Genomic DNA, 57,239 nt, shown 5'->3' on the forward strand with positions numbered 1-57,239 from the left:
GGTCATCAGATCCATATGGTGCTGGCTTATGCTGATGCACTCTCTAGTCAATCCCCAGTTGAATTGAAGTGGGTAGCCCAAGATAGAAGCGTGATTGTCACTGAAGGTGGATTAATCACAAAGACGTTGGCCATGCCCATTGCTAACCTAGCGGAGTTGACTACTGAACAATACCCTTTCGGGTCAGAGACCCCTGTATCATGGCAAGCTACATATGATTGGCAACCCGGCTATCGCTATGGCTATCAAGCAACGATCAGTCGGAGTTTAGTAGGGCGTGAAACGGTTGATACCCCCCTGCAACAATTTGAAACCAGTCATTACATCGAGACAGTGTATTTCAACGTTCTTGATACAGGTTTTGAAAATCATTTCTGGGTAGATAGTGATGGGAGGGTGATTAAAACCATTCAACATATAGGCCCAGACATGAGCACTATCGAGCTCTTGTTAATCCGCGACTTTGGTTAATGGGCTGAAAGTGATCAATGATTAGCCCTCGTTTGATAGCGCCCATTTATGTTGCCTTCTTATCGATGCTCTGTATAGGGAAGGCCTTGGCTGCGCCGATAACCGTAGAGTTGCCCAATCAAGAGACAGCCCTTTATTACTCGAGGGCTGTGCGACTAAGCCAAGTACTGATAGATGCGCAAAGGATTGAGCCTAACAGGTTTGCGCTCGCGAATCACTTAGCTTTGTTAGATAAAAAATCGGAGATGACAACTGAGAAAAAGGAAGTTTTCAATCAGCTTGAACAGCGAGCCAGTAAGCCCAACAACGAGAGTTTAAATCAATCATCCCAAGCGATTTTAGAACAGCTTAAGACGTTTACTTATCTTAGAAGGCTACCGTACAGACTTGATGCTGACTGGGCTCGAAGCCAAATATCAACGGACCCTGTTTTAGCCTTTCAAAATGAAAACACCGAGCTTCGTTTTCGCCTATTACAATCAACCAGACCCACACAAATTCGATTGATGGGAGCGATAGATAAACCCAGCCTAGTGCCATTTGAGGCTCATTGGCAGCTTTCTGACTATCTAGATAATCATCATATAAACCTGCTATCTGGAGCTCAGAAAAGCCTCGCTTTTGTCATACAGCCAGATGGCGAGATGATACAACTACCTTATGGCTGGTGGAACGGGAAAGAGGTCTACTTTGCCCCAGGTGCGACTATTTTTATTGGTCTAAGGAGCCTTGCTTGGGAAAACGAGGAACTCAACCTGCAGATAGTCGAATTGCTCACTCATAAGGTGGGGCTATGAGGTTGCGATATGGTGTCGTTATTGGACTGACATTGTTGGGTTCTATAAGCCGTGAAAGCTTGGCCGATGATCTCTTTTATAGCGCGCAAGCAACCCCTTCTCAGTCTGATTTTGGTGGTGTTGGCCTAATGCAAATGCCCACAGGCAGAGTGGCCAGAGAGGGAGAGTTTAGCCTGAATGGCACTTGGAACAACGAATACCATTTTTACAGCATTAGCTTACAGGTGCTTCCGTGGCTTGAGACGACAGTGCGTTACACGTTAGTACAAGATTTGCTTTACAGCAGTGACCCTGAGTTTAGTGGCGATAACGAATTGGCGGACAAGGCGATTGATTTTAAGATTCGTTTACTGCAAGAGAGTCGTTATATTCCCGAATTCTCCATTGGCTTTAGAGATTTTGGTGGTACTGGTTTATTCGATGGGGAGTTTATCGCCGCCAGCAAGCGTTTTGGTCCTTTTGATGCAACGGTTGGAATGGCTTGGGGATATTTAGGGCAGAGTGGCAATATCTCTAATCCTATGTGCTCCGTGGCGGAACGATTTTGTGAAAGGCCGAATGACTATAGTGGCAATGGTGGCCAGTTTGATGTGGATCGTTGGTTTTCTGGGCCTGCTTCAATCTATGCAGGGTTAGAGTATCAGACCCCGTTTGAACCGCTCTCGTTTAAGGTTGAATACGATACCAATGATTACTCACAAGATGCGCCAGTAGTCAGAGGCACAGCCGATATGACTCAGCATATTCCTGTGAACTTTGGAATGGTTTATCGCGTAGATGATTGGGCTCAAATTCGAGTCAGTTATGAGCGGGGCGATACGCTGGCGTTAGGTGTAACCTTATCTACTAATTTTAATGATCTATACGCTACCTGGGTTGATAAGCGTCCGCCGCAACTAGCTCAACAAAGAGGCTCCTCTTCTGCTACCGATTATGAAAAGCTGTCCCAAGAGCTCTATGACGTAGCGGGTTATAAGGTGCACAGCATCAGGCAAGGCGAGCAACGAATACTCATTTCTGCAGAGCAAGAAAAATACCGAGATAGAGACATTGCTCGAAATAGGGCAGCGGTCATTACGCTCAACCATACGCCCTCTTCTGTAAATACGATCTCTATTGTTGAAACTAATAAAGCTCTGTCACTGACCGAGACGGACATTGATAGTCAGACTTTTGTGGCGGCACATAAACAACAGTATCTTGATGTTAACTATGATGATGCAGTCTCAGTTAGCAATATCGATGACGTTAATTCTAGCCCGCAGTATGAAGATTTCGATCGCTTCGACTACTCCTTCTCACCACAGCTGATTCAGTCATTTGGGTCTGCTGAGAGCTTCTATTTGTACAGTATTGGTGTTAATGCGGATGCCGGATATTGGCTTACCTCTAATCTGCAGATGAGTGGCTCGCTGTATCTCAACCTATTCGACAACTACGACAAGTTTAATTACATAGCCCCACCGGATGGCACGGATGTGCCTAGGGTGCGAACCCTATTTAGAGCATACGTGGATGAGAATCGTCTACGCATGAAAAACTTGCAGCTCACTTGGTTTGAAGATTTTGGGTCTAACTGGTACACGCAATTGTATGGCGGGTATTTGGAAATGATGTTTGCAGGAGTCGGCGGAGAGGTCTTATACCGCCCCTTGAACAGCAGTTGGGCGTTTGGTGTTGATGTTAATCTCATTTCCCAACGCGACCCTGAATCATGGTTCGGGGTCTTTGATAGTTCCACTCAATATAGTGAGGTAGATCAGCGCTACTACAACGTTATCGACCAAGGTACTACAGGGTTTGTGACTGCTTACTATGCCCCTAAGTGGTCTTTACTAGACGATACCTTGTTTAAGGTCGGCGTTGGTGAGTTTCTAGCCGGTGACTACGGTGCGCGCTTTGATTTCTCCAAGCAATTTGACTCAGGTGTAATTGCGGGAGTCTTTGCTAGTGTGTCTGACTTAACACCCGAAGAGTATGGTGAGGGGAGCTTTACCAAGGGTTTTTATGTATCGATTCCTTTTGATGTAATGACAGTGAGACCAAGCCAGAATAGAGCCAATTTTAATTGGCAACCCATCACTCGAGATGGCGGACAAATGCTGATGCGAAAATACGAACTCTTTGAAGTGACAGATGCAAGAAGCCCTTGGTATCAAAGGCCTCCTTCAGTTCGTTAGAGTGTTGGGAGTAAACATTAGGCCACTGAAGCCTTATTGCGATAACTGGATGCAATTAACAAAGAGAGTGCAAGAGGGCGAGGCAACACGGTGCGCATGGTAATAGCCCTAGATTAGGGCAACGCATTGTAGGGCAGTAAAAAGTGACGCCTCTATTGAAGAGGCGTCATTGGGCTGTGGTTTACCCGGCTGTGCCGCCAGTACCGCCTGTCGGTGGTGGGTTTTCCTCACCGGGAGGAGGAATTACCGCTGGTGGTTCTTCTGGAAGCTCTTGACCATCTTGAAGAGTGTCATCCGGTAGCGGCTCTTCTGGATCAGGTTCTCGAGCAACAACTTCATCAAATGCACTGTCAACTTTCAAATCTTCCGACACGTCAATATAGGTTGGCGCACCAGTATCTTGATTTACAGGGAAGTTAGGATCAGCCGCCAATGAAGTAGCAACAGTTTTGGTGACGTTTGTTAATTCGTCAGTTGATCTATCTGGCTGAGCCACTAATGCATCAGACAACACTATTGTTGAGGCTTGAACTTTTGCGGCTACATCGTCGCTCATTGAAGCTAAAGCAGCATCAGGATCGCTTAGAAGTTGGCGTTTTTGAGCATCAGTAAGATCTGCGCCATCAGGCAAAGAGTCTTCAAAGACTTCATCGATAATGTCATCAATGATGACATCTTCTCCCGCCGCTTCTAGTTCTTCTATACGCTTATTAATCAGCGTCGTGTAAGGCGTAGCAGCTATTACTGTGTTTGCTTCATACAGTTCAAGTGGAACTATGTATTGAACATCGCTCATATCTTTACTGTTAGTTTCATCAATGGCACCTTGAGTTGGTCCAAAGCTGACCACACATTGATCTGGGTTTTCAGTAAATTCAGGGAAGTTGCCTAGACCAATCTCTAAGAAGCCACCGCCCCCAGTTGTACCCATTAACATGTCGCCATCGCCACAGTCGTAGAAAGCTTCAATGCCTCGAACACCGCCATCATATGCTTGAACAGTAACGTTGGCCGGGGTTACATAATTATCATTGTCACTGCCACATGCCGCTAAAAGGGCACCACTAACAGCTAATGCGATTATTTTATATTTCACGATAATCCTCCTGAGTGAAATAAGTGCTTTCCATCCATACTGGAGAGCAAATTAAATTCAGTTCGTATTGCGTTTAGCGCCAGTGGTAGGCCGCTGAGATGCCGAAATAGTTGATGTCTGGACCACCGATATCGTTATACCAAGTGTAGTCCAGGGCTCCAGACCAGTTTTTGTGGAACTCATATTGAAGACCTACACCAAGATGAGGGGTCCAACCGCTATCATCTTCATATACACCAGAACCATTGGCGCTCCAGTCATACCACTGTGTACCGACTTTGCCGTAGATGGCGAGGCGATCGACAATATCGTATGAAAGTTTCGCAGAAAGGTTGATGGTTTTAGCATCGTAGCTACCCGAAACATCTTTGAGATCAGCTTCTCCAAGGTCTTGATAACCAAGTTCGAAAGCAAGCCAGGGTAGTGTTTGCATGCCTACAAATACACCCCAAGAAAAATCTGGGTCGTCAACGCGAGTGACGTCTGTTACGCCGGAACCCAGGCTCCCCCAGCTAGTTGTACCTAGGTTGATACCACCATAATAATGATGTTGATGACTTTTGGTTTCTTCGGCTATTGACGCCGAGGACACCGCAAGCAAAAGTGAGACAGCTAAGCTGATTTTTTTCATTGGCTGAAATCCCTATCAGTAAAAATCAATTCTTGAACACCAAATAGGCATCAAGACCACACTACAATTTATATTAACTTATTGTTTAATAGTAAAGTTTCACTGAATTGAACTATTTGTGATCCTTGTGAGTGAATTGTGACTATTTGTGGGTGGCGTCACATTTGTGGCTTTATTGTTAGCATGTTGTTGCAGAGATAAGCGCTGTTCTAAAGGTGGTTTCTAGTGAATTGCGCAAGAATCGGGTTGAGTATCGGTGCGTTAACTATCACACTGATTTAACTTTATTGATTAAATACTCTAGGTTCTCTATTTTGACTCTATCGAGCATGCTACGCCTGATCTGTCTAGCTGCAATCTGGGGAGGTTCATTTCTCTTCATGCGCATTTCCGCCAATGCACTAGGTCCTGCTTATCTTATTGAAGCAAGAGTACTATTTGCCGCGATGAGCTTGCTGGTTGTAGCTTGGTACATGAAGAAGAAACTGGATTTCTCTGCACACACTAAGCACTTCTTTATCATTGGTTTGTTCAATACGGCGTTGCCTTTTTTGTTATTCGCTTATGCTGCGCAAACCTTACCCGCATCTATTTTATCGATATTGAACTCAACCGCCGCCATTTGGGGAGCTGCAATCGCTATTGCTTGGTCAAGAAGCCTGCCAACGCTAAGGGTTATCATTGGTCTGATTTCTGGTGTTATAGGGGTAACTATTTTGGTTGGGCTGGATAATGCTCTTCTACCTGCGGGTTCAGGTGAAGCGATGATTGCAGGTGTTATGGCCGCTTGTTGTTATGGTATCGCCAGTAACTATGCCAAACATGCACCCAAGATTTCCTCGTTTGACAATGCGCATGGGAGCATGTGGGCAGCGTGCTTGATTGTGCTTCCTTTGTTGCCCTTTATGCCAATTAGAGAAATGCCTGATGTACAGATTTCGATATCGGTGATTTTGTTAGGCGTTGTATGCACAGGGCTAGCCTATCTTCTCTATTTTAGGCTTATTGAAGATCTTGGGCCACCATCGGCATTATCTGTGACCTTTTTAATCCCTCTGTTTGGCATTTTATGGGGCTATTTATTTCTTGATGAACAAGTGGGATGGAACACCGCTTTAGGTGCTCTGTTTGTCATTGGCGGAACTATGCTAGTAACAGGGTTTTCTATAAAGAAAATGCTCGCATCAAATCGAAAGGTGAAACATGAATACTAGTCAGCAGCGTCACTACGATACTGTCGAGAAAGCGATAGTGTTTATTAGGGATCATCTGAATCGTCAGCCAAATCTAGCCGAAGTAGCAGAACATGTTCATTTGAGTGAGTATCACTTACAACGTGTTTTCACTGAATGGGCAGGTATTTCTCCAAAGCGCTTTATGCAGTCGCTGACCAAAGAGCGTGCGCTTGAGGTGTTAAAGAGCTCCTCGACCCTTATTGATGCAGCCAACAATGTGGGTTTGTCAGGGACGGGACGATTGCATGACCTAATCGTGTCTTGCGAGGCGATGACGCCTGGCGAAGTGAAAAGCTTAGGTGCGCAGTTAATTATCTCTTTTGGTGAAGCATATACACCGTTTGGAACTGCAGTGATTGGTTGGACTGAACGAGGTGTATGCTTTCTACAGTTTGCAGACAGCGATGCTTTTGAGACGGTAGCGATACTGAAGGAGCAATGGCCATTGGCGACATTTAAGCAAGCGGACGCGCAAGGTATCGCGAATAGTATCTTTTCTGGATCCGGCAATAAGGTGCACCTTATTGTTAAAGGAACTAATTTCCAGATTAAGGTGTGGGAAGCGCTGATGAAGAGCCACTCTGGAGAACTGTTCTCTTATTCTCAGATAGCTGAGCGTATCGGTTCGCCCAAGGCTTCACGTGCCGTCGGCAGTGCTGTAGCGTCTAATACCATCGGTTTTCTAATACCTTGTCATCGCGTTATTCGCGGTGATGGCGATGTCGGGCAATTCCGCTGGGGGAGTGACCGTAAGGTGGCGATACAGGGTTGGGAAGCGGCTCAACTGGGTTAACTGTGCTCGTTATTCCGATATGAAAAAGCCCGAGCATCTTGCGATGCTCGGGCTTTCTAACGCTGAGTACCTAGCCTTAGAAGATTAGGTGCGCCACACCTGCGATAACTGGCAGGGTGATCAAGGTTCTTAGAATGAAGATGATGAACAGTTCACCGATATTTACTGGAATCTTACTACCAAGTAGTAGAGCCCCCACTTCTGACATGTAGATAAGCTGTGTTACCGACATCGCTGCAATAACGAAGCGCGTTAGTTCGCTATCGATAGAAGCAGCCAGAATAGATGGAATGAACATATCAGCAAAACCAACGACGATAGTTTGAGATGCCGCTACTGCTTCAGGGATAGCAAGAAGCTCAAGATAAGGGACAAATGGTTTACCCATAATCGCAAATACGGAGGTGTATTCAGCGATAACCAATGCGATTGTACCTAGGCCCATAACCACAGGTAGCACACCAAAAACCATATCTACTGCGTTTTTAACGCCTTCTTTAGCCACTGCGCCAACTGAAGTAACCTGACCTGCTTTTCGTAGTGCCAAGTCCATGCCCCAAGAGAAGGTCGAATGGCCTGCAGGAATTGCATTCGCATCATGGTTTGGTTTAGAGCCATCAATGAATACATCTTTCTTACGGCTTAATGGAGGCAGACGAGGAACAATCACAGCCGCTACAAAGCCCGCTAAGCAGATAGCGCCATAGAAAGGTAGGAATAGGTGCTCTAGTTCAACTTGAGCGATAACAACCAAGCTGAAGGTAATAGATACAGCCGAGAATGTCGTACCAACAACAGCGGCTTCACGCTGGGTGTAAAACTTGCTTTCGTATTGCTTGCTGGTCATTAAGATACCAACACTACCATCACCTAACCAAGATGCCATACAGTCGATAGCAGAACGTCCTGGAAGGTTAAATAGCGGACGCATGATCTTGCTTAATAGGGTGCCAAATAGTTCTAGCAAGCCAAAATTAAGTAGGAAAGGAAGAAGCAAGCCTGCAAAAATGAATACAGAGAACAACGTTGGCAACAATCCGTCAAGAACCAGTCCGCCCGTGTTTTCTTCCCAGATGGCTTCTGGGCCAACTTGAAAATAGGTTAGCGCGACAGCAAGACCACCGATAATACGCACGGTAAGCCAAAGTGGAGAAGGCTTGAACAATCCATGTAAAAAGTCGTTATCTGCGATAAAGCGTGGCGTTTTGATAGCGCACAATAGTGACGCTAGTGCCATACCCGAAATGATCAACGTGATAATGCCAATCAAGCTACCATCTAACGCGCCTTGAAGGGTTTTGGCTAATACAGCAACAGGAATCGTTAGGTTACCGTCATAGCTGATTGGAGCCATGAATAAGAACAACCCGATGATAGAAGGGATGAAGAACATCCAGAAATTGCCTTTTACAGGCTGCTCTGCATCGTTCGATGCTGGTTTGTTTGTTGTGTTAGTTTGCATTTTTAACTCGTGCTTAACGTCTAAATAAGGACACTAGAATTGTTATGTTAGATAGTTCATTTGTGAATCTATCAAATTGCGCGCAAGGATAAGCATCTTCGTGTTTGATAGCAATACTATTCATTAAAAATGTCTAATTATTCAGGGTGAGATTCTGAAATTTATGATCTCCACCATGTTTTGTAACGAAAAAGTGTGCCTTGTTGGTGTTTTGTTGCGGTTACAAGAAGTGTTCCATTTGTTCAGAAAACTGCACCCAGTCATGTTTGCGCTCTTCGTAGACGGAAAAACTGGGTGGTGGAAAGTCTTGTACGTCGAAAACGCCCATGGGGATGATGGCATACTCCCTTGCTGCTGATAATGAAAGCAACATGGTTGTGCCACATGCAGGGCAAAAGCTGTGATTGACGGAGTTATTGCTGTCGGCAATTCGAGTGAATTGATTGAGGTCTCCATTAATGGTGACTTGTTCCAAAAGAAAACGAACTTGGACACCGAAAACACTTCCTGTGCGCTTCTGACAAGAGACACAATGGCATAAAGCTGAACGGATAGGAGCGCCTCTAGCGATGATCTCAACCTGACCACAGCTACACGATGCCGTACGAACTTTCTGCATTTTTGTTCCCTCCATGAAGCTGACAATACTAGGGTCTGTTGACCTTTTGCGATTAAATTTTGCTCGACTAGAAACCATTTAATCAAGGCGAGGGGCTTGCCGCCTAGTCATCTAAGCAAAAGACGCTCAACGACGAGTAAATGGTTTCTAGCCGAGCCTTTCTTGCCGAGCCCTTCGGGTAGCGTTTGTTGGGCATTTCTACGGCGTTAGTCCCTTTTCATGTGGAACCACCACACCTAAAAGTGACTGCCTTGTTTAAATACCCAACAAATCGCTACAAAAATAAACTCAAAAGATCAACAGACCCTAATCATAGCAATGAAACTTGGCCCAGCTAGGCCAAGAAATCAGGAAAATGTGACAATAAACAGCTGGCCTATAAAGATAGCAGGGTGAGATCTTCTACTTTGCTTGTGCGAGATCTCTTACAAAGTCGTAGGAGAATAGGATTATCTCAACCAGAAAATAACGGTCGATTTCACTTAAGGTATTGAATTTATTGCGATTGGTATTTATCTGAACAATTTTAGTGTTGAATGAAAGTCTCACATCTATTGTTAGTGAGGCCAAAAACAACGAAACTTAAGTTGTCAGCAGGAAGCAGGCATTATGGAATCTTCAGGATGGAGAGCAACGACTAGGATTGTCGTTGAAAAAGGATGTAGGACATTGTACGGATACAGAAGTTACTAGGATGGTAGCTTGCAACGGAAAGCAATGGACCCCTCTAGGACAGAGGAAAGGAACAAACATCAGGACGATGTAAAGGACACCGCTCAAGGAACAAGTGAGTGATACCAGTAAGGATATTGGTCAGCCAGGATAAGGCATTGGACACCGCTAGGAAGGCGAGAAAGGATTAAGCTTAGGATAAGCACACTATCATGGATTAGATGCATGGAGCACTTTTAGTAGCCGGACTGCTGCGAGTAAGACTATAACCCCGATGGGCGCAAGCCCTCGGGGTTTTTCTTTGTCTGGAATTTGTTAAACCTTATGCCTACTTACTAATACTTCTGACTCAAAACGTATCATCATTGAATTAAAACGCACCTCCATTGAACCAAAACGTCCCATCACTGACTCAAAACAGTCATCCCCGAGTGCCCCTATCGGGGATCTAAGTAGCTCAGCATTAGAAGAGGTCTCCGACTGGTACGCCAGCCCGGTGGTACGCCAGCCCGGTGGTACGCCAGCCCGGAAAAGACCTCGGAAACGACGGTGTAAATGGAGTGCAATGCTTCACTATATTAATAATCTCTGACTCAAAACGTATTATCATCGAACCAAAACGTACCGTCATTGAACCAAAACGTCCCATCACTGAATCAAAACAGTCATCCCCGAGTGCCCCTATCGGGGATCTAAATAGCTCTATAGTTGAAGAGGTCTCCGACTGGTGCGCCAGCCCGGAAAAGACTTCGGAGACGACGGTGTAGATTTGGAGACGACGGTGTATTATTGCTACGAATTCTCAGTCTTGAAAATATGCACATCTCTTTGAGGGAACGGGATAGTAATGCCGTTCGCATCAAACTGGCGTTTAATCTCTTCGGTTACGTCCCAGTACACATCCCAGTAGTCGTCGGTTCTTACCCAAGGGCGGACAATTAGGTCAACGGATGACTCGTTTAGCGTGTGTACACGTACATTCATTTCAGGATTTTTAAGTACTCTATCGTGGTTTTCTAGAACCTTGATCGCAATTTCTTTCGCAAAATCAAAATCATCGGAATACGCAATACCAAACACCATATCGACACGGCGGACACGCTCTGAGGTCATATTGTTGATGACGTCACCCCAAATCTTATTGTTTGGAATCACTAGGGTTTGGTTATCTAGGGTACGGATTGTAGTTGATACCAAGCTCATATGACTGACGTTGCCTTGAATGCCAGCAACCTGAACTAAGTCCTTCACGTCAAATGGGCGGTAGATAAGGATCATGAGCCCTGAAGCAAAGTTAGAAAGAGTGTCTTGCAATGCAAAGCCAATGATGACACCAGCAACACCAAAACCGGTGAGCAGTGGACCAAGGTTGATGCCTACCTGGGATAAAGCGATTAACAAGCCAATGAAGGTGACGGCTTTAGCAACGATGGAGATAAAAAAGTCCTGCATCAACACACTAAAGTCCATTTTTGAGTGTGATACGCTTTTCTTTACTAGGTTTGCCACCAACCTAGACAAAATGCGAGTGACCCAGAGTATCGCCAAGAACACCAGTAGCTTAACAAGCAGTGACGGCGAGTTATCTAGCGCCCAGTCTTTAAATGAGTCAAGCCATTCACTGAGTAAACCAAATGCTACATTCACATCTAGCACGTCTGCATTGATGTCACCTGTCATGGCAAATAAGGTTTGCTTATACTCGGTCACATCCAACCCAAACCCAGACATAAGAGTTACTGTGTTGTTCATGCTTGAGAGTAAGAAACGTTGCAGCTGCTCAAGGGCAAAAATTTGTTTTTCTAGATCCGCTTTATCCGCCTCAATGGTGTAGTTCATCCGCTCATCGAGTGCCTTTTTGCGACTATCTAGATAAATAACGATGTCGTATAGCACCTCACTACGTTCTTGAAGATCTTGCTTGAAGAGGGTTTCATCCAACTCTATTCCTAGAGTTTTAGCCCAACTAAAGGTCGTCGCGAGCTCGGTGTAATAGATATCAACACTACTGATCCTTTGCTGAGTTAAAAACTGGTATTCCGCCTTTTCAGTAGCATCCGCGTCTCGAGTGCGACTAAACAGAGTTTCCGCTTGTTTATCCGCATGAACAATCAGCGCTTGGAGCATGCTTGCTTGAGCTGGGACAAGAGTCTTTAACTCTTTTGAGTCGGGAGACTGCGCGATTAGGTTTGAAATGCTATCCCTAAGCACAGCGTTCTTGCGACGCAATACGTCTTCAAGAAAAAGGGCTTGCTCTCCCTTTGCTGCCTCAATCTTTTCTAACTGAGCAGTAAACTGTTGTTGTTGTTTTAACAAATGGCTGGTATCAGCTGCTATGGCAATGCTTGCAAAGATATTGCACAGAAAAATGAGCAGTAGTAATCCTTTACGCATGATGAGATCTCTTTGGAATTGTTATAAAAAATATGAGGTTACAGATGAGCTACCCTAGCTGGGAGTATAGTTAAACTTTGATCTGTTCGCTGAGCAATAACAGCGAATTTCACTGATTTCTTGATTGTTATCCAATCTAAACTAGCATTTATTAACATAAATATAACAAGAATGTATCGTAGGGTTGCAAAGACAACCTAACGCGAGTGTGAAGAATCTTTTAGGGTGCGCATACCTGACCTCTGTCGTTCAGATATGCATTGACGTTCAAATGTTCTGATGAGCTGGGTAGATTCCGGCCTCAACATTGGCTCACCAGGAGGGTGATACGCCTAATGCGAGACCATAAAGTAATGCGATCATTCGTGAGAGTAGTCGATCGGCTACGCGCGTGGTTTTTCAGCTTGTGTTTTGGGGCGCTAGTCAGCGTGCCAAGCACCGTCTCGGCTGAAAATACTGAGTCTTCCTTCAATATGACCCAAGGTGTAACGGAGATAAGCGGCAAGGTGTATCACTTGCACATGCTTATTTTCTATATCTGCGTTGCGATAGCGGTTGTGGTATTTGGAGTGATGTTCTACTCCATTATCAAGCATCGAAAGTCCAAAGGCGCAGTCGCCGCTAACTTCCATGAGAGCACTAAGGTCGAGATCATCTGGACCGTTATTCCAATTCTTATTCTTATCGGTATGGCTATTCCCGCGACCAAAACTCTGATTGAGATGGAAGACACCAGCGAGTCTGATATCACAGTTAAGATCACCGGTTCACAGTGGAAGTGGCACTACAGCTATTTTGACCACGACGTTGAGTTCTTCAGTTATCTCTCCACCAGTAATGAACAAATTGAGGGTACCGATGAAAAGGGAGAACATTACCTGCTGGAGGTAGACAATGCCTTGGTGCTTCCTATCGGTAAAAAAATTCGTTTCTTAATGACGTCTGATGATGTGATTCACTCTTGGTGGGTGCCTGATTTTGCAGTGAAAAAGGACACTATCCCGGGATTCATCAATGAGGCATGGACCAAGATCGATAAACCGGGAATCTATCGCGGGCAATGTGCAGAGCTGTGTGGTCGCAATCATGGCTTTATGCCTATCGTAGTTCAAGCTGTCGAGGCTGCAGAATTTGATGAGTGGATAGCGAACAAGGAACAAGAATTGGCGGTGGCCAAACTCGAAGAGCAGAAAGCCCTAGAAAAAACCTTGGGCATGGATGAGCTGATGGCGTTGGGTAAAGACGTTTACGAAGGTCGCTGTGCAGTCTGTCATCAGAGTAATGGCTTAGGTGTCGCTAATGTGTTCCCTGCAATGAAAGGCAGCGCAGTAGTGCTTGGGGATGTGAATGGTCATATCGACATTATCGTCAACGGTGTGAGTGGAACAGCGATGCAGGCATTTGGCACTCAGCTGACCGCTGAAGAAATCGCGGCCGTCGTCACCTATGAGCGCAATGCTTGGGATAATAATACTGGTGATGTAGTGCAAGCTTCCGATGTCAGTACACAAATGAATGCGGAGGGTGAGTGATGAAAGAGTTCGATAAAACCTCTACCTATGAGAGTACTGCTACCGATGATCTTCATGCTGGTGGCAGTGCCGATCATGATCACCATGGACCTGCAAAAGGATTAGCGCGCTGGATCTACTCAACTAACCACAAAGATATCGGAACACTGTATCTATGGTTTAGTTTGATCATGTTCTTCACCGGTGGCGCAATGGCAATGATTATTCGCGCTGAATTGTTCCAACCGGGTTTGCAACTCGTTGATCCTCAATTCTTCAACCAGATGACTACCGTACATGGCTTAGTGATGGTCTTTGGTGCAGTCATGCCAGCCTTTACCGGCCTTGCTAACTGGATGATCCCTATGATGATAGGGGCGCCAGATATGGCCCTTCCACGAATGAATAATTTGAGCTTTTGGATCCTGCCTTTTGCATTCTTAATCTTGTTAAGCTCGCTGTTCATGCCGGGTGGTGGCCCTGATTTTGGCTGGACCTTCTACGCACCTTTGTCGACGACCTACGGTCCTGATAGCACCGCACTGTTCGTTTTCTCGGTTCACATTATGGGTATCAGCTCCATCATGGGGGCGATTAACGTCATCGTGACTATCTTCAATATGCGAGCCCCTGGTATGACGCTAATGAAGATGCCTTTGTTTGTGTGGACTTGGTTAATTACCGCATTTTTGTTGATAGCGGTAATGCCGGTGCTAGCTGGTGCAGTAACCATGGTTCTCACGGATAAATACTTTGGTACTAGCTTTTTTGATGCTGCCGGTGGTGGCGATCCCGTGATGTTCCAGCATATATTCTGGTTCTTTGGGCACCCAGAGGTGTACATCATGATCTTGCCATCCTTCGGTATTGTTTCCGCGATCGTACCGGCATTTAGTGGCAAGAAGTTGTTTGGCTATCATTCAATGGTATACGCAACCTGTTCAATCGCACTACTGTCATTCTTAGTGTGGGCTCACCACATGTTTACCACAGGGATGCCGGTCTTTGCCGAAATATTCTTTATGTATTGCACCATGCTGATAGCGGTGCCTACAGGGGTGAAGGTATTTAACTGGGTAGCCACCATGTGGCGAGGGGCGCTCACCTTTGAGACGCCAATGTTGTTTGCGATTGCCTTTATCGTGCTGTTTACCATAGGCGGTTTTTCTGGGCTGATGTTGGCGATAGTCCCAGCTGATTTTCAATACCATGATACCTATTTCGTGGTAGCACATTTTCACTATGTATTAGTGTCGGGAGCAGTTTTCTCTATTATGGCAGCGGCCTACTACTGGCTACCGAAATGGACTGGCAATATGTACAACCAGAAATTGAGCTTACTCCATTTCTGGACATCGATTGTGTCGGTGAATGTCTTGTTCTTCCCTATGCACTTTCTGGGATTAGCGGGTATGCCACGCAGGATCCCTGATTACGCTATCCAATTTGCAGATGTGAATCAGATAGTTTCCATTGGCGGCTTTGCATTTGGGCTATCACAGCTGATCTTCTTGTGGGTGGTTATCAAGTGCATCAGAGGTGGTGAAAAGGCTCCGGCTAAGCCTTGGGAAAGAGCAGAAGGTCTAGAATGGACTGTGCCAAGCCCTGCACCGCATCATACCTTCTCAACGCCCCCTAAAGTGGACTAAGTGTTATGAGCAAGGGAATGTCGAATAAGAAGCTAACACTGGTATTGTGTGGCGCCACCGTCGCTATGTTTGGCTTTGGTTTTGCCCTAGTACCTTTGTACGACATCCTTTGCGAGCAGCTGGGTATTAACGGCAAAACGTCTACCGTAGCTGTGCAAGAACCAGAGACTATGCAAGTGGACGAATCACGAACCATAAAGGTCGAGTTTGTCTCGCACATACCGCCGGGTTTACCTATCACGTTTGAACCTCAATCTAAGGTGATGAAGGTTCATCCAGGACAGATAATTCGCACAGCCTACATAGCAACCAACGAATCAAAAATTGCGCTAGTAGCTCAGGCGGTACCTTCCGTGTCTCCAGGTTTGGGGGCAACACACTTCAATAAAATTGAATGCTTCTGTTTCAATCAACAACCGCTCAATGCTAAGCAAAAGGCGGAGCTGCCGTTGATTTTTTATGTAGAACATGACTTACCAGACTCTATCCATACGCTAACGCTGTCTTATACGCTGTACGACATCAGTGACAGAGTTGACGATAGTGACCAAAAACTCGCTGCCTTGGCTGTGCCAGAAAAATTGGCTGTATCGGAGCAATTGGCGCAGACACATGACACGCAAGGAGATGCGTTATGAGTGACAAGCACGAAACTTATTACGTTCCAGCGCAAAGCCAGTGGCCTTTAGTGGCTGCTTTCGCATTGTTTTTTGTTGCAGTTGGAGCAGGACTGACCGTTCAGACCATGAATGATGGTGGTTTATTAGGCCCTTGGCTATTAGCGATTGGCTTTGTTGGTTTGTTGGTGGTGTTGGCAGGTTGGTTCACTAATGTGGTTCAAGAATCACTTTCAGGCTATTACAGCGCACAAATAGCCCGCTCTTTTAGACAAGGCATGAGTTGGTTTATCTTTTCTGAGGTGATGTTCTTTGGTGCTTTCTTTGGCGCACTCTTCTATGCACGAATGTTCTCTGTGCCTTGGCTAGGCGGGGCAGACAACAACGTCATGACCAACGAAGTATTGTGGCCGACCTTCGAGGCCATGTGGCCGCTGACCTTGACTCCTGGGGGCGATACAACGCAAGCCATGGGTTGGCAAGGTCTTCCGCTAAAGAACACGGTTATCTTATTGTTCTCTTCTGTGACGTTACATATGGCGCACGTTAGTCTTGAGCAGAACAAGCGAATGGCGTTAGTGGTGTGGCTGGAGTTAACCATAGTATTGGCCGGATTCTTCTTATTCTTCCAAGCCGAGGAGTATATCCACGCCTATCAAGATATGGGACTCACCCTACAATCGGGCATCTATGGCAACACCTTCTTCTTGCTGACCGGTTTCCACGGGATGCATGTATTCATAGGTACGATATTTTTGATCGTACTGCTATTTAGAATCAGCAAAGACCACTTTTCCCCTAAAGACCATTTTGGCTTTCAAGCAGGAAGTTGGTATTGGCACTTCGTCGATGTGGTATGGCTATGCCTATTCATCTTTGTGTATGTTATTTAGGGAATCTGACTTCGGACTGCGCCAATATTAATACGTCATCCTCGAGCGCCCCTATCGAGGACCTACTCGTTACAAGGACAGACTCAAACTTTGGGGAAACCCTAATAAGGGCGCTGATTAGGCACCACCCATCCCAGCTTCAACGCTAGGATCAAAAACAGGATAACAACAGCAGATAACGCAACACGGCGACCAAGATAACGACTCATAGGCACCTTCGAATCAGGCTCTTCTCGCACCATATGTACCATTGCTAGAGCAAGGTTGAAGATAATAAATAGCAGTAACAGGATGATGATTAATTTGAACAGCAGTGGTGACATCAGGTCTCCTAGGTCTTCAAAAAAAGCTCTTTGGATAGTAGCGACTGTCTTAACTGTGGTTCTGTTTTTGGTTCTGGTCAAATTGGGCTTCTGGCAATTGTCTCGTGGAGAAGAAAAGTTACTCCTTGAGCAACAACTGCAAGATAGGGAGCAGATGACACCTATGGTAATTGAGCAGTTAGCAGAGATAGACAGTGAATTCACCCTTACCGGTTTCCCTTTGCAGGTAGATGTTGAACCAGAAAGTATCCCTCTAATTTACATTGATAATGTGACGGTTGAGGGAAGGGTTGGGTATACCGTACTGCAACCCATGTCTGTCTATTTTCAGGGTGAAAAACAAACATTATTGGTTGAGTTAGGGTTTGCTGTGGCGCCTTCTACCCGAGACCGACTACCAAGAGTCAATGGTATTGAAACAGCGCAAAATATAGTCGGGCAGGTGTATCAGCGAAGCATCAACCCATTAAGCAGTGATGTGATGCAAGAACAAATGCTAGAGGGCATTCGTATTCAAAACCTTAATCTAAAACAGTTATCTAAGGTGTTAGATACTCCCTTGTTTGATTTTGTTCTTCAGCCGTACGTCTTGCCAAATAATGATCTGCCGAAGATTTGGTCACCCTACCCAATGACCTCACAGAAGCATTTTGGATATGCGTTTCAATGGTTTGGTATGGCCGCGGTTTATGCCCTGCTCGTTGTCTTATTTGTGGTAAGAAAGAGGAAAGTGAAGGAATGACTATGCAAAGCCAAGCGATTTATCCTCAGCAAAAACAGGGACGGCTTAAGCTACTGGCTTTGATCCTGATATTTGCTTTACCAGTGGTTGCCGCTCACTTGATTTTAAATCAAGGATGGTATCAGTCAGGGGTCACGAATAAAGGTGTGCTTATTGAGCCTAGGTTCACCTTTGAATCCGCGGGTCTTGTGAGCCCTGTTGCCGATGCTTGGCAGTTGGCCTTTATTGTTCCTGATAAGTGCGATCAAGTGTGTGAGCAAAGATGGCACTTATTGAACCAGAGCTATATTGCTCTTGGAGCGTACAGTGAACGAGTAGTGGTCACTTTATATGTGTCAGAAACAGCGGATAAATCTTGGCTTGCGAAAAACCAATCTAATTACCCTATTTTGCAGTTGAACTCGCAGTCTGTCCCCGTTGAGTCTCAAGATTACTTGCTAGTCGACCCACTAGGGCAGTGGGTAATGCGTTATCCGCAGGCTGAAGAGAATACGCTGGTGGCGCAAAATAAGGGGCTTATCGCCGACGTACGAAAAATCCTTAAGCTTTCACGAGTCGGATAGCGACTAATATGCGAGGAAACGATATGCAAGGACGCATTTCAATACAAAGATTGACCTGGCTAGCCTTAGTAATGACTTTTGTTGTGATTGCACTAGGTGCTTACACTCGACTCGCCGATGCAGGGCTTGGCTGCCCCGATTGGCCAGGGTGTTATGGGAAAATAGCAGTACCAATGCAACCCGAAGAGATCGCTAAGGCAGAACAACTGTTTCCTGAGCGAGCCGTGGAAACCCATAAAGCATGGTTAGAAATGATACATCGTTATTTTGCGGGCATGTTAGGCCTAGTGGTATTCGCCCTCTCTTTTCTTCTTTGGAAAAGCTCTGCAACTAGCAAAGCCTTTCCTATCGTATTAAGCGCAGTGATCATTGCACAAGCCGCTCTTGGCATGTGGACGGTGACGCTGAAGCTTATGCCTGTGATTGTCATGCTGCATTTGCTGGGCGGGTTTACGCTGTTTAGCTTACTTGCCTTGCTTATGTGCCGACTAAGAAACACCCCGCAACCCTCGATAAATCTCCCTCATTCATCATTGTTCACGCTACGTGGGTTTACCGTGTTTGCTACTGGGGTCTTGCTCCTTCAGATCATGCTTGGAGGTTGGACATCATCCAATTATGCCGCCCTGATGTGTACCTCTTTACCTATATGTCAGGGTGACTGGCAGAATCATCTCGACTTTGGCAATGCCTTTAACTTTATTCAAACCGGTTTTGAAGATTACGAGTTTGGGGTGCTGGATTACGGGGCGAGAATGACCATACATGTTACACATAGGGTAGGGGCGCTGATCACGACCTCCGCCTTGCTATCTTTGATGGTATTACTGTGGCGCAGCTCGCTACCATCGGCAAGAATCTATGTAAGAGCCATTGGCTTCGGCCTTGCTGTTCAGGTTTGGCTGGGTATTGCCAACGTTATCTTTCATCTTCCACTTATCAATGCGGTAATGCATAACCTCGGAGCTGCATTGCTGTTGGTTACCCTAGTCGCAACTAATCATTATGTATGGGCGAGAGTAACAGCCTCAAATTCATCGACTCATGATTCTGAAAGGGAGTATTCAGTATGAGTAATCTTGCAGGTTCGCAGACACTAGTTAGAACCAGAAGCACTCTTCAAAGCTACTATCAATTAACCAAACCTAAGGTGGTCGCCTTAATGCTGCTTACCGCCGTAGTGGGTATGTGCCTTGCGATGCCCGGTGCGTTGCCATTGCAGCAATCCCTGCTTGGTTTACTAGGTATTGGTTTGATGGCTGGCTCTGCGGCAGCGTTTAACCATCTTATTGATCAGCGTATCGATGCCATCATGGCGCGCACCTACAAGCGTCCTTTACCATCTGGCGACTTATCCTCTGCTAAGGTGTTCTTGTTTGCGACCTCTATTGGTGTTGTCGGCTTTGCCGTATTGATAGCGTGGGTAAACACGTTAACTGCCGTGCTTACTTTTGCTAGCTTATTAGGTTACGCGGTGATCTATACCATGTATCTCAAGCGCGCTACACCTCAGAACATTGTGATCGCTGGCATTGCAGGTGCTATGCCACCTCTTCTTGGATGGGTAGCGGTGACGGGTGAATTACATGCCAATGCATGGCTACTGGTCATGATTATCTTCATTTGGACACCACCACACTTCTGGGCACTGGCTATCCACCGCAAAGATGACTACGCCAAGGCCGATATCCCAATGTTGCCCGTTACGCATGGTGTGGAATACACCAAAACCAGTATCTTGCTGTATACCATCCTGTTAGCACTAGTGTGTGCTATGCCGGTTCTGGTGGGTATGAGCGGTCAAATCTATCTAGCTAGCTCAACCATTTTGAGTGCTGGCTTTATCTACCACGCTTGGAAGCTGAAATACAAAGCTGATAGCAAACAGGCAATGGAGACGTTTAAGTTCTCTATTTATCACCTGATGCTGTTGTTTGTCGCCTTGCTGGTGGACCATTATTTGTAGGGTAAGGTGCTAGCCTTACTTAAATGCCTCTCAAGTTATCTGGCAGGCCAGCCCGGTGGTACGTCAGCCCGGAAAACACCTCGGAGACGTCTGAACCTTTTGATTTTTTCATTTCACTCTAGTTTGAGCTAGAGTAGGTCCCCAAGGTAAAAAATTTGTCATCCCCGAATGTTTTTATCGGGGATCTCTTCACCAGATCAAACTAAAGAGCCTCATTAAGGCTCTTTGAGAACAACGAAACGAATTATTAACCTTGCACTGGCTCAACAAGATAGCGAGTAATTACTAACTTGCTATCAACATCAACCAAGTCCCATTTCTCATTGACAAGTAGGTTAATGGACTCGCCGCTAAACGTATCAGCTATCAGACGAATTCTTAGCTCGGCCTTGATGTCACCCTCATTTTCAAACACTTGTACGTTCTCAACAATATGCTGACAGTCAGGTTTAAAAACACCACGGACCGTTTGATACCAATCATTAAATCCTGCATGGCCTTTGAACTCTCCCTCAGGTGCGATCCAAGTGACATCCTTCGATAGGGACTCAACAAAGTAATCACCTGTTTCTGGTAATACGTCAAATTTCTCAAACCATGCTTTAACCAGTTTTTTGACGCGATTCTCGGTGGAATCAACCAGTGCATTAATACGTGATACAAGCATATTGCTGTGTTCTAAAGCCTTAGCTTCTACACCTTCTTGGGTGTTATAAACACCAGGAATGAATACCATACCGTGGCTGTAGAGTGGCTTTTGAAAGTTCATTCCTGCGAGATATGCAGTTTGTTGAAGTGGCATCAAAAGCTGTTCAATGCTGAAGTGGTTATAACCTAGCGGATCGTATGACTCGCTTGGGCCACCAATGGTGAATGAAAGCAAAAAATCTTTTCCTTTCAGTTTGTCGCCCTTTGAGCCGCAAGCAAAGTTATAGCTGAAAACATCGTCAATCCACTTTTTGAGTAGTGCAGGAATTGAATACCAGTAAAACGGGAACTGCAGAACAACTACATCGGCTTCCAACAAAGCTTGTTGCTCAGCCTCAACATCAATTCGAAAGTCGGGATAAAGTGTATCGAGACGGCGCACTTGAATGTCGTGCACATTGTTCTCTGCTTGCTTGAGGATCACTTTATTTGTGTAAGAAGAATCTAGATTTGGGTGACCAGAAATAACTAAAACCTTGCTCATTGCTCTACTCCGTAAAGGATTAACACTTGAATTACGAGTATTCTAGGTCTCTACTCATTGTGTGTGTAGTGCTAGTTATTCTATTATTTAATTAGTTTAAATCTAACAATAGAGCAAGCGATGAAGGGAACCACATACAATCAGTTAGTTGCATTTCAAACCATAGTAGAAGAAGGCAGTATCCGCGGTGCTGCTCGAAAGCTCGAAATGACGGCACCTACCGTGAGTCAGTCGCTAAAACTTTTAGAGACAAACGTCGGACTCACGCTATTCAATCGCTCAACTAGGCGCATGGATCTTACCGATGCAGGGGCTCTTTTATACGAGAGAACCAAAGAAGCCCTATCCTCACTCAGTAATGCCCTTGAAAGTGTCAATGAGCTCAGTGAAACGCCATCAGGGATTGTACGTATTACGGTTCCTCGCTTCGTTTATCAGGTTTATCTGTGTCCAATTTACGCTGAGTTCTGTGCTCAATACCCTGATATACAGCTTGAGATTTCTGTATCGGATGCTGCGGTGGATATTGTTAGAGAAGGCTTCGATTTAGGGATACGTTTTGGCGACAAGGTACAGCCTGATATGGTTGCAAAAAAATTGACTGAGCCAATGAAAGGGGCACTGTTTGCCTCCAGTGATTACCTTAAAAAATACGGAACTCCCACATCCATTGAGGAGCTAAAGAAGCATAAGTATGTGCAGTATCGATACATCACCTCCAATCAGCTTGCACCTCTCGAGTTAATCCAAGATGGGCAAAGGGTAACGGTTGAAATGCCATGCGCAATGATAGTAAACGATACTGATCTAGAGATTGATGCTGCAGTTAAAGGCGTAGGAATAAGCAGTATTATAGAGCCGTGCGTAAAGCCTTATTTTGATAGAGGCGAGCTCATTCCCTTACTGAAAGATCAATGGGCGAGTTACCCTGGAATGCACCTCTACTACGTGCAAAATAGCCAGAAAATCCGACGTGTTAGAGTATTAATCGATCATCTAATAGAGAAAATATCAAACAAAAAATGATGTCTAATTTCTGCCTATAAAACGCTACCGTCACATGTTAACTACTTAAATTACTGCTGCGACAAAGCCCGAAGTTAAGCTAGGATGACCAGTTATTTAGTACGATTGGTATTACTACAGTCTCGCTTTTAGTCGAGACTAATTCATTGATTATTTTGGGTATTAGTATATGTGAAGTACTTCAAATCATCATGCAATATGATAATACAAATAGGGTTGCATATCACAACTCCTAAGCCTCCTAGTTGTTTATGTTGAGTCGCTACGGTTATAAATACTCCTCTTAATTACGTAAAGAAGCCTTCGCTTACTTTTTGTTAAAGAGGATCCCCCTTTTGAAAAAAACAATACTTACATCGGCTGCTCTAGCCCTATTAGCGTCACCTGTTTTTGCGGCTCAAAAAACGCCAGCTGACATTCTAGATTTATCTTGTTGGAAGATCTCTATTCCAGTAGAAGCCGAAAATGGATTTGCCACAACAGTAGAAGAAAAAGTCCTCACTAGTGGTTTTGTCGATTCTGATAACTTTTATGTGAACGAAGCGGGTGATGGTGTTGTATTTAGCTCTCCGGTAAAGGGTGTGACAACATCAAAAAACACAACTTACACGCGCAGTGAATTACATGAAATGGGTCGTTGTAGTGATACCAGCATAGAACCTTATGGTGTCGGTCCCGATGGTAAACGAGCAATCAATAAAAATAACTGGGTATTTGGTTCATCTCCAGAATCAGCACAAAAGATCGCGTCTGGTGTAAACGGCACTATGGACGCCGTTCTTTCTGTCGATCAGGTTGCTGAAGGCGGTGAAGTTTGGCAACAGGGCCGAGTGATTGTTGGACAAATTCATGCAAATGATGACGAACCAGCAAAGCTTTACTATCGCAAAATGCCAAACCATGACCAAGGCTCGGTTTGGCTTGTTCATGAAACCAATGGCGGTGTAGAAACCACATACCCCTTGGTTGGTAATAATGTGCCCGATTACTACACGCAAGACGGTGAGGTTATTGAGCCTACCGATGGTATCAAGCTTGGAGAAAGGTGGGGTTATCAAATCAAAACTGTTGAGAATGAATTAACGGTTACGATTCGTCGCGATGGTAAAGATGATGTAGTGCAAGTGGTAGATATGTCAGATAGTGGTTATGACGATGGTGAACAGTATATGTTTTTCAAAGCAGGTCTTTATCACGTGAACCGTTCTGGCGCCCCTGATGAGCGTGCATCAGTAACATTTTACGATCTACAAGTATCACATGACTAAATAAGTTTAATTTAGTTGGACCATACTCAAGGCTTGATAGTATTTTCAGGCCTTTTATTTATCCTCTCTACAAGTTTGGCTTACAGTGCTAGGCCTCTCATTTTAATTTCTCTATGAATCGGCGACTGGGGAATAACGTTATCTGCCCACTCAAAGTGCGCTAACTGCTCATCTGTGATGATCTCGTCTTGCACAGTGACAACGCTTACCTTACGTCGTGTCCTTTTGATTGATGATGTCGAGTATTCGATAAGTTATTTCGGGTATGAAACGCTATGTATTGGAACATGTGGTTAATGTGAAACATAAGTTTTCTATAGTTTCACATTAGGAAACTAGACTAGGGTAATTTATTGCTGCACATTAAGTATTCATGAAACGGTAAGGAAGCGTATGTTTAGTCACGTAATGATTGGAACCAACGATATGCAAGCATCAAAGCAATTCTACGATGCTCTGTTAACGACTCTAGGGTATCAAGCGGGAAATATTGATGAGAAAGGACGTTGCTTTTATTTCTCTAAAAATGGTGTTTTCTGTCTTACTAAACCTATAGATGGGGAGCCAGCAACCTACGGCAATGGAATGACTATCGGTTTTAAAGCAGAAAGTGTCGAGCTCGTGGATAGTTGGCATCAGGTGGGACTAGAAAATGGCGGCTCTGAATGTGAGGAACCACCAGGAGTTCGCGGCAATTCTGAAACCAAGCTTTACATGGCGTATTTACGCGACCCGTCTGGCAACAAGATTTGTGCTACTCACTTTATGTAATCTACAGGGAGTGGTTGACCTTTTGAGTCTGTTTTGCTCCCACTCTAGAAGCATGACTGCCATGAGACATCGTCGAATGAAACCGCACCGGCCATATGATTCGGCTGTACGGAGTTTCATATAAATCTCTTCATATGGGGCTACTTAGGTAGTCCTTTTTTGTTCCCGACTACCTATAAATGTCGTAATTTTTATCTCTTTAGTGCCTACCGAATTACGATTTTTGAAGCTCGATGAGATTCTGGGCGCAGTGGTCTTTGATTCTAATTTTTAAAAATAAGACTCCCATCATAATTAAATGAAATTATATTTCAATTTAAATTGAAATGCAGTTTCAAAAATTGCTATAGTATCCTGCATCAGAGAGATGACCTCTTTTAAAACCCTATACCTTTTGAGGAACCTACATGATTCTTGATTCTTTTAGCCTACAAGGCAAGGTTGCCATCGTTACCGGTTGCAACACGGGTCTTGGTCAAGGAATGGCTGTTGGTCTTGCGAGCGCAGGCTGTGACATTGTTGGTGTGAACCAATCAGATCCTGCGGAAACAAAGCAAAAGATTGAAGGGTTGGGTCGCAAGTTTATCGATGTTCGCGCCGATCTTTCTAAAACAGATGATATTCCTAACATCGTTGATCGCGCAGTGACTGAACTGGGTCGTATTGATGTATTGGTAAACAACGCAGGCATTATTCGCCGCAATGATGCTATCGACTTCTCTGAGCAAGACTGGGATGACGTGATGAACGTCAACGTAAAATCAGTGTTCTTCCTTTCTCAAGCCGTTGCTAAGCAAATGATTGCTCAAGGAGAAGGCGGTAAGATCATCAATATTGCCTCTATGCTTTCATTCCAGGGCGGCATCCGCGTGCCTTCTTACACGGCGTCGAAGAGCGGTGTAATGGGTGTAACACGCTTAATGGCTAACGAATGGGCGAGTCACAATATCAATGTGAACGCTATTGCTCCGGGATACATGGCAACCAATAACACAGATGCATTGCGCGCTGACGAAAAGCGCAACAAAGAAATTGTTGACCGCATTCCTGCGGGCCGTTGGGGCAAACCGGAAGACCTAGCAGGGCCTTGCGTATTCTTGGCTTCAGCCGCATCAGATTATGTTAACGGATACACCATTGCCGTCGATGGCGGTTGGTTATCTCGCTAACCGTTACACAGGACAAATTCGGGCCAGGCTATAGTTCAAAGATAAATAGCCGTGTGTCGAGAGGATGTGCTCATTACAGCGTATCTTCAGCCCAAGACTTATAATTAGATTAATTTATTGCAGTCTACTGCAGGAGTATTCAATGAAAATCGCACTTATGATGGAAAACAGCCAAGCACCTAAAAATGCAATGGTTGCTACAGAGCTGAACAATGTTGCTGGCGGTCTTGGTCATGACGTATTCAACGTTGGTATGACTGACGAAAACGATCATCACCTAACGTACATCCACCTTGGCATCATGGCTAGCATCCTTCTTAACTCTAGGGCTGTAGACTTCGTTGTAACGGGTTGTGGTACAGGTCAAGGTGCATTGATGGCAAGCAACCTACACCCAGGTGTGGTTTGTGGTTACTGCCTAGAGCCATCTGATGCTTTCCTATTCAACCAAATCAACAACGGCAATGCGATTTCTCTAGCATTCGCGAAAGGTTTTGGTTGGGCGGGTGAGCTAAACGTTCGCTACATCTTCGAAAAAGCATTTACGGGTGCTCGCGGTGAAGGTTACCCAATTGAGCGTGCAGCGCCTCAACAAGCAAACGCCGCTATCCTAAGCGAAGTGAAATCTGCAGTATGTAAAGATGTGGTTTCTTCTCTACGTGCAATCGACCAAGAGCTAGTGAAGCAAGCAGTAGGGAGTGCTCAATTCCAAGAGTGCTTCTTCTCAAACTGCCAAGATTCAGAGATTGCAGAGTACGTACGCTCTCTAATCGACTAATTCTTAGAGTTACCAAAAATTAAGGCCAGCTGTGTTTGCAGCTGGCCTTTGTTGTTTCTGGATGGAACATAGAAAGAGCGGTTAAACTGGCTGGTTAGTTTGCACTACTAATTTGCCGAAGTTCTTCCCTTCAAGTAGACCAATAAAAGACTCCGGTGCGTTCTCAAGTCCTTCAACAAGATGCTCTTTGTAAGTGATTTTCCCCTCACTTAGCCAAGCCTTCATTTGCTGAGCAAATTCAGGGTAACGGTGACCGTAATCATCAAATATGATGAAGCCTTGCATCTTGATTCTCTTCACGAGCAGTTGTCCCATGAGCATGGAAAGACGGTCTGGGCCATCAGGAAGAGAAGTAGCATTGTATTGAGAGATCAGGCCACAAAGAGGAACCCGAGCTGAAGTGTTTAGCAAAGGCATTACTGCATCAAAGACCTTACCGCCAACGTTTTCAAAATAGACATCGATACCGTTGCTACATGCATTGGCTAGTTGCTCAGCAAGGTCATCGGCTTTGTGATCGATACAAGCATCAAACCCAAGAGTATCTACAGCGAAGCGGCACTTTTCTTCACCGCCAGCGATGCCAATGACTTTGCACCCTTTGATCTTCGCAATCTGCCCTACCATCGATCCCACTGCGCCAGTCGCAGCGGCAACAACAACGGTTTCTCCTGGCTTAGGTTGGCCTATATCGAGTAGCCCCATATAGGCGGTAAAGCCAGGCATGCCCATTACACCCAGTGCATAAGAAGGGTTTTCTGGATTCATGCCCAACCGGATGAGCCCTTCGCCATTAGATGTTGCATAGTCTTGCCATCCGCTATAAGCGAGTACCCACTCACCAACAGTAAATTCAGTGTGCTTAGATTCAACTATCTGGCATACCGTACCCGCCACCATGACCTCACCAATTGCGACAGGGTCAGCATAGGATTTTGCGTCACTCATTCTTCCTCTCATGTAAGGGTCTAATGAGAGATAGACGCTTCGTAGCAATATCTCACCGTCTTCCAAACTAGGTAAATTGGTGGTTTGTAGGCGGAAGTTATCTAGGGTTGGAGCGCCAATTGGGCGTGAAGCGAGAACGAGTTGGCGGTTCGTTGAGGTCATGAATATTCCTTGTGGGTAATCAACAATTTAATCGCAAAAGGTCAACAGACCCTAGTCAAACGGGTCACTGTATTTCTCATCGCTGAGCATCTCATCATCGGTTAGTGTGTTGAGAAAGGCAACTAAAGCCGCCTTTTCCTCCTCACTAAAATTGAACCTGATAGGGTTTCCCTCTGAATCGATTAAAGGAGCGCTTAGGCGAGGGTGACTTTGAATGCCGCTACTGTAGTGTTCTATGACCCCTTGTAACGTATCGAAGCGTCCATCGTGCATATATGGCGCAGAGACGGCGATATTGCGAAGAGACGGAGCTTTAAATTTTCCTTCGTCTCGTCGCTCTCCTGTGGTTTCCATAATACCCAAGTCATTAGTCGATTCCGCATCTAAACCATTATTGGTTGAATCGGTTGTGCCTCCTGTGCCATCAGGAATAGGGCCTAGAAAGGCTTCTGTGACGTGGCAACCTACGCAGTTGGCAGAGCTACCATCATCAAGCTCTCTAGGTAACATAAAGAGGTCTTTTCCCAAGTTTTCTTGCTCGGTAAAGCTTGGGAAGTCCACTACGGGGGAAGATACTTCGCTGCGTGCGATATCGTAACGCGAGGTGGTACTTACTAAGCTTCTGATGAACTGAGCAAGGGCTCTTGCGATGCGATCACTTGAGATAGTGTCATCCCCAAATGCATCATTGAAAAGGGGAGGATAGTAGGTTTGGTTTGTCACTATTTCTTCCAACTCAGCAAGAATCAGCCCCATTTCTATAGGGTCTTCAAAGGGCATTAACACCTGTTCTTCTAAGCTACTTGCGCGTTCATCCCAAAAGAACTTGCCACTGGAGTAGAACGTTGCGTTAACCAAACTCATAGAGTGGCGGCGAGTCGATTCACCATTAAAGCCAGTGCTCAATACATTGGTATCTGAAAATCCATGCTCGGCTTGATGGCATGAGGCACAAGCAACGCTTCCGTTGGCACTTAGTTTTTTGTCGTAAAAGAGTACTCGTCCGAGCGTGGCCCCTGCATCCGTAATGGGGTTGTCATTGGGAGTATTATCAAAATCAATGGCAGCATGTTGAAACTGAAACCGGTCGGGAAAATCATTTTGAGTTAAATGGGAGGGAAGCTCGATACTGGCGTAATTAAAGTGCTCGGATGGAAGAGAAGGCTCTGTGCCATTAGAGTTTGAGATATTGTCATCAATACCATCACTGTTGTCGCTGTCATTGCATGCGCTCAACACCATAACTGGACCCATGATTAGCCCAATAGTAAGTAACCGCTGTAGCATGATACCCCACCTATCTAAGAAAAACGCTGGCGTAAGCATAACAACGCTAGTGTAAAGCAACGTAAAGAAGCCATTTTTCTTGCTGTGTTACCTCAGAAAAAAGCGATTTACTTAATTTTTATAACAAGTTACGTAACATCACTATTTTAACGACAGTATCGAGGTTTTTAGCATGTAAGAATGGTCAGGTAATTATTACGATTGATAGAATACTCATATACAGCTAATTACACGATTGATCGGCGAGAACGACCAAGGATAGGTTTATGCTTCACAAGATTATAGTCAGTGTTAAAAAACCGTTCTTGAAGATGCTGCCAATTCCTGAACCAAAGCTAGTGGAGGGTCAGGGTGCGGTTAGTCAAATCGCAGAGCTTTGCCTATCACTTGGCATTCGTCACCCTTTGGTGGTAACAGATAAGGTATTGGTCAAGTTGGGTGTTGTTGATTCGATACGAACGCCTCTGCGTGAAGCTCAGATTTCTTTTTCTCTGTTCGATGATGTGGACCCAGACCCAGGGTTTGAGGTTGTGCGAAATGGAGTCCGTCAGTTTGTGGAAAATCATTGTGATGGCATTGTAGCGATTGGTGGTGGGTCACCGATTGATTGTGCTAAAGCGATCTCCGCTTGCACAAAGACCAATAAAGATGTGAGTAAGCTTCTTGGGTTAATGAGAGTGCGTAGACCTATTTATCCAGTGATTGCCATTCCAACGACCTCGGGGACGGGTTCAGAGGGTACAGTGGCAGCCGTGATCAGCGACCATCAAGCACGAAAGAAATGGGCAATTACCGATCCCTTTATTGTCCCAAAGATCGCTCTTTTAGACCCCAATTTGCTAGTTGGTCTGCCCCCTCAAATTACCGCGGAAACAGGGGTGGATGCGCTTACCCACGCCATAGAGTCCTATATCAGTGGTTATGCAAACAACTACTCTAAACAGCTTTCTATTTCAGCAATTCAACGCATTTTTAGGTACTTGTCGGTAGCGGTAAAGGATGGCAATAATCTAAATGCTCGGCAAGAGATGGCACGAGCTAGTTATGAAGCTGGTCTTGCATTTACCCGAACCTACATTGGTTATGTACATGCTGTGGCTCACCAACTTGGTGCTTTCTATCATATTCCTCATGGTCGTGCGAACGCCATCGTATTGCCATCGGTACTAAGGTTTATTGCAACAACAGACCCCAAACCAGTAGCCTCACTGGCCAGGGCTGTAGGTTGCACCATGGAAGATAGCGATAGAGAAAATGCGTTAGCGTTTATAGAGAAAGTCGAGGGATTACTTACGCAATTGGGTATTCCTGACTTTGTTGCGGAGCTAAAAATTGCGGACATTTCTCAAATAGCGAAGCAGGCTATTGATGAGGCGTTTGGTAATTACCCTGTGCCTGTTGAAATGAGTGAAGTGCAGTGCCAGAACATGTTGAAAGGACTAGTCAAGAGGATGGACAAATGACAACCAAGAGTCATAAGAGTCAAATTAGAATCATTGGTGCAATGCTAGTTGTAGCTTTTTTGTCTATCTTTGGGCACATCATTTTGACCCCGGTATTAGCAAAAATGGGGTGGGTTGAATATGTCGCTGCTGCTATTCCGTTTACCATGATGGGGCTTTGTGTGTGGGCTGTGCGTGATGCGGCAAAGGCATTGGATGATGAAAATGAAGACAGCGACCCTTCTTGAGTCTATAGCCACGCTTGTTATAACTTCAATTGAAAGCTAAAGTTAACTTAAAGTTTATGGGGGTGTTATTGACTTTGAATACACGTTTTTTCACGGTAGGTGAGGCGGCCAAACGTTGCGGGGTTGCTACGTCGGCCTTGCGTTTTTACGAGAGTAAAGGGCTGATAGAAAGCATCAGAACAGAAGGCAATCAAAGGCGTTATCCTGCTAGCACCATTCGCGTTATTTCCGTTATTAAGGCGGCACAACAAATAGGGGTGAGTTTAGATGAGATCAAACTTGCACTGAAAACCCTGCCTAATCATAAACAGCCAACCAAAAAAGACTGGGCTCGAATGTCCAAGCGGTGGGCGGCATCCTTAGATCAGAAGATACTCGAGATGCAGCGACTAAGAGATAACCTAGATGGCTGCATTGGCTGTGGATGCTTGTCGTTAAAAAGTTGCAAGTTATTCAACCCAGAAGATACCGCGTCTGCGCAAGGAACGGGAGCTAGATACCTAATCGATGGCTCGCCAAAGACGGAGATTAGGGTCAACAGACCTTAATCTTGAGGTGGCTTTGGTGGGCAATTGTAGGCAGTACCCACAAAGGTTGCTGACGTCTTGAAATAGTGAGGGCTAAGTAAAACGACCGTATTTGCTTGAGTTAAGTAAGCATTGTTTTTGATCTCATTAATTGCCCCTTGGATAAGTACATCATTGGGGTAAAAAAGATAAGAATACCAATGCCCTTCACTGCCTGTTACTTCTCCAACCCATTCGCAGTTTCTTACCAATGGTGCATTGTTAGTGCGAACTTGCACGTTCTTTGCTTCTGGCATCAGCGCTATTTCTGGCGAAGTACACCCCACCAAAGCCATCGAAACTCCCAACGCCAACCAATGCTTCATGATTTCCCTTAATTAACCGACTTAATCGACTTTGAATTCAGTTTTCTCAATGAATTGTTAACGAGGAGCCATTTAAATTCAATTGTTTAACTGATTTCTTTTGCATGAGCTTTGTGATTTATTAAAGTATTGTAAAAGAAGACTCATCGTTTTAGGGTGAGTTGAGGATTTGAGAACCCTTAATGGAATTGTGCACGCAGAGACTATCCCTGACCCCTTTATCTGAACACGACTGGACACTGTTTCATAGCTTGCATGTGGATGAGCGTGTGATTGAATTGTGCTTTGACGAGCCTAGTCGTAACGATATTCAGTTACGCTTTCAAGCGAGAATTCAGCCTTGGAGTAAGAACTCTCTTCATTGGTTATGCTTGGTAATAACTGATCGCGCTTCAGGGCAACAAGTTGGGCTGACAGGGTTTTGTATGCAAGATGATGTTGCCGAAGTCGGCTACATGTTGCTGCCTAAGTTTCAGGGGCTAGGCTATGCTACAGAGTCTTTGCAATGTTTAGTCGACTGGGCAAAGCACACCCATGACATCAAGCAGTTTTCCGCGACGGTAACCAAAGGCAATCTAGGCTCTGAGCGAGTACTGGAAAAATCCGGCTTTTCTCTCACCAAAATCATCCCTGACGCTTATGTGATAAATGGTATTTCTCATACCGACCACATATACCAGCGCTCAATTCAGGCCCCCTCTGCAGTGAATACTATTCTATTTGATTGGGGTGATACCTTGATGGTTGATTTACCTGATCAACAGGGAAAGATGTGCGACTGGCCTGAGGTCTATACGCTAGAAGGCGCTATTGAGGTTCTTAAAACCCTTTCCAAACACCATCAAATTTACGTGGCAACCAATGCAGAAGACTCAACCGAAAGTGACATCCACAACGCTTTTCAAAGAGCAGGTTTAGCCACGTTCATCTCTGGATACTTCTGCAAAGCTAATCTTGGTATAGGTAAGGGGAGTGCAGCGTTCTTTAGCAAGATAGCGCAGGCGTTAGATGTGCATCCTGAGTCGATGTTGATGGTTGGAGACACACTAGATAAAGACATCAACCCTGCTATCAAAGCAGGATTGAAGGTGGTTTGGTTCAATCGACAACATACGCTTGTTGAAGGGGAGCGGACTATCCCTCAGATTGACACTCTATATGAGCTACCAAATGCGGTGAAAAACTTGCAATAAATTGGGGTTAGCGAGTGCGGATGAAGGTGTTCTTTACCATGTGATCCGCTAACCTTTCGCAGCCTACGTGTTTAAACTTTAAAGGTGCGGATAGTTCGGAAAATAAGGGGATACCTCCGCCGAGAAGGATAGGGATGGTGGTGATAATGAGTTCATCAATCAGATCTTTTTGCAGGAAGCTCTGTATTGTCTTTCCTCCATCAATATAGAGTTTCTCAAAGCCTTTTTGATTGAGTGATTGAACAAGTTCAGATAGCTCTCCATTGACTAAAAACACCTTGCCTTCTAATCCTTCAGGTACCTTTTTCAGTGTATTACTTAGTACAAATACTGGTTTAGAGTACGGCCAGTCAATCCCAAAATTAAGCACAATCTCTAGAGTATTCCGACCCATTATCAGAGCGTCAACACGATCCATAAATGCCGCAAATCCAAAATCTGAACCCTCTGGGTTAGGCACATCATGAAGCCAATCAATTTGATTGTTTTTGTCTGCGATAAAGCCATCAAGGCTAGTGGCGATGTAAACGATGTTTGGCATTAGTTCGACTCATATAAGCAGTAATTCATCAGATTACTATACATCGGATACTTAGCTTGATTGAGTAAAAAACAAAATGATGGAAAGAGTGTGGCTAGAATTTGCGCTTGTTCTTTTCATGTTTTGTTACGGATAACATTATCATTAAAGCTCAATAAGCTATTGTTTTATATAGGTGTTGATGATTCTTGATGTATCTTTTTGTGAGTTAATGTTCTTGAAATGTTGCTGTAATATTTTTTTCATTAACTCTGCCTACATTCCATTTCAAATTTACTAAATGGAATGTAGGAATTAACAATGGCTTTTCAAAAAGCGCTATGCGCCACGCTTATTTCAGCAGCACTACTTGCGGGCTGTAATAGCAATAGCGACAACGATACTCAATCACCCGCAGAACCACCCGGTGAAACCCCAGAGTTAAAATATTCGACGAAAATCGGCATTCTAACTGACACCCAAGGTGGTGGTGACAATGTCGCGGTCAATCAGATGGAAAGCATTCTAGATTACTATCGTGAGAATGAGGTCGATATTGTTATTGCGGTCGGAGACCTTACTAACAGCAATACCGAGCATGAGTATGAGCAGTGGAAAGCTATTGCTAGCCAATATACAGACCAGATTACTTTCTTACCTTTGATGGGTAACCATGACCGCAAGCCAGGTGACAACTACACGTGGAAGAGGATCATGGAAGAGTTTATTCCTCGTGAAAACATCAACCACATGCCGGGAAGAGAGTTTCAAACCTATGCCTACCAGCACAACAATGTGTTGATGGTGCAGATCTCAGACCAAGACATGCCTTATGCATATGAATGGGCTGAAGAAGCGATAGAGCAACGCGATAGCAAAATCTCTCATGTGTTTGTATCTACACATAGTCCATTTGTTGGCCCATATCGCGGTGGTGTAGCCATGGAGCGAGTCACAGCTCGATGGAATGACCAGCGTGAAAACGACATGCTGACCAGAGATTTTGAAAGCTGGCGCTCACTGTTTACTGACAATGACGTTATTTTTGTATCAGGACACGATCACCAATACAGCCGCTCAGTGGTCTGGGATAACGGTGCTGGAATGGATACGCAATCTGCGGAACCTTCTTCTAATCATCGCTTTTTCCAGCATGTTGTAACAGGCAATGCTTCGGAGAAAGGTTACTACAATCGAGTGGGTGAGTTTGAGCGTCTGCAAAGTATGCTGATGTACAAAACGCGTTATATCACACCAAAAACAGTAGACCCATCTGAGCGTCCCGAGTGGACTCAAGATCTGTTAGATCGTGATAGTGAAGCGACTGGAGACCTAATGGTCAATGCGTCGTGGTTTGATGTGACTGGAAATGAAATAGAGTACTCGGCATTTTATGACACCTTCACAGATTCCAGCGACTTGTTGGTCAATACCGATTGGAAATTGTTTGACCGATTCACTCGAACCAATAACCGTTGTGACAAGATCGTTTACCCAAGCAGTGTGCCATTTACCACTGAGTACTATAGCGCGGTAGACAGCAAATACCGCACTGTAAATTGCTACTCATCACAAGGTGTTAGAGCCCGCATTATTGATGGACAAAATGACGTATTCAACCGAGTTGACCAAGCTTTGGACGGTGCTTTATGGATGGGGTGGTCTGATCCAGACGCTATCGCTCGTATGTGGGAATACATGATAGTAAAACCAACCATTAGAAGTGCATCAAATGATGCTATTGGTAACCCTTCTGGAGAAGACTTTGTCGTTGACGGGCGTAGTGGACTGAATCTAAACCACGCTCATCGCTTCTCTATCAATCAAGACAATCGCATGCATTGGTACCCAGCGACCTATGATATGAAAAAGCTAGTATCGCTGAACTGGGCTAATCAAGAAGAAGCAACTGCATCAGATGTTTTGATCATCAATGGTATTCAAAGCCAAACGGGAACCTATATCAATGCGTACGGCGCTGAGAAAGATATCACGAGAGAAGCAGGTTGGCCGGGTACATCAGCAGAAGATATCGAAGCGGGTGGCGATCATAAAAACCTGAACGCCATTGCTAAGCGTCCATTAAGTGACAATGGCTACCCTGAAACACTCAAACAGAAATCACCTTACCGCCTAGATGAAAGCCGCAGCTGGATTCTTGATAACAGCGTTCGTGGTGATAACTATGCCTTTGAGATTTCAGTACCTAAAGGTGAGAACGCGTCAGATCTTCAGCTTGCGACTAAAGTTGGTAATGAGTGGAAGGCCTTGGTGGAAGAAACTTGTATCAGTGAAAAGAGCTACAAACCAGAGTACCTCAATTCACTGCCATCTGATCTGGAGGATAAGGGGTGTCAAAATCAGTGGGTTGCGGGACAAGCAGGAGATACCTTCTGGGCTCGTGTTGATATGGACGGAAGATTCGCTCTGATATCTAAGTAACCCTAGAATTCTCTATTTTATAGGCCATTAGTCTCTCTAATGGCCTTTATTTCACTTGCGTATATCCATTTATGATCAAATACCTTACTACTGGTCTACTTTGCCTCTTTTTAAGCGCATGTAGTCAAGAAGACGCGCTTCAATCGCGCGCTTCAACGTTAACCAATTGGGAGCAGTTACTGGCACCTGAGCAAAGAGATACATTCCTTAGTGTCATGGAACAAGAAAAGCTAAGAGCCAAAGAGCACGACGAGCTAGACCCTTTCATCCAACCTCAATCTATTGGTAACGATGTCGCTATGGTGAATCCTGAAATAGTGAATAAGCAGGCATCTGTCGCTGGATTTGTTGTCCCACTTGAGTGGGATATGGATGTGGTTACTGAGTTTTTGCTCGTACCCTATTTTGGAGCATGCATTCACATTCCCCCGCCACCAGCGAGTCAAATGATACATGTGCACTACCCTGAGGGTGTTCCAAATCTACTTATGCGAGATGCGGTTGTAGTCAGTGGCATGTTAGTCAGTCAACAAGACCAATTTGGCGACGCTTGGGACGTGGCATATCAGATAACCAGTGCGTCTGTTGAGCCGTATTAAGCTCAATGCTTTAAGTCTAATCGGTATGATTCAAACAGCTTGGCCACATCCACCTTAGCGTTCAGTCTTGCCGCGAGAAGGTACAACCCACCGATCTTTCGATGCAAGAAAAGAGCATCTGCTGGCGGTGTGTGCCAGTAGTCTTGTTCCATGCTGAGCATGGTTCCGGCTTGGCTGAGCCTTTGGGCTAGGTTACTCGAGCCAAAATCATAATTGCCATCAAATTTTAGTGGCTCGCAGGCGAGCTTGACGAGGTTGAAGATGGCTTGCTTTTGCTCTGGTACTATCTGTTTGCTGAAGAAGCCTATCTGGGTCAGGGCTTGGTCAAGAACCTTGTCGTTGTTATAGATGACAGAGGTAAAGGCCAGGCGATAACCATCGCTGATATTTTCGTTGTAGGCACGTGTTGCACCAAAGTCTAGAAGTCCGACTTTTTGTTGCTTCTCGTCATAGAGGAAGTTGGCAAAGTTGGGGTCTGTTTGCACCAATTTAAAGCTAAAGATCTCTTTGAACAGCAATTCTAACAGGAGCGTCATCACTCTGTCTCGGGTGTGCTGATCCGCGTGCTGGAGTGACTCGATGGGGTCTCCGGTCACGTGAGTCATGGCCAGGACACTGTCGGTGGTAATGTCTTTCAAAACGTCAGGAATAACAAAATCAGGGCTATCTTTTAATAACAATTTATAGCGATTGAGTAGGTCTGCTTCTAGAAGATAATCGGCTTCTGCGTGTAGCTGTTTTTTTGCTTCTTCGAGCAGGTCTTTGTAGTCCACGCCTTTTGGAATGAGTCCTACAACATTGAGCAGGGTGCCCACATTATCCACATCACTATCAATGCTTTGCTTGATACCCGGATACTGAACCTTAATTGCTAGCTTGGTTCCGTCGTCGGCATGGGCTTGATGGACCTGTCCAATGGAAGCGCTGGCTATTGGCTTGAAATTAAATTCAATGAAGTTTTGTTGCCAGTCTTGCCCAAGCTCATTACAGAGCACTGTCGCCAACTGTTCGCTCGGCATAGGAGAGGCGTCAGAGCGAAGCCTTGATAATATGTCGGCCAGCTCAGGGCTGATGAGATCCCCCGCATCCATGGACATCAATTGCCCTACCTTCATTGCCGCGCCTCTAAGGTGGGCGAGTTGGTCAGCCACTCTTTTAATGTTGGTAGGGGTTAAAAGAAGGTCTTTGGCATTGGGCTTTCTACCCTGTACAAGCTGTTTTGCTCCTTCGGTAACCATAGCGCCACCCACTCGAGTTGCGAGAGATGCAAACTTGCCGAAGCGTGAGAGCCGGTGAGTGGGTACTTTGCTTTCTTGAGAAGCCATGTAGGTTTGTCCCTGTATCAGATGCTTTCTAAATTAGAGACTTATACCAGAGCTGACAAGCTTAAGATCAATGATATCCATGTAATAAAAAGCCCTGTGGCATAGTTGCGACAGGGCTTTTTGAGGGTTATAGCTAGAGCATTTGGTTGAGGCTTGTTACCACATTATCAAATAGCGCTCTTCTAGAGAGAGGATTTGAAAGATACCTTCAAGCATAATCAGGCTCCTCTACTTGGTAACGTCTTCTATATCGATCCCCATTGCCTTTGCAAGCCCTTCACCGTAAGCAACGTCGGCATGCAGTGCATGGGTAATATGCTTGTGCTTAATATGGGTTGAAACCCCATCCATAGCTCGAGCGGTATTATCGAACAGGCGCTGCTTTTCATTCTCAGGCATGATACGGAATAGGTTGCCGGCCTGAGTGAAGTAATCGTCGTCTTCACGATGATCCCAATGAGTTGCAACACCTTGCAGCTCGAGTGGTGGTTCAGAGAACTCAGGTTGCTGCGCCCACTCTTGGTGTTGGTTTGGCTCATATCCGATGGTTGAACCAAAGTTACCGTCGGTGCGCATTGCGCCGTCTCGGTGGTAGCTGTGCACGGGACAACGAGGTGCATTCACTGGGATCTGATGGTGGTTAACACCCAAGCGATAGCGCTGAGCATCACCATAAGAAAACAGTCGACCTTGCAACATGCGATCAGGAGAGAAACCAATTCCTGGTACTACAGCCGCAGGGTTAAATGCTGATTGCTCAACTTCGGCAAAGAAGTTTTCTGGGTTCTTGTTCAGTTCCAGTACACCTACATCATGCAGAGGATAGTCCTCATGTGGCCACACTTTTGTTAGGTCGAATGGGTTGTATGCCACTGTTTCCGAATCTTTTTCTGGCATGACCTGAACCTTCAGATCCCACTTCGGATACGCGCCATTCTCGATGTTTTCGTACAGGTCCTTTTGATGGCTTTCGCGATCCTTACCAACTAAAGCTTCCGCTTCCTGATCCGTTAGGTTTTTAATGCCTTGCTGACTCTTGAAGTGGAATTTTACCCAGTACCTTTCATTGTCTGAGTTAATAAAGCTAAAGGTATGACTACCGTAACCGTTCATGGTGCGATAGCTTGCTGGAATACCACGATCACTCATTACAATGGTGATTTGGTGAAGCGCTTCAGGCAAAGAAGTCCAAAAATCCCAGTTGTTTTCTGCACTGCGCATATTGGTTCTTGGGTCGCGTTTTACCGCGTGATTTAGGTCCGGGAACTTAAGCGGATCACGCAGGAAAAACACCGGTGTATTGTTGCCGACTAAATCCCAGTTGCCTTCTTCGGTATAGAACTTAACAGCAAACCCGCGAATATCACGCTCTGCATCGGCTGCGCCGCGCTCGCCGGCTACGGTCGTAAAGCGAGCGAATAGATCGGTTTTTTTACCTACCTCTGAGAAGATCTTTGCCTTGGTGAATTTAGTGATGTCGTGGGTGACAGTGAAGGTGCCGTAGGCTCCCGAACCTTTAGCGTGCATACGACGCTCAGGAATAACTTCACGATCAAAGTGAGCTAATTTTTCAAGGAACCAAACATCTTGTAGAAGTTGTGGTCCGCGCTTACCTGCAGTAAGAACATTTTGGTTATGTGCGACAGGGCAGCCGCCAGCAGTGGTGAGTTTCTTAGTCATAATCACATCCATTTGTTTACATCTGAGAACGATTATCAATCGCCAACAAACTGTTGCATTGATGTAAATCAAATGTTTGGTGTGGATTTGGTGAGTGTTTGTAATATTGTCTTATTTTTGTGACATCAGACCAGTTTTTGTGTAATTTCACAAAAAATTAAAGCCTTGATAAACAAGGCTTTATATTAGAAAACAGTTGACCTTTAGCGATTGAAATAACCTCAAAAGGTCCACAGACCTTATTTACCATGCGAATGTTTGGATGACATTCTCTTTGGTGATTGGGTTGTGAGCAATATTAGTATTGATACGCTCTAAAAATGCGGGTCTTGCCGCTGGCATTACGCCTCGCATTGGCGAGATGTTATTGCCATGATCACCCCAGTAGTAGCAATGGAAATCATCCATATTCTCTAGAAGGTATTTCTCTTCTTCTAGGATCTGCAAAGGGGTTGGCAAGTTAAACTCGCCGCGATGCAGTTCTTTTTCAAGCTCAGAGCCAGGTTGAATGGCAAGAGCCATTGGTGCAATCGCATCTGGTTGCATGATGTTGAGCAAGCTGGTGGTGTTGATAGCGTGCTCCATAGAGCGCTCTTTGCCACCTAAGCCAAAGATAAACGAGGCTAATACGCCAATCTTAGCTTCACGTGCCATCTCCATGCCTTCGATTGCGTGCTCTCGAGTCATGCGTTTCTTAATTCTATCAAGTACTACGGGGTCACCAGACTCTAAGCCAGAATAGGCCATGCTTAGTCCTGCAGATTTGATCTCTTTTAGCTCTGCAACACTTTTACGACGAAAATCGTTGAAACCAGAGTAGAGCGCAATGTTCTTGATCTCTGGAAAGGTGGTTTTGATTTTGTCTAAGATCTTCACCAGCATTTCAGTGCGCATCGCCATCACATTGCCATCGGTCAAAAAGATAGATTCAACGTGCGGGTACAGTCTGCGTGCTTCTTCTATATCTTGAAAGATGCCTTCAATGTCTCTGATTTTGAAGCGTTTATCATCAAACATGGTACAGAATGTACATTGATTATTGCTGCAACCAAGAGTGGCTTGAATCAGTACGCTCTCAGCTTCCATCCATGGACGATAAATTTTACCTTCGTAATGCATAGAAAACTCCTTAGTGTTGGAGCGAAGAAGTCTACTGCTACCAAGGCGTGAGATAAATGAGCTGACGACCAAATCAGTTTTAAAGAAATATTAATAATCAGTGAAAGGTGCAAAACACTAGGTAGGTTGGCTAGGTGCTCTTCTCTCGTGGAGGTTAACTGAATAGCGGGTGGTCGAGAATGCCATCAGCAATGAGAGTACTCAAAAGTCTAGAAAGAGTCATTAAAAACGACAACCATATCTACTAGATTAATCAGACTGTACCTGTATACATTATTATTAAGGTTTTTTTCACCAGTTTGCTGATGAATGTATGCGCTAGATTCAAACTGGCCGTTTCAAGTAAAGTTGGTTTACTTATCGATGCAGTGTTCTTGAGTATGCATGAATTCCAAGGTTACATACCGTGGCTCGGTGACATGTCTTTTGAAAAACAAAAACACTCATACGATGCCCAATCACTGATATCGTCACGCAGTACATTGGAGTCAATTAACTTAGCCAAAGCAAACTCAATCTGTATCAGCTCGAAACGATCCATGTCCCGCTCTTCTAATCTTTTAGTTAAAACAACGGCAGAGTGGTCGTAAGGCCCCCATTTCCCAGAAAAAGTTGATTTGAGAAACCGTTTAAGGCCAACATGATCCATTGATTTAGATATCTTGTTGGCAACGTCCTGTGGAAAATACAGCTCCTTTTGTAACAGGGCCGCCAGACTAGCAGCGTACTTCGAATTCTTGATGGCTTTAAATTGCATAATCAGACCTGTGTTTGGCTCAGTGAATACAGTAATACTCACTTTAAACACCAGGTAAAAAATATCGAAATAGGACCTATCTGTTTTTTGTATAGGTAGGTGAATAGGGGATCTAAACATAGTGAGAAAGAGGTATTTTGAACTGAGCAAAGCCACCCGCATATGGGCCAATGACGGATATACGGTTGGCTTTTCTATGTTGCTAACATGGTTTGATTAGCTCAACAGCAAGAGGTTAGGGTCTGCTTCTTAGTTAATATCTTGGACGTTCATCACCAATGTGTTCCAGTTACGTTGATTCTCGATATCATGCTCTAAGCCTTGCTCATCTGCGATGGTAAAGCGTTTGATGGCAGCGGTTTTGCTGGTGGCTTGATATAGCCAGTAGGCTTCTGCTTTGAGTGCTTCCTCAATCGGTTTATCAATTGATTCGTAGACGGCTTGTTTACAAGCATTGATGGATTCAGCTGGGAATTTGGCGATGCGCTGTGCCAAGGTATCCACGTATTCTCCGATCTTATCGGGGTCAAGGGCCTTGTTGATTGTGCCATAAGCTTCGGCTTCATCAGCATCAAAATCGCGTGCACTTAGGATTATTTCTAGTGCTCGACCCAAGCCAACTTGACGTGCCATGCGCGATGCACCGCCACCACACGGGAGGATTCCCATACCTACTTCCATTTGCATGAGTTTGTATTTTCCTCGCGCTGCAAATCTCATATCACAGGCGAGTGCGAACTCGTGACCTCCCCCGCGAGCAAAGCCTTCAAGTTTGGCAATAGTCGCTTGTGGCAACTTGCTGATTCGCTCTAACACCGATTGGAGGTCTAAGAGTTTGGCTTCTTCTCGAGATACCGCCTCGGTCGACATATCTTTCAATAGGTTGGTGTCATAGTGACATACCCAGATCTCTGGATTCGCAGATTGAAATACAACGACCTTAACGTCTCTATCACGTTCAAGTCGAAGTGCTAGGCCGTTGAGATCCGCTAGCATTTCCTGCCCTTGAACATTTACAGGGCCAAAGTCGAATGTGACCGTCAAGATCCCTTGATCCTGAGCTGCGGTAAATGTTGTGTATCCTTCGTAAGCCATGATGTTATTCCTTCGTTGTGGATAGATTGGGCATCGTTAAACGCTTCAAAAAACATTAGGCTGATCGTTGAGGAAGAACAATTAGTCGTTTGTCACAACAGTATTAAGGAAAATTAAATAATAAAATTCACGATCTCTGCTTGCGGATTCATGATTGATTATTAAGAAAGTCTTAATACTATTTTATGTAATGAATGAAGATGAATTCGAAGAAGTTGACTAGACTGTAAAACTTGAACAGATAGCCGGCAACGAGCTGATTTGTAACCATTAAACGCAAGGGTGACAGTAAATGAAAGCAACAATCGTACGTGAATATGGTGGTGTGGACGCATTTGAAGTGGCAGACGTGGCCAAACCTGAGATTAAAGCCGGTGAAGTATTGGTTCGAGTTGCTGCTACGAGCGTCAACACGGTTGATATGATGATACGTGAAATGGGTGAAGGCTTGCCTTTTTCACCAAAAACACCTGCCATCTTAGGGATGGATTTTGCAGGTACGATTGAAGCGGTAGGCTCTGATGTCAGCGGCTTTGCTGTCGGCGATGAGGTTTATGGTTGCGCAGGTGGCCTGGGTGACTTGCAAGGAACCCTTGCAGAATACATGCCTGCGGATGCCAAACTCATTGCTCATAAACCGAAGAACTTATCCATGCGTGAATCTGCTGCTATTCCACTTGCGGGCATTACCGCTTATGAAGGGTTAGTGCGCGCAAACACAGCTTCTGGGCAAAAGGTTCTAGTCCACGGTGGCTCGGGTGGTGTTGGACATTTGGCACTTCAAATCGCCAAGCACATGGGGGCAGATGTTTACGCTACGGGTCGCGCGGGAGAACAAGCGACACTGATGGAAAAACTGGGCGCTACCGCGATTGATTTTACCTCGGAGTCAGTTGAAGATTATGTTGCTAAGCACACCCAAGGCGCAGGCTTTGAAGTAGTCTACGATTCGGTTGGTGGTGAGAATCTTTTAAACTCAATGAATGCAGCTGCTTTGAACGGGCACATCGCAACCACAGTTTCTCTGCTCGAACTGGATCTAAGTACAGCACACTTTAAAGGACTGTCTCTGCATGTCGTGTTTATGCTGATCCCTATGATTCACAACTTTAAGCGCGAAGAGCATGGTCAGATACTGGCGGAGATCGCTAAGATTGCAGAGGCGGGTGCTTTAATTCCGGTAGTTGATCCAAACACCTTTGATCTTAGCCAAGCGGGTGATGCTCATGCACACTTAGCGTCTGGCAAGGCCATTGGTAAAGTGGTCATTGATGTCGCTTAAGGCTTTCGACCCTATCTAAATAATGCAATGTTAGGCCCGCTTTTAACGCGGGCCTTATTTATATCTGGATTTAGGCGTATATTTACTAAATGCCCACAGCAACAGGCCAGATTTAGTGAATATAGAGCATCTCAAGTTATTCGTTCGAGTAGCGTCGACCCACAATATAAGCCAAGCAGGTCAAGAGTTAGGGCTGTCCGCCCCTGTTGCCAGTATGCACATCAATCGCCTTGAGGAAAGTGTTGGTGCTCGCTTAATACACCGTACTACCCGTAAGGTGTCGCTAACCGAAGAAGGTGAAGCTTTTTTACCTCATGCTGAAGATCTTTTATTGGGTGTCGATGCCGCGTTGGCCTCGGTAGGCAAGGGAGCTGCTGGGCCTCAAGGTACACTGCGAATTACCGCCCCCGCTTCGTTTGGAAGACTGCATCTAATACCCGCATTAAAAGGGTTTCTTGCCGAATACCCTGACCTCACGCTCGACATCCAACTGACCGACTCAATGATTGATCTGATTGATGGAGGCTTTGACGTTGCCATTCGAGATGCCAATCTTCAAGACTCAACCCTTATTGCTAAACGACTCACTGTGGACGAACGTATTATGTGTGCGTCACCAGATTATATTGCAGAACACGGTATTCCTGATACTCCAGAGTCTCTGCGACAGCACAAATGCATCGGACAATCAGGTCTAAAATCTTGGATATTTGATTCGCCGAAGGGTCACATTAGTATCAAGGGAAATAGCAGTATTCGAGTGAATCATGGTGAGGCGGTGAGGGATGTGTGCGTGGAAGGCTTGGGGGTGGCGATGTGTGCGACTTGGCTTGTCCATGAGCAGCTCAAACGTGGTGAACTGGTTCAAGTGTTAGAAGATTATCCATTGGTTGATGGGGCTGCAATATGGGTTGTGTATCCAAGCTCAAGGTTGGTTGCACCCAAGGTGAGGGCGTTTGTGGACTATTTTTCTCAGTATTATGGAACCCCTCCTTACTGGTCAATCGACTCTGAAGATCAGACATGAACTCGGTGAAGATAGGGCTTTGTATTGGGTTACTTACAGCCTATGTGTTGTCTTGGGTGCTGCTATTGTTTGTACCCACAATGGGCTTTGAAGAAGCACAGGCTGATCTCTACACTTCTTATTTATTGATTGCAGAAGAGCTCCTATTACTGGCTTGTGTGATCGTGATTGGCCCCATGTTTGCAATGGACATGAAAGCCAAATTAACGGGAAATGACTCTAGTAAGAAATAGAGCTTGATTGAGTGTTGATAACTGAAACAATGGTTAACACTCTGGTTAAGCAGTCAATTCATCGTGCTATGATTTTGTTGCCGTCGATCCTATAACCTACGTTAGCCAAGTCGTGCTCAAAGGCTTGGGTCGTTAGAGTTCCGGTGACATACACAACTTCCCACATTCCTTTGATCTCGGCAAAATCCTCCATCACAACATGAATCAATTGGTTCTGAGGGGGAGGAGGTACATGTATACAAGCGCCATAGAAGGGGACCAGTAAAAACTCTTTGACCGCCATGCTAGTACCTTCAATAGGTATAACAAATCCGGGGATTTTTACTACGGTATTGTTTAGTTCGCTACGGACAGTCCCAATGAGAGGCTGCTCTGCAACATCGGTTGAAGTTTCGTCATGGTTATTCATATTCGCTTGTTGCATTACAGATAACATGACCTGTTCTTTTTCGTGCTCAGGAACCAGATCCAACCATGTGAGTTCTAGGACTTCGGCTTGTACTGACATCGAGAAAAAGATGAGAAAGAGTTTGATGATTTTCATGGATATACTCATAAAAGGAGCAGGAAACCTGCCCCTTGGATAATGAAAGTAATGTTATTCGTTACTCAACGCTTAGATAAATCGGGCTAGAGTAGAACCATAGGCTGCTGTAGTTATCTTCATTAGAGGCACCAGGTGCACGTTTGAAATCTACATTAGGATTGCCGTCACGATCCATACGCTCACTGTTCAACATGATGTCGGTGCCGCGGATTCTGAAGTACATGTCTTTTTCCACATTCTCAACCGTATGAGTCAAGGTGTAGTAGCCGTCTTCATCAGCTTGGTAATCGTTGATCATGAAGCGATGATGTAGGCGAGTAGTGCGGTTATAAGCCAATGAATATTCAGGAGTCCCTGGTTGACTACGTTCGACCATTTCACCGCCAATCAAGTCTATGTGGTCAACAACAGGAGCTTCGATGCCTTGCTCTTCGGTATATGGGTTGCCCTCAGAAGGCTTGAATCGAATGGTGAGTTCTACGTTTTCACCTTGCTGGGTATACAAGGAGTCGCCCATCATTTGTTTGTCATGTTTTGACTCTGCGTAGTAGGCGAGATCTTCAATCAAGTTGCCGTACATTGCGACCGTCTTACCTGAACACACCGCTTGCATAATATTAGGAACGTTTGACTCTTGTTCGTCGTCTAGCCAAACAAGCGTTTTGTTGTATTGGCCAGGGGCGTAGGCATCATGAAAGTCTGAATTAGACGTTAAGAAAATCTTGTGGCCCTCGGCAAGAAGTGCATCCCACTCACCACCTAGCTCGTTCACAGAGTAGTCAACTCCACCGTATACAAAGGCGCGAATGTTGCCGTTGTATTTATCGTATTCATACTCAGCTCGAAGATCGGTTGCCTGGTTTCCCGGAAGCCCCTCGTAAGCACACATTAAACCTGGAGCAGCATTCAAGATATCGCGATAGTCAGAGATGGTGTAGTTGTCGCCTTTACGGTTCGGGTGATTAAATTGAACCAGCCCTTGCCCTTCTGGGATATTGGCTTTGAGCCATTTTATCGCTTCTAAGCCACCCGTTGATGTGTCGAAACGTTCGCCTTCTTCAAGCCATTTTGCTACGTCTCCAGGAGGATAAAAGCTCTCACTGTAATCTTGAGCGTAGAATTCAAACTGTCGCATAAAGTCGATACTTTTGTCTGAGTTTGGTTCATCGTCAAACATCCAAACATTGGTGTGCTCGAAGTTATCGTTGTTCCATTCAGTGCCAGCGATGATGACCTTGCCTTGCTCAAGATACTCAGCGAAGTGTTTCAACTGGTATTTCTTTATCGCGTCAAACACAGGTAATGGCGTATCGTGCTCGATATTTTGATCATCTCTATGGGTAAGCCTTAGGTGATCAGAGAAAAAAACGAAATCTAACTGGTGAACGTCAAAGGCACGCCTAAGCCCTTCATCTACAGGTGTATGGGCATCTTCAGAAACAGCTGTATGGACATGGAAGTCTCCAGCTAGAAAACGGCCCTCCTTGAGTTCTGGTTTCACTTCTGGGGCGATAGGGCCAGGCTGTTCAGGAAGGATAGGAAGTGCAGGGTTATCGGTGGAGCTGTTATCACTGCTAGAACTGTTGCAACCGGCCAGTGCAAATGCACAGCTTAGCGCTAAGGTTGTCATTTTATACTTGTTCATTTTAATTTAACTCTTTGTTTTAGAATGCAAAGTCAATGGAATGGATCTTTGCTCATTCTAAGAATCAATATGAACTAAAAATTCGATTCTGATGAAGGTTTTAGGTTACGGTTGCCATTGGAGTGTTGTTTGAACTGTAGTAATTCTGATGATTTCTATATGTAAGTAAGAGTGTGGAGGGAAGGTGCAGCGATGAGCTTGGTGAGAAATAGCCCCTGATTCAACATCAGGAGCTAGATTCATTTAAGGTTGTTCAAAACCTGAGAATTTGACTCCGGAAAGTAGTGCCATATCTCGGTGCCAGGTGGCGAGATCGTTTTTATTGAACTCATTTAGGTTGTGATGACCGCAGGCTCTTGCCATGACTTGCATTAATTCGACAGAGGCATCAAAGAAATTATGCAGCTGTTTAGCTGATTTTTCGACGTTGAGCCTTTGTCTGAGGTCGGCTTTTTGTGTGGCGATACCTGCAGGGCAGTTGTTGGTGTTACACATTCGCGCGGCAACACAGCCTATGGATTGCATAGCGCTGTTTGAGATGGCCACTCCGTCGGCGCCAAGGGCCATTGCTTTGACAAAGTCCATGGGTACCCGAATACCCCCTGTGATAATGAGGGTGATCTTGCCACTCATCCCTTGCTCGTCCAAATAGCGACGAGCACGAGCCAGTGCCGGAATAGTCGGTACACTAATATGATCGCGGAACATTTCAGGAGCCGCTCCTGTACCGCCGCCTCGGCCGTCTAAAATGATGTAATCTGCACTGGCATCAAGGGCAAACTGTATGTCTTCTTCAATATGGTTGGCGCTGAGTTTAAAGCCTATAGGGATACCACCGGTGACTTCACGCACTCGGTTGGCAAAGGCCTTAAAGTCCTCAGCGGTATTTAGGTCTTTAAAGGTGGGTGGTGAAATGGCAGGCTCACCCTCAGGTATACCGCGTACCTGAGAGATTTTACCTGTGTTTTTATTGCCAGGAAGGTGTCCACCGGTGCCTGTTTTTGCACCTTGTCCACCTTTAAAGTGGAAAGCTTGCACACCCTTCAGTAGTTCCTCTTTATAGCCAAAACCTGCGCTGGCAAATTCATAAAAGTACCTTGAGTTGGCTGCCTTTTCTTCTGGTAGCATTCCGCCCTCGCCAGAGCAGATCCCGGTTCCTGCAAGTTCAGTCCCAGTTGCTAAGGCAATCTTTGCTTCTTCGGATAAGGCGCCAAAGCTCATGTCTGAAACAAACAGCGGTATTTTCAGTTTGAGAGGTTTCTTGGCATTTGGACCAATGACAAGCTCTGTGCTGACAGGGACATCTTCCATCAGTGGCTTAGTCGCCATCTGCGCAACCATGATCTGTAAGTCATCCCAGTGTGGTAGTAAATGACGAGGCACACCCATAGAGGTCATTGGGCCGTGGTGCCCAAGCTTAGAGAGACCATCTCGAGCCAATTGATGAATGAATTCTACGGTAGGCTCTTCGGTCGTAGCTACGGCGATAGGGATCTCCACTTGTTGCATTTGAACTCTTGGGCCTTCTTGACCCACTTGCTCTGCTGAGAATTGCTTATGAGAGCCGTCGCAAAATGGTGCATTCGCGGTGTGCTTGCACTGGCATAAGTATCCGTCAGCGGTTTCTTCGGCTGTAAAGCTCTTTGGTTTAAACCCCGTACCCGCATGTGAACCATCGCAGAAGGGTTGGTTCTTAGACCGTCCACAGGTGCAGAAATAATATTCCTCGCCTTTTGTGAGTTCGACTTTCTTTGGTTTGTTGTCGGCCACGATAGGTTTATTCATATTATCCACCTGAGGATTGAGTGAAGATTGTTCAATAACTGTAGTTCGACTAGAAAAATTCGCGAGGGAATGCTCGGTTAGGTTAGCAACACAGGACTATATTTAATGAATCCGAAATTTTTCATATAGCAGTTGAGCAGTTTTCACTATCAATTGGTCTGCTACTCGTATTCAATGTGAGGTATCCAAGTAGAGTTGTATGGAAGCAATTAAGATGACAGACGTAATCATCCTTGACGGTGGCATGGGGCGCGAACTAAAACGCATTGGCGCGCCGTTTACTCAGCCTCAATGGAGTGCACAAGCACTTATCGAATCTCCTAAGCATGTTGAGCAGGCTCATCTTGGTTTCATTGAAGCAGGTGCCGAGATTATCACTGTAAATAGCTACGCTTGTGTGCCATTTCATCTTGGTGAGGCCTTGTATCAAGAGCGAGGTGCAGAACTGGCTAGTATCGCTGCGCAGCTTGCGAGAGAGGCGGTGATTAAAAGCAATCGAAAGGTTGTTGTCGCAGGCTCTATTCCTCCAGCATTAGGTAGCTACCGCCCCGATCTCTTTGAACCAGTGCAGGTAAAAGAGATCACTCAAACCCTGTTTGAAGCCCAAGAGGCGTATGTTGACCTTTGGCTCGCTGAAACTGTAGCCAGCATCGCGGAATTTGACGCCATTAGCCAAGTGCTATCTCAAACGGATAAACCTTGCCACTACGCGTTTACTCTGCAAGATGATCTGTCTGATATCCCGAAATTACGCTCTGGAGAAACGGTAGAAGAAGCAACGCTGAAGCTCTGCAAATCGGGGGCGGAAGGCATTTTCTTCAACTGTTCTATTCCTGAAGTTATGGAGCAAGCAATCGCCAAAGCTAAAGCTATCACTGATGAGCAAGGCATTGATGTTGCCATTGGCGTGTTTGCCAATAGTTTTACGCCGATTGGTGTAACCCATGAAGCCAATGACACCATCCAATCTATGCGCGAACTTTCTCCTGAAGACTATCTCGAATTTGCTAAACAATGGCACCATGCTGGGGCCACTATCATTGGTGGTTGCTGTGGGATCTACCCTTCACATATAAAGGCCTTGGCTGAGTGGAGAGACAGTAAATGAGAACCCTAAACTATGGTTTCAACGTAGATCAGATAAGGTTCGCTCAACCGATCCTTATCTGATCTAGGTTGCGATTTTGCAGAGGCTTTGCTTCATTGAGTTAAAGGTTGTAGATACCTTCTACGTCTGCTTTTTGATAGCTAGGCTTTTGTGACATTTCGCGTAGACCTTGAAAGGTCTTATAAGGCTGAGAAATAGCGACTTTATTAACTAGCCACGCAGGTAAACTGCCACCCGGTTCCGTGAAGACCTGATAAGTCACTCGTGTTTCCTTCTCGTTAATGGGCGTGAACACCCAAGTACTATGCAAGGTCTCAATGCGCACCTTATTTTTGGTGCGAGGCAATTCATCTGGAACCGCTTCTTGTTTGATCGTTACCGCTAGCGTTTTAGGGTCTTGGCTAATGTGGTTATGAACCACAGAGTCCCTGTCAGCTACTGGCCATGGAGCTTTGGTCATAGCGTAAGTCACGTTGTCCATGTTCGAGTTCGCTTTTACAAGGCGCATCTCATCTACATTTTCAACCCAGGTAGTGCCTACATCAACATCGTTAAAAACGGCCATAAGCGTTGTTAAATCAGACTCAACGTTCATCTCAGCTCTAAAAGCCTTAAAGCTACTGCCCTCGATACTGCGGTTGTAAACAGTGATCCCATGACTGTTTTTTACTTCTTTCCAGTTTGCTGTGTCAGCAAAAGAGTTAAAGGAGAGTGTTGCAATAAGAGCTGCAATCATATGTTTGATGTTCATTGTGGCAAACTCCTATTTTTCCAAACCACACGGTTTAACTTTTGTAATCGCCAAGCATTGAGCGCGAGAAAACCGTTCATGCTGATGCCGAAGGGCACGAATATCGCATGACGGATAGGAACCGATAGCTCTCGAACTAATCCGGTGAAAGTGCCAAGCAATACGATGTTGGTAATCAGGTTAATACCTAGCGCCAAAGTGCTTATCTGTGATGCAAACTGTTGATACTGCAGGAATGACACAACCAGTAATATCGGCGACATCCATGCGATCCATTGGCATTTAACCCAATACCAAGTCGCTAAAGGTAGGGTTTCCGCTTTAACAATGCGATTCATGTTTTTTGAGAAACCCTGCCAGATTTCATTGGCACTGGTGTACATGCGAGTGCGCATTAAAGAGTCTGCAAATGCCCAAAAAATGCGAAAGCCGCGCTGCTTCATTTTCTTGGCAAAGGCCAGGTCTTCAGAAACATCGCTTCTAACCAACTCATGTCCATTCACAGCGCGGTAGCTCTCTGCTTTGAACAGCATAGTTTGACCGTTAGCAATGGCTTCTTGCTGTGTTGGGTCATTGGAGGCAACAAAATCCATAGAGTTTGCGGTAGAGAGGAAGATGCCAGGCAGTAAGGATTTTTCGCCCTTTGATACCATCACTTGTTGAGGGTTAAACGACAACATCTCGATGTCTCGAGTCTGAGTGAAGTCGATAACACTCTTTAGCATATGCGGTGAAGAATGTGTATCGGCGTCAATGAAAAACAGGTAGTCCCCTGTCGCGTGGGTTGCACCCCACATGCAGGCATTACTCTTTCCAAGCCATCCTTTTGGTAGTGCTCTTCCTTGAATGCACTGCGCTGAGAACTTAGATTTGGCCATCAAGCCTTCGGCAATGTCTTTAGTACCATCATCAGAAAAATCATCAATAACAATGACTTCTAGTTTGTCGACTGGATAGTCTTGTTCAAGTACGCTGCCTAATGATCCTGTGATATTTTCAGCTTCATTGCGCGCGGGGATAATGATCGAAACCTTCGGCCAATCACTTCTATCTTGTGTAGAGTCGGGGATGTGGATGCGTTGTTTAGCCAGTCGAAGTAACCTGAAAATAAACACCGCAACCGTCAGTAAACAAAAGACTGACAGTATAAGTAGTAGCATGGAATAACCTTTTAGCACCCTAAAATATCAGCGACTCGTACAGTGAAAATCAGTCGCTAACCTTGGCATCCATGCAACGAAAAAGACGGTGCAGATACGCTATCAAGTTATGTGATGAGGTTCTAACTTTTACTGGTGGTTATTTTCATTTACTTACAGTTTTGATGCTGGTGGAATGCAGACCCTAATCTCTTGTCGCAGTTGGTTTAAATACTGACGCATGAAGATAACCCGTTTATTGGCCTCTTTGGCTGCCGACTTGGTATTCATGGTTTCAGGTAGCTTAAACAGTTTTTCAAAGAAGTGATCAACCGCGTACGCCTTGTCATCTAACGCGCGTTCTTCGGCGAATGGGTCTTCTGGAGAGTAGAGTTCGGTGTTAAAGCTACTGCTTACTTGAATGCAACGGGCAATGCCAATAGCACCAAGTGAGTCGAGTCGATCTGCGTCCTGCACGACTTGAGCTTCTATGGTTTTGGGTGGGATATTGGCACTATAACTATGCGCGCTGATTGCGTGATAGATATCTTGATAGGTATAGGTTGGATACTTGATTGAGGCGAGAAACTGCAGGGCTTTATCTGCCGCCAACTGGGAGCTAAGGTGTCTGTCTGGATGATCTTTGGGGTAAGCGAAGCAGTCATGAAGATAGGCCGCAGGTAATACTACCCACAAGTTTGCTTTTTCTTGTTGAGCTAGGAGCTTTGCGGTAGTTACTACTCGTTGCACATGGCTCAGGTCATGGGCAGCATCGGTCTTCATCTCTTTTTGGATGAAGGCTTCGAATTGTCCCTCAAAGTCCGTCGGTAGTTTCATTTAACCTGCTCTAGTCAATCGGATAAACCTTCTCAAAATACTCTAGCACTATTTCGGAATCTTCATTGAAACTAACACTGATCTCCTTGGCGTATTCAGAGAAAAAGTGAGTGTGCTCTCGTTGCCACCATTCAAAACTGCCGTCACCTTCTCCCTCCAATGCCGCAAACTCTGCGTCGATCTCTTTGAAAGGCTTAGTTTCAACTTTATGGGTTTTGATAATACAGACAGGGTTTTGAGACCAATCCAACACTATAGTAAGGTCACTTTGTTTAGGAAGAGGTGCGCTCTCTTTTTCGTACCCAACTTTTAGGCTGCACGTTGCACGCTTTTTACCTTCGTTGACGAGCTTGGCACATTCGTTGGCGTTAAATTCGTCAGCACAAAAATGGTCTGCATTGATAGTTGCGATGTTTTTTCGCTCAGTCTCGCTGAGTGTAGAAAGATAGCTTTCTAGAAGTTGTTCATGCTTAGTCGTCATAGGATTGTTGCCATTAAAACGGATAACAATAGATTATCTACGGGCGATTAAGTAATAAAGAGGCGGAGAGAGGAAGGGTGAGCCAATTGGCGTTTACTCAGCAATAAAGTGAAACTATTGGTGAGTTAAAAGCCTGATATTAATATTAATATCAGGCTTCGATTCTACTACTTAATTTCTTCGCCATAGATGTCGAAGTTGAAGTATTTAGCGGCAATCTTATCGTAAGTCCCGTTTGCACGGATCTCTGCAATCGCTTTGTTAAACTTCTCAGCGAGCTCTTTGTCCTGCTGTCTCAATGCCAGAGCGGTGCCTTCACCGATGTAAGATTTGTCAGTGACCGCTTCGCCTTTAAACTCGAAACCTTGGCCAATCTCTTTATCTAGGAATGCCAATGCAAGTTGGTCAGCGTTGCCAAACGTAGCGTCTAGACGACCATTTTTCATGTCGATGTAAACTTCATCTTGGCCGCTGTAGCGCTTGATGGTAGCGGTCTTACCAAACTTATCAGTGACGTAGCGGTCGTGGATTGTCCCTTGTTGAACACCTATCACCTTATCTTTAAGGCCGCTCTGGTCGATAGCAAAGTTGCTATCCTCATTGGCAACAAATCGTGCTGGTGTTTGGTAGTACTTATCAGTAAACAAGATGCGTTTCTTACGCTCTTCAGTAATACGCATGGATGCCATGATAACGTCTGACTTACGCGCCAATAGACTCGGAATTAGCGAGTCCCAGCCTTGAGAAACCCAAGTACACTTAAGCTCCGCTTCCGCACATAAGGCATCAGCAATCTCAATGTCAAAGCCAACCGGGGTGCCTTCAGCGTTTTTGTAGTTAAAAGGCGGATAGGTAAAGTCTGATGCTAAGCGCACCTCTTTTGCCATTGCTGTAACTGATCCAAGTGAAGCAACGAACGTGAGTGCAAGTAGAAGTTTTTTCATTCTTAATTCCCTTTTAGAGCGATGAAAATGAGTATTGGTTGATAAGTTCGGCGACTTCTTGCATCGACTCTGGTGAACCTATCGTGATTCTGACACAGTTCTTTAATGCAGGTTCATGAGATTGGTTACGAGTAACGACTCCCTGTTCCTTCAAAAAGCTAAAGAGCTCTGCATCTTGATGTGTGCGAATGAGCACAAAGTTAGTAGATGATGGATAGACGTGTTCTATCCATTGTAAATCTTGGATGGCTTCAACAAAGTGTTGCCTCGTTTGAATAATGTTGTGCGTATTGCTCATTGCAATATCAATCCCTTGCGGAGATAGGGCATCAAGCACAATCTTGGCTGAACAATCTGGCATAGGGTAGGGAGGAATAAGCTTCATCACGTATTCCATGACCTCTTCTGCCGCCAAAATAAAGCCACAACGTACCGCCGCCAAGCCAAAGGCCTTTGATAGGGTACGAATGACAACCAAATTCGGGTATTGCTCTATTAGGTTTGCCACTGTTTCTGCTAGTTCAAACTCAATGTAGGCCTCATCGACCACCACAATCGCATCTTGCTGAGTACCCTCGAGAACGGCAATGATGTCGTTTCGAGAAAGCAGGTTACCCGTTGGGTTGTTTGGCGAGCACAAGAAAACAATCTTGGCTTGAGGAGCCTGCTTGATAACGCCCTCAACATCGAGATCAAATGCCTTTCCTTTGAGTGGAATATCTATCGTCTCTATAGCCAATGCATCAGCGCAGAACTCATACATGGCGTAAGTGGGTGAGCTGATCAAAATCTTATCTTTGCCTGGCTGACAAAAGGTTCGGATAAGAAGATCAATCGCTTCGTCGGCGCCACGTACAGCCACAGAAGGCACCTGTGTTTGGCAGTATTTTTGATACGCAGCCGCGATGTCATGTGGTAAAAAGTCAGGGTATCGATTGTAATCAGAGGCGTGTTCACTGTAATGAACCCCTTGCTCTAATTCATTGGCATTAAGCCAAAGGCGGCCTGATCCGCCAATGCGGCGCGCTGATTGATATGGTATTAATTTTTTTATGCTCTCAGGCGCTAGTTTTGAAGCCAGTGACGTCATTAGTATTATCTCTTTTTGAATGCCAAATCATTTTATTTGCTTAATGATTTATTTTTTGACTGTCTATGTGACTAATCTAATCAAAAAGGTTTTGAGTAAGAATCGAAATAAAGACATACTAGCCATGCAAATAATTCATGGATAGAGCGTCAAATGAACACCCGATTGCCCTCAACTAAGAATCTACAAGCGTTTCTGGCTACCGCAGAGCACCTAAATTTCACTCATGCGGCTCAAGCCATGAATATGACGCAGGGGGCGATTAGTCGCCAAATTCAGTCATTAGAGGAGTTGGTGGGAGTCGCTCTGTTTTACCGACAGGCGAGGGGGTTAGCACTCACACCTGAAGGAAGCAAACTTATCCCTATGGCCGAAGACATCTTGGTGCGTCTTCGAAAAGCGGTTATCGATGTGGCCGACCGCTCCAATAAAATCAAACTCAATGCTCCAAGTTGTGTCACCTCTTGGTTACTGCCAAGGTTAATGTCCTTCCAGCAAGAAAACCCCGATATAGAGGTAGAACTCACCTCTAGTATTAAGCATCAATTACTGCCAAATTTTGAATCGTTCGACTTGGTCATCGTATACGGTCGGCCCCCTCGTTCACTATCGGTGAGTGAGCACGTACTGTTTGAAGAAAAACTTACACCAATCTGCTCTCCAGAGCTTTGGAAGCAGGTTATTGGTGATGAGGGGCAGTGGAACGACAAAGACCTTGCAAGATTCACATGGCTGCACGCCAATCCAATGCAAAGTGATTGGAATCTGTGGCTAGAAAAGTCGGGTAGTATTGTGCGAAAGGGCAGGCGCAATCAGACGTTCTCAACCTTAGACCAAGCCATGAACGCAGCGCAACAGGGCTTTGGTATTGCGGTTGGGGATATCACTCTTGCAGAAGAAGACCTAAAACTGAATCGATTGATGCAGCCCTATACCGACTATGTGACGTCAGGGCAAAGCTATTACTTGCTGAGACCTGCAGAGGCTCAGAGCGCTGCTATTGATGACTTTTTGGCGTGGTTGTTGCCCGAGTAATTTATGCGGCCGCAAAATAAAGCGACTAGATCTAAGTCTATTGCTGCATTGCTTTCTTTCGATATTGTGAGGGAGTACAACCTTGCCACACTTTAAAGGCTCGGTTGAAGTTTGAAAGGTCGCTGTAGCCGCAGTGCCAGGCGACTGCTTCAGGTAGCAGGTGCTCATTGGCGAGCAGTGCGATGGCAATATCACGCCTTGCGTTATCACGTAGAAGCTTGAATGCAGTGCCGTGTTCGGCAAACCGTCGGTGCAGTGTCCTTTCTGACATGCCTAGTAACTTTGCTAACCAACGGATGTTAAACCAGGGCAGAACGCAATAAGTATGACACAGCCTTGCCATATGATTCGTCCAATCGATGTCGTGGTTGATGCCTTCAATTGGCAGGAAACTGGCTGAAACGGGAATCTGAATCCCGCCAAAAGAGTGTGCGAAAAGAATCTGAGAGTGCCCTAAACTGGACTCATGCGGTTTGCCTATATGAGGCGAGATAGTCATTAATACCTGTTCAGGTTGCCAATGTTCACCTAGAAAGTATCGACACACTGACAGCAATGCAAAGGTTCGAAACCACTCGGCTTGCTCGTAACCAGGAGTCGATGGACGATAAGCACCGCGATGGCAAAGGTACCAATCGCCGTCTACTTGCTCCGCCCATATAGAGATATGGCTGTTTAACGAAGGCATCATCTCCATCAGTGTATGAACGGCCTCCTCAATGTTGTGACACTCATGAATCGCGCGATCGAGCTGTGGTGAAATCTGTGCCAGCGAGATCAGTTGCCCCACCTCTAAGCCAATATTTCG

General features: G+C 45.2%; 54 protein-coding genes and 2 pseudogenes (2 of these 56 cut by a window edge). 29 read left to right on the forward strand and 27 right to left on the reverse strand.

Annotated elements, in window-relative coordinates; all coding sequences use genetic code 11:
- The 3 genes in view from D5I41_RS03915 to D5I41_RS03925 are tightly spaced (at most 17 nt apart) and all read left to right on the forward strand, a layout consistent with a single transcriptional unit that may run on beyond the window.
- Positions 1-471 carry the 3' portion of a YjbF family lipoprotein gene (locus D5I41_RS03915; RefSeq protein ID WP_119008600.1) on the forward strand. Its footprint begins 180 nt before the window's first position, so 471 of the gene's 651 nt are visible here — the last part of the coding sequence; its start codon lies beyond the left edge, outside the window; it ends in the stop codon at positions 469-471.
- Positions 472-488: 17 nt separating this feature from the next.
- Positions 489-1,268 (forward strand): capsule biosynthesis GfcC family protein, encoded by a 780-nt coding sequence (locus tag D5I41_RS03920; protein WP_119008601.1) that lies wholly within the window; start codon positions 489-491, stop codon positions 1,266-1,268.
- A complete protein-coding gene (locus D5I41_RS03925; protein WP_119008602.1) occupies positions 1,265-3,448 on the forward strand; it encodes a YjbH domain-containing protein in 2,184 nt (727 codons plus the stop codon). Before D5I41_RS03920 ends, D5I41_RS03925 begins: the two co-directional genes overlap by 4 nt.
- A 181-nt stretch (positions 3,449-3,629) precedes the next feature.
- On the opposite strand, the gene D5I41_RS03930 is transcribed toward D5I41_RS03925, so the two are convergent.
- Both D5I41_RS03930 and D5I41_RS03935 read right to left on the reverse strand, forming a co-directional pair.
- Entirely contained in the window at positions 3,630-4,544 is a 915-nt protein-coding gene (locus D5I41_RS03930) for a hypothetical protein (protein ID WP_119008603.1), read from the reverse strand.
- Positions 4,545-4,617: 73 nt separating this feature from the next.
- Positions 4,618-5,175 (reverse strand): outer membrane beta-barrel protein, encoded by a 558-nt coding sequence (locus tag D5I41_RS03935; RefSeq protein WP_119008604.1) that lies wholly within the window; start codon positions 5,173-5,175, stop codon positions 4,618-4,620.
- A gap of 329 nt (positions 5,176-5,504) precedes the next feature.
- On the opposite strand from D5I41_RS03935, the gene D5I41_RS03940 reads away from it, so the two are divergent.
- Positions 5,505-6,389, forward strand: coding sequence for a DMT family transporter (locus D5I41_RS03940; protein ID WP_119008605.1), 885 nt, complete (start codon positions 5,505-5,507; stop codon positions 6,387-6,389).
- Positions 6,379-7,203 carry a methylated-DNA--[protein]-cysteine S-methyltransferase gene (locus tag D5I41_RS03945; RefSeq protein WP_119008606.1) on the forward strand — a complete coding sequence of 275 codons (825 nt, stop codon included), beginning with the start codon at positions 6,379-6,381 and terminating at the stop codon, positions 7,201-7,203. Before D5I41_RS03940 ends, D5I41_RS03945 begins: the two co-directional genes overlap by 11 nt.
- 76 nt (positions 7,204-7,279) lie before the next feature.
- Here D5I41_RS03945 and D5I41_RS03950 read toward each other — a convergent pair whose 3' ends face one another.
- The 3 genes from D5I41_RS03950 to D5I41_RS03970 all read right to left on the reverse strand — a co-directional run bounded on the left by D5I41_RS03950 (position 7,280) and on the right by D5I41_RS03970 (position 12,350).
- Positions 7,280-8,665: a YjiH family protein gene (locus D5I41_RS03950; protein ID WP_119008607.1), complete on the reverse strand. Its 1,386-nt coding sequence runs from the start codon at positions 8,663-8,665 to the stop codon at positions 7,280-7,282.
- Between the two features lie 220 nt (positions 8,666-8,885).
- Positions 8,886-9,284 carry a GFA family protein gene (locus D5I41_RS03955; RefSeq protein ID WP_119008608.1) on the reverse strand — a complete coding sequence of 133 codons (399 nt, stop codon included), beginning with the start codon at positions 9,282-9,284 and terminating at the stop codon, positions 8,886-8,888.
- A 1,464-nt stretch (positions 9,285-10,748) separates the two neighbouring features.
- Entirely contained in the window at positions 10,749-12,350 is a 1,602-nt protein-coding gene (locus D5I41_RS03970; protein ID WP_119008609.1) for a mechanosensitive ion channel family protein, read from the reverse strand.
- Between the two features lie 335 nt (positions 12,351-12,685).
- Between D5I41_RS03970 and coxB the strand changes: the two genes are divergently transcribed.
- The 4 genes and pseudogenes from coxB to D5I41_RS03990 all read left to right on the forward strand — a co-directional run bounded on the left by coxB (position 12,686) and on the right by D5I41_RS03990 (position 17,020).
- Complete coding sequence (coxB, locus tag D5I41_RS03975) at positions 12,686-13,882, forward strand: cytochrome c oxidase subunit II (RefSeq protein ID WP_119008610.1); 1,197 nt, start codon at positions 12,686-12,688, stop codon at positions 13,880-13,882.
- Between the two features lie 68 nt (positions 13,883-13,950).
- Positions 13,951-15,510, forward strand: a pseudogene (gene ctaD, locus D5I41_RS03980) (cytochrome c oxidase subunit I); the annotation flags it as partial.
- Between the two features lie 17 nt (positions 15,511-15,527).
- On the forward strand, positions 15,528-16,148 hold the full coding sequence (locus D5I41_RS03985) for a cytochrome c oxidase assembly protein (protein WP_119008612.1): 621 nt from the start codon (positions 15,528-15,530) through the stop codon (positions 16,146-16,148).
- A complete protein-coding gene (locus tag D5I41_RS03990) occupies positions 16,145-17,020 on the forward strand; it encodes a cytochrome c oxidase subunit 3 (protein ID WP_119008613.1) in 876 nt (291 codons plus the stop codon). Before D5I41_RS03985 ends, D5I41_RS03990 begins: the two co-directional genes overlap by 4 nt.
- A gap of 101 nt (positions 17,021-17,121) precedes the next feature.
- On the opposite strand, the gene D5I41_RS03995 is transcribed toward D5I41_RS03990, so the two are convergent.
- Positions 17,122-17,343: a DUF2909 domain-containing protein gene (locus D5I41_RS03995; RefSeq protein ID WP_119008614.1), complete on the reverse strand. Its 222-nt coding sequence runs from the start codon at positions 17,341-17,343 to the stop codon at positions 17,122-17,124.
- Between the two features lie 67 nt (positions 17,344-17,410).
- On the opposite strand from D5I41_RS03995, the gene D5I41_RS04000 reads away from it, so the two are divergent.
- Genes D5I41_RS04000 through cyoE form a run of 4 tightly spaced genes read left to right on the forward strand, consistent with a single transcriptional unit; the run spans position 17,411 to position 20,614 of the window.
- Positions 17,411-18,085, forward strand: coding sequence for an SURF1 family protein (locus D5I41_RS04000; protein ID WP_235868852.1), 675 nt, complete (start codon positions 17,411-17,413; stop codon positions 18,083-18,085).
- A 2-nt stretch (positions 18,086-18,087) separates the two neighbouring features.
- On the forward strand, positions 18,088-18,648 hold the full coding sequence (locus D5I41_RS04005; protein ID WP_119008616.1) for a redox-active disulfide-containing membrane protein: 561 nt from the start codon (positions 18,088-18,090) through the stop codon (positions 18,646-18,648).
- A gap of 23 nt (positions 18,649-18,671) precedes the next feature.
- The gene (locus D5I41_RS04010; protein ID WP_119008617.1) at positions 18,672-19,721 is read left to right on the forward strand and encodes a COX15/CtaA family protein; all 1,050 of its coding nucleotides are present in this window, start codon (positions 18,672-18,674) and stop codon (positions 19,719-19,721) included.
- Entirely contained in the window at positions 19,718-20,614 is an 897-nt protein-coding gene (gene cyoE / locus D5I41_RS04015) for a heme o synthase (protein WP_119008618.1), read from the forward strand. Before D5I41_RS04010 ends, cyoE begins: the two co-directional genes overlap by 4 nt.
- Positions 20,615-20,861: 247 nt before the next feature.
- Here cyoE and D5I41_RS04020 read toward each other — a convergent pair whose 3' ends face one another.
- Positions 20,862-21,806 (reverse strand): NAD(P)H-dependent oxidoreductase, encoded by a 945-nt coding sequence (locus D5I41_RS04020; protein WP_119008619.1) that lies wholly within the window; start codon positions 21,804-21,806, stop codon positions 20,862-20,864.
- A 120-nt stretch (positions 21,807-21,926) separates the two neighbouring features.
- Between D5I41_RS04020 and D5I41_RS04025 the strand changes: the two genes are divergently transcribed.
- Positions 21,927-22,832: a LysR family transcriptional regulator gene (locus tag D5I41_RS04025; RefSeq protein WP_119008620.1), complete on the forward strand. Its 906-nt coding sequence runs from the start codon at positions 21,927-21,929 to the stop codon at positions 22,830-22,832.
- Between the two features lie 335 nt (positions 22,833-23,167).
- Entirely contained in the window at positions 23,168-24,100 is a 933-nt protein-coding gene (locus D5I41_RS04030; RefSeq protein WP_119008621.1) for a polysaccharide lyase family 7 protein, read from the forward strand.
- Between the two features lie 113 nt (positions 24,101-24,213).
- On the opposite strand, the pseudogene D5I41_RS21620 reads toward D5I41_RS04030, so the two are convergent.
- Positions 24,214-24,309: pseudogene (locus D5I41_RS21620) on the reverse strand (NAD(P)H-dependent oxidoreductase); the annotation flags it as partial.
- 184 nt (positions 24,310-24,493) lie between these two features.
- Here D5I41_RS21620 and D5I41_RS04040 point away from each other — a divergent pair.
- From D5I41_RS04040 to D5I41_RS04050, 3 genes are all read left to right on the forward strand, one after another.
- On the forward strand, positions 24,494-24,871 hold the full coding sequence (locus D5I41_RS04040; RefSeq protein ID WP_119008622.1) for a VOC family protein: 378 nt from the start codon (positions 24,494-24,496) through the stop codon (positions 24,869-24,871).
- Between the two features lie 407 nt (positions 24,872-25,278).
- Positions 25,279-26,040 (forward strand): 2-dehydro-3-deoxy-D-gluconate 5-dehydrogenase KduD, encoded by a 762-nt coding sequence (kduD, locus tag D5I41_RS04045; protein WP_119008623.1) that lies wholly within the window; start codon positions 25,279-25,281, stop codon positions 26,038-26,040.
- A gap of 142 nt (positions 26,041-26,182) precedes the next feature.
- Positions 26,183-26,818 carry an RpiB/LacA/LacB family sugar-phosphate isomerase gene (locus D5I41_RS04050; RefSeq protein WP_119008624.1) on the forward strand — a complete coding sequence of 212 codons (636 nt, stop codon included), beginning with the start codon at positions 26,183-26,185 and terminating at the stop codon, positions 26,816-26,818.
- An 81-nt stretch (positions 26,819-26,899) separates the two neighbouring features.
- On the opposite strand, the gene curA is transcribed toward D5I41_RS04050, so the two are convergent.
- Both curA and D5I41_RS04060 read right to left on the reverse strand, forming a co-directional pair.
- Positions 26,900-27,928: an NADPH-dependent curcumin/dihydrocurcumin reductase gene (gene curA / locus D5I41_RS04055; RefSeq protein ID WP_119008625.1), complete on the reverse strand. Its 1,029-nt coding sequence runs from the start codon at positions 27,926-27,928 to the stop codon at positions 26,900-26,902.
- A gap of 51 nt (positions 27,929-27,979) precedes the next feature.
- On the reverse strand, positions 27,980-29,215 hold the full coding sequence (locus tag D5I41_RS04060) for a cytochrome-c peroxidase (protein ID WP_119008626.1): 1,236 nt from the start codon (positions 29,213-29,215) through the stop codon (positions 27,980-27,982).
- 266 nt (positions 29,216-29,481) lie between these two features.
- On the opposite strand from D5I41_RS04060, the gene D5I41_RS04065 reads away from it, so the two are divergent.
- Genes D5I41_RS04065 through soxR form a run of 3 tightly spaced genes read left to right on the forward strand, consistent with a single transcriptional unit; the run spans position 29,482 to position 31,453 of the window.
- A complete protein-coding gene (locus tag D5I41_RS04065; protein ID WP_119008627.1) occupies positions 29,482-30,678 on the forward strand; it encodes an iron-containing alcohol dehydrogenase in 1,197 nt (398 codons plus the stop codon).
- Entirely contained in the window at positions 30,675-30,905 is a 231-nt protein-coding gene (locus tag D5I41_RS04070; protein WP_119008628.1) for a hypothetical protein, read from the forward strand. The genes D5I41_RS04065 and D5I41_RS04070 overlap by 4 nt, the downstream gene beginning before the upstream one ends.
- A gap of 56 nt (positions 30,906-30,961) precedes the next feature.
- Complete coding sequence (gene soxR / locus D5I41_RS04075; RefSeq protein ID WP_208639141.1) at positions 30,962-31,453, forward strand: redox-sensitive transcriptional activator SoxR; 492 nt, start codon at positions 30,962-30,964, stop codon at positions 31,451-31,453.
- Here the strand turns inward: soxR and D5I41_RS04080 are convergent.
- Positions 31,450-31,797 (reverse strand): DUF4156 domain-containing protein, encoded by a 348-nt coding sequence (locus tag D5I41_RS04080; RefSeq protein ID WP_119008629.1) that lies wholly within the window; start codon positions 31,795-31,797, stop codon positions 31,450-31,452. The two genes, soxR and D5I41_RS04080, sit on opposite strands and share 4 nt — an antisense overlap.
- Before the next feature lie 182 nt (positions 31,798-31,979).
- Here D5I41_RS04080 and D5I41_RS21575 point away from each other — a divergent pair, with 182 nt between their 5' ends.
- Positions 31,980-32,990: a GNAT family N-acetyltransferase/HAD family hydrolase gene (locus tag D5I41_RS21575; RefSeq protein ID WP_119008630.1), complete on the forward strand. Its 1,011-nt coding sequence runs from the start codon at positions 31,980-31,982 to the stop codon at positions 32,988-32,990.
- Between the two features lie 7 nt (positions 32,991-32,997).
- On the opposite strand, the gene D5I41_RS04090 is transcribed toward D5I41_RS21575, so the two are convergent.
- Positions 32,998-33,531, reverse strand: coding sequence for a dihydrofolate reductase family protein (locus D5I41_RS04090; RefSeq protein ID WP_119008631.1), 534 nt, complete (start codon positions 33,529-33,531; stop codon positions 32,998-33,000).
- Between the two features lie 300 nt (positions 33,532-33,831).
- On the opposite strand from D5I41_RS04090, the gene D5I41_RS04095 reads away from it, so the two are divergent.
- Together D5I41_RS04095 and D5I41_RS04100 are read left to right on the forward strand one after the other, a co-directional pair.
- Positions 33,832-35,952 (forward strand): metallophosphoesterase family protein, encoded by a 2,121-nt coding sequence (locus D5I41_RS04095; protein ID WP_119008632.1) that lies wholly within the window; start codon positions 33,832-33,834, stop codon positions 35,950-35,952.
- Between the two features lie 71 nt (positions 35,953-36,023).
- Positions 36,024-36,551 carry a DUF3299 domain-containing protein gene (locus D5I41_RS04100; RefSeq protein ID WP_119008633.1) on the forward strand — a complete coding sequence of 176 codons (528 nt, stop codon included), beginning with the start codon at positions 36,024-36,026 and terminating at the stop codon, positions 36,549-36,551.
- A 2-nt stretch (positions 36,552-36,553) separates the two neighbouring features.
- On the opposite strand, the gene D5I41_RS04105 is transcribed toward D5I41_RS04100, so the two are convergent.
- The 5 genes from D5I41_RS04105 to D5I41_RS04125 all read right to left on the reverse strand — a co-directional run bounded on the left by D5I41_RS04105 (position 36,554) and on the right by D5I41_RS04125 (position 42,527).
- Positions 36,554-37,876, reverse strand: coding sequence for an ABC1 kinase family protein (locus D5I41_RS04105; protein WP_119008634.1), 1,323 nt, complete (start codon positions 37,874-37,876; stop codon positions 36,554-36,556).
- Positions 37,877-38,104: 228 nt separating this feature from the next.
- Positions 38,105-39,556 (reverse strand): catalase KatE2, encoded by a 1,452-nt coding sequence (katE2, locus tag D5I41_RS04110; RefSeq protein WP_119008635.1) that lies wholly within the window; start codon positions 39,554-39,556, stop codon positions 38,105-38,107.
- A 243-nt stretch (positions 39,557-39,799) separates the two neighbouring features.
- Positions 39,800-40,675 carry a radical SAM protein gene (locus D5I41_RS04115; protein WP_119008636.1) on the reverse strand — a complete coding sequence of 292 codons (876 nt, stop codon included), beginning with the start codon at positions 40,673-40,675 and terminating at the stop codon, positions 39,800-39,802.
- Between the two features lie 397 nt (positions 40,676-41,072).
- The gene (locus D5I41_RS04120; RefSeq protein WP_147094834.1) at positions 41,073-41,474 is read right to left on the reverse strand and encodes a hypothetical protein; all 402 of its coding nucleotides are present in this window, start codon (positions 41,472-41,474) and stop codon (positions 41,073-41,075) included.
- A gap of 207 nt (positions 41,475-41,681) precedes the next feature.
- Positions 41,682-42,527, reverse strand: coding sequence for an enoyl-CoA hydratase/isomerase family protein (locus D5I41_RS04125; RefSeq protein ID WP_119008638.1), 846 nt, complete (start codon positions 42,525-42,527; stop codon positions 41,682-41,684).
- 292 nt (positions 42,528-42,819) lie between these two features.
- Here D5I41_RS04125 and D5I41_RS04130 point away from each other — a divergent pair, with 292 nt between their 5' ends.
- The 3 genes from D5I41_RS04130 (at position 42,820) to D5I41_RS04140 (ending at position 45,069) form a co-directional block, all read left to right on the forward strand.
- Positions 42,820-43,809: a zinc-dependent alcohol dehydrogenase family protein gene (locus D5I41_RS04130; protein ID WP_119008639.1), complete on the forward strand. Its 990-nt coding sequence runs from the start codon at positions 42,820-42,822 to the stop codon at positions 43,807-43,809.
- A 115-nt stretch (positions 43,810-43,924) separates the two neighbouring features.
- On the forward strand, positions 43,925-44,836 hold the full coding sequence (locus D5I41_RS04135) for a LysR family transcriptional regulator (RefSeq protein WP_119008640.1): 912 nt from the start codon (positions 43,925-43,927) through the stop codon (positions 44,834-44,836).
- Positions 44,833-45,069 (forward strand): hypothetical protein, encoded by a 237-nt coding sequence (locus D5I41_RS04140; RefSeq protein WP_119008641.1) that lies wholly within the window; start codon positions 44,833-44,835, stop codon positions 45,067-45,069. The genes D5I41_RS04135 and D5I41_RS04140 overlap by 4 nt, the downstream gene beginning before the upstream one ends.
- A 58-nt stretch (positions 45,070-45,127) precedes the next feature.
- Here D5I41_RS04140 and D5I41_RS04145 read toward each other — a convergent pair whose 3' ends face one another.
- From D5I41_RS04145 to D5I41_RS04155, 3 genes are all read right to left on the reverse strand, one after another.
- Positions 45,128-45,613, reverse strand: a complete 486-nt coding sequence (locus D5I41_RS04145; RefSeq protein WP_119008642.1) for a DUF3299 domain-containing protein — start codon at positions 45,611-45,613, stop codon at positions 45,128-45,130.
- 61 nt (positions 45,614-45,674) lie between these two features.
- Positions 45,675-47,261, reverse strand: a complete 1,587-nt coding sequence (locus D5I41_RS04150) for a CehA/McbA family metallohydrolase domain-containing protein (protein ID WP_119008643.1) — start codon at positions 47,259-47,261, stop codon at positions 45,675-45,677.
- Positions 47,262-47,504: 243 nt separating this feature from the next.
- A complete protein-coding gene (locus D5I41_RS04155) occupies positions 47,505-49,046 on the reverse strand; it encodes a glutamate synthase-related protein (RefSeq protein WP_119008644.1) in 1,542 nt (513 codons plus the stop codon).
- A 214-nt stretch (positions 49,047-49,260) separates the two neighbouring features.
- Between D5I41_RS04155 and D5I41_RS04160 the strand changes: the two genes are divergently transcribed.
- The gene (locus D5I41_RS04160) at positions 49,261-50,154 is read left to right on the forward strand and encodes a homocysteine S-methyltransferase family protein (protein WP_119008645.1); all 894 of its coding nucleotides are present in this window, start codon (positions 49,261-49,263) and stop codon (positions 50,152-50,154) included.
- A gap of 100 nt (positions 50,155-50,254) precedes the next feature.
- Here D5I41_RS04160 and D5I41_RS04165 read toward each other — a convergent pair whose 3' ends face one another.
- The 6 genes from D5I41_RS04165 to hisC form a co-directional block, all read right to left on the reverse strand.
- Entirely contained in the window at positions 50,255-50,905 is a 651-nt protein-coding gene (locus tag D5I41_RS04165) for an START domain-containing protein (protein WP_119008646.1), read from the reverse strand.
- Positions 50,902-52,065 (reverse strand): glycosyltransferase family 2 protein, encoded by a 1,164-nt coding sequence (locus tag D5I41_RS04170; protein ID WP_119008647.1) that lies wholly within the window; start codon positions 52,063-52,065, stop codon positions 50,902-50,904. The genes D5I41_RS04165 and D5I41_RS04170 overlap by 4 nt, the downstream gene beginning before the upstream one ends.
- Positions 52,066-52,218: 153 nt before the next feature.
- On the reverse strand, positions 52,219-52,881 hold the full coding sequence (locus D5I41_RS04175) for an HD domain-containing protein (protein WP_119008648.1): 663 nt from the start codon (positions 52,879-52,881) through the stop codon (positions 52,219-52,221).
- A gap of 10 nt (positions 52,882-52,891) precedes the next feature.
- Positions 52,892-53,362, reverse strand: coding sequence for an ASCH domain-containing protein (locus D5I41_RS04180; RefSeq protein ID WP_119008649.1), 471 nt, complete (start codon positions 53,360-53,362; stop codon positions 52,892-52,894).
- 167 nt (positions 53,363-53,529) lie between these two features.
- On the reverse strand, positions 53,530-54,306 hold the full coding sequence (locus D5I41_RS04185; RefSeq protein WP_119008650.1) for an ABC transporter substrate-binding protein: 777 nt from the start codon (positions 54,304-54,306) through the stop codon (positions 53,530-53,532).
- A gap of 13 nt (positions 54,307-54,319) precedes the next feature.
- Positions 54,320-55,396: a histidinol-phosphate transaminase gene (gene hisC, locus D5I41_RS04190; protein ID WP_119008651.1), complete on the reverse strand. Its 1,077-nt coding sequence runs from the start codon at positions 55,394-55,396 to the stop codon at positions 54,320-54,322.
- A 153-nt stretch (positions 55,397-55,549) separates the two neighbouring features.
- On the opposite strand from hisC, the gene D5I41_RS04195 reads away from it, so the two are divergent.
- On the forward strand, positions 55,550-56,431 hold the full coding sequence (locus D5I41_RS04195; RefSeq protein ID WP_119008652.1) for a LysR substrate-binding domain-containing protein: 882 nt from the start codon (positions 55,550-55,552) through the stop codon (positions 56,429-56,431).
- Between the two features lie 37 nt (positions 56,432-56,468).
- Here the strand turns inward: D5I41_RS04195 and D5I41_RS04200 are convergent, their stop codons facing one another.
- Positions 56,469-57,239, reverse strand: partial view of a helix-turn-helix domain-containing protein gene (locus D5I41_RS04200; protein WP_119008653.1) — the 3' portion only. 195 nt of this gene lie beyond the right edge of the window; 771 of the gene's 966 nt are visible here — the last part of the coding sequence; the start codon falls outside the window, past its right edge — the gene reads right to left on this strand; its stop codon occupies positions 56,469-56,471.

It is taken from the genome of Vibrio superstes (genome assembly GCF_003569005.1).
GTDB classification, from domain to species: domain Bacteria; phylum Pseudomonadota; class Gammaproteobacteria; order Enterobacterales; family Vibrionaceae; genus Vibrio; species Vibrio superstes.

What these genes read in the sequence shown, in the direction of transcription:
- D5I41_RS03920 (WP_119008601.1), top strand. Translation starts at nt 489, where the DNA reads ATGATTAGCCCTCGTTTGATAGCGCCCATTTATGTTGCCTTCTTATCG.
- D5I41_RS03925 (WP_119008602.1), top strand. Translation starts at nt 1,265, where the DNA reads ATGAGGTTGCGATATGGTGTCGTTATTGGACTGACATTGTTGGGTTCT.
- D5I41_RS03935 (WP_119008604.1), bottom strand. Translation starts at nt 5,175, where the DNA reads ATGAAAAAAATCAGCTTAGCTGTCTCACTTTTGCTTGCGGTGTCCTCG.
- D5I41_RS03940 (WP_119008605.1), top strand. Translation starts at nt 5,505, where the DNA reads ATGCTACGCCTGATCTGTCTAGCTGCAATCTGGGGAGGTTCATTTCTC.
- D5I41_RS03945 (WP_119008606.1), top strand. Translation starts at nt 6,379, where the DNA reads ATGAATACTAGTCAGCAGCGTCACTACGATACTGTCGAGAAAGCGATA.
- D5I41_RS03950 (WP_119008607.1), bottom strand. Translation starts at nt 8,665, where the DNA reads ATGCAAACTAACACAACAAACAAACCAGCATCGAACGATGCAGAGCAG.
- D5I41_RS03955 (WP_119008608.1), bottom strand. Translation starts at nt 9,284, where the DNA reads ATGCAGAAAGTTCGTACGGCATCGTGTAGCTGTGGTCAGGTTGAGATC.
- D5I41_RS03970 (WP_119008609.1), bottom strand. Translation starts at nt 12,350, where the DNA reads ATGCGTAAAGGATTACTACTGCTCATTTTTCTGTGCAATATCTTTGCA.
- coxB (WP_119008610.1), top strand. Translation starts at nt 12,686, where the DNA reads ATGCGAGACCATAAAGTAATGCGATCATTCGTGAGAGTAGTCGATCGG.
- D5I41_RS03985 (WP_119008612.1), top strand. Translation starts at nt 15,528, where the DNA reads ATGTCGAATAAGAAGCTAACACTGGTATTGTGTGGCGCCACCGTCGCT.
- D5I41_RS03990 (WP_119008613.1), top strand. Translation starts at nt 16,145, where the DNA reads ATGAGTGACAAGCACGAAACTTATTACGTTCCAGCGCAAAGCCAGTGG.
- D5I41_RS03995 (WP_119008614.1), bottom strand. Translation starts at nt 17,343, where the DNA reads ATGTCACCACTGCTGTTCAAATTAATCATCATCCTGTTACTGCTATTT.
- D5I41_RS04005 (WP_119008616.1), top strand. Translation starts at nt 18,088, where the DNA reads ATGCAAAGCCAAGCGATTTATCCTCAGCAAAAACAGGGACGGCTTAAG.
- D5I41_RS04010 (WP_119008617.1), top strand. Translation starts at nt 18,672, where the DNA reads ATGCAAGGACGCATTTCAATACAAAGATTGACCTGGCTAGCCTTAGTA.
- cyoE (WP_119008618.1), top strand. Translation starts at nt 19,718, where the DNA reads ATGAGTAATCTTGCAGGTTCGCAGACACTAGTTAGAACCAGAAGCACT.
- D5I41_RS04020 (WP_119008619.1), bottom strand. Translation starts at nt 21,806, where the DNA reads ATGAGCAAGGTTTTAGTTATTTCTGGTCACCCAAATCTAGATTCTTCT.
- D5I41_RS04025 (WP_119008620.1), top strand. Translation starts at nt 21,927, where the DNA reads ATGAAGGGAACCACATACAATCAGTTAGTTGCATTTCAAACCATAGTA.
- D5I41_RS04040 (WP_119008622.1), top strand. Translation starts at nt 24,494, where the DNA reads ATGTTTAGTCACGTAATGATTGGAACCAACGATATGCAAGCATCAAAG.
- kduD (WP_119008623.1), top strand. Translation starts at nt 25,279, where the DNA reads ATGATTCTTGATTCTTTTAGCCTACAAGGCAAGGTTGCCATCGTTACC.
- D5I41_RS04050 (WP_119008624.1), top strand. Translation starts at nt 26,183, where the DNA reads ATGAAAATCGCACTTATGATGGAAAACAGCCAAGCACCTAAAAATGCA.
- curA (WP_119008625.1), bottom strand. Translation starts at nt 27,928, where the DNA reads ATGACCTCAACGAACCGCCAACTCGTTCTCGCTTCACGCCCAATTGGC.
- D5I41_RS04060 (WP_119008626.1), bottom strand. Translation starts at nt 29,215, where the DNA reads ATGCTACAGCGGTTACTTACTATTGGGCTAATCATGGGTCCAGTTATG.
- D5I41_RS04065 (WP_119008627.1), top strand. Translation starts at nt 29,482, where the DNA reads ATGCTTCACAAGATTATAGTCAGTGTTAAAAAACCGTTCTTGAAGATG.
- D5I41_RS04070 (WP_119008628.1), top strand. Translation starts at nt 30,675, where the DNA reads ATGACAACCAAGAGTCATAAGAGTCAAATTAGAATCATTGGTGCAATG.
- soxR (WP_208639141.1), top strand. Translation starts at nt 30,962, where the DNA reads ATGGGGGTGTTATTGACTTTGAATACACGTTTTTTCACGGTAGGTGAG.
- D5I41_RS04080 (WP_119008629.1), bottom strand. Translation starts at nt 31,797, where the DNA reads ATGAAGCATTGGTTGGCGTTGGGAGTTTCGATGGCTTTGGTGGGGTGT.
- D5I41_RS21575 (WP_119008630.1), top strand. Translation starts at nt 31,980, where the DNA reads ATGGAATTGTGCACGCAGAGACTATCCCTGACCCCTTTATCTGAACAC.
- D5I41_RS04090 (WP_119008631.1), bottom strand. Translation starts at nt 33,531, where the DNA reads ATGCCAAACATCGTTTACATCGCCACTAGCCTTGATGGCTTTATCGCA.
- D5I41_RS04095 (WP_119008632.1), top strand. Translation starts at nt 33,832, where the DNA reads ATGGCTTTTCAAAAAGCGCTATGCGCCACGCTTATTTCAGCAGCACTA.
- D5I41_RS04100 (WP_119008633.1), top strand. Translation starts at nt 36,024, where the DNA reads ATGATCAAATACCTTACTACTGGTCTACTTTGCCTCTTTTTAAGCGCA.
- D5I41_RS04105 (WP_119008634.1), bottom strand. Translation starts at nt 37,876, where the DNA reads ATGGCTTCTCAAGAAAGCAAAGTACCCACTCACCGGCTCTCACGCTTC.
- katE2 (WP_119008635.1), bottom strand. Translation starts at nt 39,556, where the DNA reads ATGACTAAGAAACTCACCACTGCTGGCGGCTGCCCTGTCGCACATAAC.
- D5I41_RS04115 (WP_119008636.1), bottom strand. Translation starts at nt 40,675, where the DNA reads ATGCATTACGAAGGTAAAATTTATCGTCCATGGATGGAAGCTGAGAGC.
- D5I41_RS04125 (WP_119008638.1), bottom strand. Translation starts at nt 42,527, where the DNA reads ATGGCTTACGAAGGATACACAACATTTACCGCAGCTCAGGATCAAGGG.
- D5I41_RS04130 (WP_119008639.1), top strand. Translation starts at nt 42,820, where the DNA reads ATGAAAGCAACAATCGTACGTGAATATGGTGGTGTGGACGCATTTGAA.
- D5I41_RS04140 (WP_119008641.1), top strand. Translation starts at nt 44,833, where the DNA reads ATGAACTCGGTGAAGATAGGGCTTTGTATTGGGTTACTTACAGCCTAT.
- D5I41_RS04145 (WP_119008642.1), bottom strand. Translation starts at nt 45,613, where the DNA reads ATGAAAATCATCAAACTCTTTCTCATCTTTTTCTCGATGTCAGTACAA.
- D5I41_RS04150 (WP_119008643.1), bottom strand. Translation starts at nt 47,261, where the DNA reads ATGAACAAGTATAAAATGACAACCTTAGCGCTAAGCTGTGCATTTGCA.
- D5I41_RS04155 (WP_119008644.1), bottom strand. Translation starts at nt 49,046, where the DNA reads ATGAATAAACCTATCGTGGCCGACAACAAACCAAAGAAAGTCGAACTC.
- D5I41_RS04160 (WP_119008645.1), top strand. Translation starts at nt 49,261, where the DNA reads ATGACAGACGTAATCATCCTTGACGGTGGCATGGGGCGCGAACTAAAA.
- D5I41_RS04165 (WP_119008646.1), bottom strand. Translation starts at nt 50,905, where the DNA reads ATGAACATCAAACATATGATTGCAGCTCTTATTGCAACACTCTCCTTT.
- D5I41_RS04170 (WP_119008647.1), bottom strand. Translation starts at nt 52,065, where the DNA reads ATGCTACTACTTATACTGTCAGTCTTTTGTTTACTGACGGTTGCGGTG.
- D5I41_RS04175 (WP_119008648.1), bottom strand. Translation starts at nt 52,881, where the DNA reads ATGAAACTACCGACGGACTTTGAGGGACAATTCGAAGCCTTCATCCAA.
- D5I41_RS04180 (WP_119008649.1), bottom strand. Translation starts at nt 53,362, where the DNA reads ATGACGACTAAGCATGAACAACTTCTAGAAAGCTATCTTTCTACACTC.
- D5I41_RS04185 (WP_119008650.1), bottom strand. Translation starts at nt 54,306, where the DNA reads ATGAAAAAACTTCTACTTGCACTCACGTTCGTTGCTTCACTTGGATCA.
- hisC (WP_119008651.1), bottom strand. Translation starts at nt 55,396, where the DNA reads ATGACGTCACTGGCTTCAAAACTAGCGCCTGAGAGCATAAAAAAATTA.
- D5I41_RS04195 (WP_119008652.1), top strand. Translation starts at nt 55,550, where the DNA reads ATGAACACCCGATTGCCCTCAACTAAGAATCTACAAGCGTTTCTGGCT.